Source organism: Ensifer sp. GW101-20A05, assembly GCF_059424735.1.
In genome coordinates, this window is record NZ_JBWKZT010000015.1 from 1 (window position 1) to 56,407 (window position 56,407).

Sequence of the window (56,407 nt, forward strand, 5' to 3'; positions counted from 1 at the left end):
CCTGTGCGCCGGATACTGCTGCGAGAGCAGCAGCGGAGCCGAGAAGAAGGCTCTTGATGTTCATTTCTGACCTCCAGACAAAATCGAACTCGCCGCAAAGTCATTCAGGCGAGCGCAAATCGGAGAAGGCAAAGTGTATTTTGGTGACCGTTCGTCCATTACCAAGCATTCCGCTCTCTTGGAGCAAATGCTTAGAGCGTTCTGGGCGGTCGCCCCGGAATACACTTGATCCTCGCTACGCAGAGTGCGGACCGACGATGAATTCGCGTTCGGCCGCGTAGGTCAGAGGCGCACCGTTCGGCTGGCCGCCGGCTCCAAGCCTTTGCCGCGATAGGTGACGGGGATGCCGAGTTCCTCGTGGGTGCGTGCCAGCGTCTCCAGCCAGGTCGCCAGTTCGTCCGGCACCTTCTCCTCGCCGGTCTCCATCGCCTCGATCCATGCCAGGTTGCAATGCAGGGCGCTCGCCAGATTGATCGGCGTCCAACGAAGAACGAGAAGGCATTGGGTGAAACGGGCGGGTGTCATCGGTTGTGCTCAAGGTTGCATGTGGAATGGATGCAGCAGGCTTTACACGCTGAAATAAGTCAAGGTGATGACTTGTCGCGCCCGAAAGGCCTGATCTTTTCGTGAGTTAGAGTTGAATGGGCAAAATGCCGCAGAACGGCTGTGGAAACCGTAGCTTATCGGCGTTTGCCGCTGCTGCTCGTCCCGCCGGCAGTGATAAAACGCGCGGAATGTGAGATAGGAAGCGGGCTCTCGGCCTGCGTCCGATGGACTTGCCGGCAGCGGCGGGTGCGAATCGCGCGACTTTCGGATTGAATGGCGGTCGATCCCAACAGCCGATTCGGGCTTTCGGACAACTGCGCTGGGGCCGTCGACCATTGCATGCATCTCTCTACCAATCCGCGATCAACATCGCTGCAAAGGCAGCCTTCTACCTGTCGCTTGCGATGCTTCTTCCGGCGGCGGTGGACCTGTTCTATGGGCATCCGGATTGGCGGATATTTGCCGTGTCGGCCTTCATTACCGGGGGCGTCTCACTTCTGACCATGGCCGCGACGCAGGGCGGCCCTCCGCCCTTCAGCCGCAAGATGGGCTTCCTCGTCGTCAACTTGCTCTGGCTCGTCATCTCGCTCGTCGGTGCGGTACCTTTCTGGTTCTCGTCGCTGAAACTCGATTTTGCCATGGCCCTGTTTGAATCCGTCTCGGGCATCACCACGACTGGCTCGACGGTGATCACCGGTCTCGATTTCGCTCCCCCGGGCATTTTGCTCTGGCGCTCACTGCTGCATTGGTTGGGCGGCATCGGGATCGTGGCGCTCGGGCTCTTCGTCATGCCTTACTTGCGTGTCGGCGGCATGTCCTTCTTCAAGATGGAATCCTCGGATACGACCGAGAAGCCGTTCGCCAGGATCGTCACCTTCACCCGTGCCTTCATCCTCATCTACGTGGTGCTGACGGTCACCTGCGCGATTATCTATGCCTATCTCGGCATGAGCCGCTTCGACGCCCTGAACCATGCGATGTCGACGATCGCGACCGGAGGCTTCGCCACCCACGACGCCTCGCTCGGCTACTTCAAGAGCCTGCCGATCCTCTGGGTCGCAACGTTCTTCATGGCCTTGAGCAGCCTGCCGTTTTCGGTGCTTATTCTCTTCATCGTTCGCGGTCGGCTCGATACGCTGAAGGATCCGCAAATCATCGTCTTCCTGTCCTATCTGACCATACTTGCGCTTGCCGCAAGTCTTTATCAGCGCCTTGCCAATGACGTCACAGCGAGCGATGCGCTTGCACATGGGTTCTTCACGGTCTCGTCAATCCTGTCGACGACCGGCTTTGCCAGCGACGACTACATGCTGTGGGGGGAGTTCATCGTCGCCCTTGCTTTCGCTGCAACCTTCATGGGCGGGTGCTCCGGCTCGACGGCCGGCGGCATGAAAGCCTACCGTTTCATCATCATTTTCAATTCCATTCGGGCCGGGCTCTTCAAGCTGATCTATCCGAATGCGGTCCACACGGTGCGCTACGGCAAGGGCCTCGTCGATATCGATGTCCAGCGCACGGTTTTCATGTTCTTTACAGCCTATATGTTCGTCTGGGCGTTCGGCAGCCTGGCGATGGGCGCGATGGGCTATGATCTCGTTACGGCTGCTTCTGCCGTCGCCACAGCGCTCTCCAATGTCGGCGCCGGGCTCGGGCCGATCATCGGACCGGCTGGTAACTTCTCGACCTTGTCGGAGCCAGCCCTATACCTTCTGTCGGTGATGATGCTGTTTGGCCGTCTCGAAATCCTGACGGTGCTCGTCATCCTAACACCGCTCTTCTGGAGGGATTGAGCTCCGCGGATGGTACCAGTCGATTGATAGCGAACTTCTCGCGATCGCCGCAGGCATCATCAACGCGTGAGTACGGCAAGCACCATAAGTTGGCGCCGGCCACCTACAACGGAGTAGATTGAAACACGTCACCTAACTGCCGGCGTTTCGTATTTCTCTGGCCACGCCGCTTTCTTCTCCGCAGCATTCGGTGGCAATGGCCAAACAGCGTTGCCGCTCCAACGCAATCGCCTCGGCAATCATCATCGTAGGGTCGCGTTGTCCGCGTGCGAGATGTCTGGCTGAAATGGTCCACGCCGCCGCGGTAATTTCGTCTGGAAACATAATTCGCCTCAAACGTTATTCAACTGAACGTAGGCGTAATTGCTTTCGTGAAACGTGTGCGTGATCCCAGATTGCTTGCATCCACGTCTTCGCCCCATCTTGCACGGTTGAGGTTGCTGGGATCGCCCTCGCTGCCACACCCGTCCGCCGAATAGCTTTCCGCTGGCACTGCAATCATCTTTTCTTCGCTTTCGCTCGACAGTGGATGGCATTCTCAGCCCTGTTAGCCTGCGACCACCCACAGTGAGAGGCCTCGGAGCGTTTCCGGTCCGAGGCTTCATGTCTCGACGCGCAAGGGAGGGCGGTCAGGCCGCCTCAGTCCTGCGGTAGGTCCCGGCGTTCTCGACGTAGTACTTCTCGAAACGATGGCGATAGTGCTCAGCGCCGCCGAAGTCGCTGTACTTCGCCAGCTCGTTCATGTCCGTCTTGTTGAGGATCACGCCAAGGATCTTGCCGTTGATCTGCGGTTCGGAGTTGAGCAGATCACGCACGAGACGCGACGGCGTGCGGCCCCACTCTGCAACGTAGATGAAGCCATCGGCGAGCGGCGAAAACGCCTTGCCATCGACCACCGGAGCAAGTGCTGCAAGATCGACAATCACGTAGTCGAACGATTTGCGGGCATTGTCGATAAGGTCGGCCATCGCCGGGGAGGCGAGCAACTCGTGGCTGTCATAGGGTTCGCTCTTTGCCCCGGCTTCCCCGCCAACCGGGAAGATTGCCAGTTTTGTCTTCTGGTCGATCTTGATGCCGGCGGGCCAGGAAGACTCGCCGATCAGCGCCTCGACGAGGCCGGTCTTTGGCGGCGGATTGATCATCTTGCTCAGCCCCGGCTTGCGGATGTCGGCGTCGATCAACAGCGTCTTCTTGCCGCTCGCCGCGAGCAGTGCGGCAAAGTTCGCCGCGATGATCGACTTGCCCTCGTCCGGAACGGCAGAAACGATGCCGATCACCCGCGAACCGTTGCCGTGCAACATCCGGTCACAGGCGAGCTTGGCGTTGCGGAAGGTCTCGGCGAAAGACGATCGCGGCGCGTCGAGCACGATGCGACTGACCCGTTCAAACGGCAACGGCTCTGCGGCCTGTGTCATCGGCTGGGGCGTCCTGCCCTTCATCAACCGCGCGCGAACCCGGTCGGTCGTGGTCAGTTGACGCGGGCCGATCAGCGGAACATAGCCGAAAGACCTGTGTCCGAGGATTGAACGCACGTCGCTTTCGAGCCGGAAGGTCCTCTCGCGGAACTCCTGGAAAGCTGCGAACGCACCGCCTGCCATCATGCCGAGCACCGCCGAAAGTGCCAGAACCAAGGTCTTCTTCGGACTTGAGGGCGAGGTTGGAACACCAGCCGTGGAAATCACCCGGGCCTTGGCGATCGGGAAGGAGCGCTGCTGCGAGGCCTGCTCATAGCGGTTCAGGTAGGTCTCGTAGAGGGTCTTCAACGCTGCCGACTTCTGCTCGAGTTCGCGCAGATGCACGAGCGACAGGTTCGCATCCGAGTTGCGGCCCGTTGTGCCTTCGATGTTTTCTCTGAGCGAAGCCTCGCGCGAGCGGGCGACCTCATATTCGTTGCGGTAACTTGCGGTGAGTTGCTCCAGTTCCTGGAAGATCTGCCGGCCGACATCGGACTTTTCCTTGCGCAGCGATACTGCCTGGGGATGGTCGGCGCTGAAGCTTTGCGTCACTTCCTGTTCGCGTTTGCTGACGGCCAGGTAACGGGTACGCAATTCGCGGATGACGGAGTTGTCGCCCTCTTTGGCGGAAATCGTCGCGTTCTTGACCGCAGTTTCAGGCCCTTGGTCGACGATCGCCTGGAACTGCTTGAACCGTGCGGACGCGCTTGCCGTGTCGGCTTGAGCGATGATGAGCTGGCTGTTGAGATCTGCCAGTTGCTGTTCGGACATCAGCTCACCGCGAGCGAGCGTCAGGCCGTTCTCGCTGCGGTATTTCTCCACCTCGAGCGAAGCCACCTGCGAGCGTTGCCTGAGGTCGGCAAGACGCTCCTGCAGCCAGACGGAGGCGCGCTCCGTCGCATCGAAATTGGCGTTCAATTGATCGTTGAGATAAGCATCTGCATAGCCGCGCACGATGGCGGCGGCGAGCTGCGGATCGCTGGAACGGTAAGCAAGCGCAACAACGGAGCTTCGGTTTACGCGCTCGACGGCCAGCCCCTGCTGGATGAGCGCGGCCGCCTTCTGACGTCGTCCGTTGCGGGCCGCCTCTTCGGAAATATCGGATCCAAACGAAAAGACGCCGGTCACGGATCTCAGCCAGTCCTTGACGGCGCCGAAGGGCGAGCGTGGCGGATTGAGGACCGTGTCGTTGTCGTCGAGTTTCATCTTGTCGACGACCCGCAAGGCGAGCTCGCCAGACTTCAGGATCTCGACGGCGCTTGCCATCTGGGTGTCGAGCAACTGGCTGTTCTGTGGCGTCGCCTGCTCCTCGGCGTATTTCGAGAGGTTCTCGTCGAGCAGGATCTGCGTCATCGACGTATAGAACGACGTCGCGAAAACGAGGTAGACGGCGCCAAGTGCCATGAACAGCACGACGAACGCGCCAACCAGCCTGGCGCGGCGAACGATGACCGAGAAGAGCCGGTCAAGGTCGATGAACCTATCGGGTTCCTCCATTTCCCTCGGCACAACGCTATTGAAGGGGAGACTTCTTTGGTTCATTGGGTCGCTCTGTCCGTTTCCCTTTTGGTCCGAAGGCAGGCGCCTCGAAAAAGAGGCGCCAAACCAGCCTTATGCCGCGCGGATGCGGCCTTCATGAGACAGAACCATGTCCTTGACCGCGGCATAGACCACGTCGCCGAGGTCAGAGCGCGCGAGCGCGAAGGCGACATTGGCGGCGATGAAGCCTTCCTTGGAACCGCAGTCGAAGGTGCGCCCCTCATAGGGATGGGCGTGAAACGCTTGATTTTGCGAGAGTTTCAGCATCCCGTCGGTCAACTGGATTTCGTTGCCCGCACCCCGTTGTTGGTGCGCGAGAATGTCGAAAATCTCGGGCTGAAGGATGTAGCGGCCGTTCAGGTAAAAATTCGACGGTGCTTCGCCGGCACGCGGCTTTTCAACCATTTTCGTGACTTCGAAACCGTGTGGAACGGTGTCACCCTTGCCGACGATGCCATATTTCGACGCATCTTCCGGAGCGCATTCCTCGACCCCGACGACGTTGCCGCCGGTCTGGCGATAGAGATCGACGAGGCCGGCCATGCAGCCGCGTGCGCCGTGACACAGCATATCCGGCAGGAGCAGCGCGAAAGGCTCGTCGCCTATCACGTCGCGCGCGCACCAGACTGCATGGCCAAGGCCGAGCGGCGCCTGCTGCCGCGTAAAGCTGACCGAGCCGGCACGCGGCAGCATCTCCTCCAGTTCGGAAATCTGGGCGTTTTTGCCGGAACGGGTCAGCGACGAGATGAGTTCCGGCGTGTCGTCGAAGTGGTCCTCGATTGCCTGCTTGTTGCGGCTAGTAACGAAAACGATGTGCTCGATGCCCGCCTGGCGGGCTTCATCGACCGCATATTGCACGACAGGACGATCGACGATCGTCAGCATCTCCTTGGGTATCGCCTTTGTCGCGGGGAGGAACCGCGTTCCATTGCCGGCGACCGGGATCACAGCTTTCCTGACGGTCCTGATACGGTCCATGGCTTTATCCTTTACGTACGTGAGGGCTATTGCCCGAGGTGGATCGTTCAGCCGCCACCGTCGGTGTGGCGGACTTCAATCGTGCGAGCGGCGCAAGCAAACGGCGCAGCCGCACGGCGATCGGCATTCTGAGGTGCCGAAGCGCTCGGGGGTCGGACAAGGCCACCTGGGCGGCCCCAACCAACGATCTGGATTTCAGATGATCGACGAGGCGCAGGAAGGCATGCGCCTCGCGCAGGCTCCTGTCGCGACGACGCTGCATTGTCATCGCTTCGGCATCGATCGAGTGGATTGCGAGGAAATCCTTGTCGGCTGCAATCATCGCCTCGATATGGCGAAGTTCGAGCACCCGGGAGATCGAGCCCTCGCGAATGTGGTAGCAATAGCCGGCTGAGGGATCGACGATGCAGCGTCCGCCATTGGCGAGCGCAGATGCGAGCAGGATGTAGTCTTCACCGATCCGGATGGACTGCTTGAAGCGAAGGCCATGCTCGTTCAGGAAACGGCGCTCGAAAATCGGCTTCATATAGCCAAAATTATAGGTCGAGCGGAAAAGCACATTGGATTGAATGAAGGCTGCAAGCGTCAGCACCCGGTGGTGTTCGAGCAAGGCTTCGGGAAACATGCGCTCGACGCGCCCGTCGAGGTTTGCGACGTCGATGTTATCGACGGCAATCTGGGCGCCAGCCGTCGACGCCAACGCGATCATGCGGGAGAGCCGTCGGGGGCTGATGGTATCGTCCGCGTCGAGAATGGCGATCCAATTGCCGCGCGCCGCTTCAAGCCCGGCATTGCGCGCTCCGCCAGGCCCACGGTTTTTCGCAAGCCGCAACAGCCGCACCCGTGGATCCGCGATCTCTTCGACCACGGCACAGGTGTCGTCGGTGGAGCAATCGTCGACGACGATCACTTCCAGGTCGACCTCTTCCTGTGCGAGCGCGCTCTCAATGGCGCGGCGGATCGTGTCGGCGGCGTTATAGGCCGCGACGACAAAACTGACGTCTGGTGCTGGGAGCGTCATCCGGCGGTCGCGGCCCCATACTGCTGGAGTTCACGTACGCCGAGAAGCCCACTGACGACACCCGCATGCATGACGGCGCGCAGGGCGTAGCGCGAACGGGCGACCGGCGATCCGAGAAGAAAGAGGCTCGCCGTAGCGCAATAGCCGGATTTGGCCATCGCTCGGGCGATTTCCACCAACTGCCTGCCGGGTTGGCCCGGCTCGCTTAACAGGCGCCCGTGGGTCTGGCCCGAACGGAAGCGGCGCTTGGCAAGCCAGGCAAGGCGCGCGCGCTTTTCCGGAACCGGTTCGAAGACCAATGCATCCGGGGCATAGGCGAGACGTCCGCCGGCCGCATGCATATGGCGAAAAAATTCTGTGTCCTCACCACCAGTCCGCCCGAGCGCCAGGTTGAACCGTCTGTCGAAAAGGACCGGCCGGGTGAGATCGAGCAGGACGTTGCAGGTGTAGCCTGTGCGGATCTCGCCATCGACCCATACGGGGCGGGTCGAATGAAAGTCGCCGCGGCGCATCCAGTTCGGCGCGGTCAACGCGTATTCGGCGCGAACCGGGCCAAGCACGACATCGGCCCCGGTCGTAGCGGCCGTGTCGAGCAATTGCAGGAGCCACGCCCTCGATACGGTCTCGTCGTCATCGACGAAGGCGAGATAGTGACCGGCGCTATTGTCGAGACAGGCATTGCGGGCGATCGAGATGTTCGACGCCGGGCAATGCACGTAGAGGATCTCGAAGGGCATGGTCGGGCGCATCTGGTTGACCAGCGCCTCGGCACTCGGCGTCGTGTCGTTGTCGGCAACGATGACGCGGATGTCGACATCGGCGGGCACCGTGATAAGCGCCAGCGAATGCAGCGTTTCCGCAAGTTGCGGACGGCGGAAGGTGCAGACCGCAATATCGATCCGTTTTCTGGCGAGATCGGTCATGGCGCCACCTTTCGGTTTCGCGCGGTAAGAAGCTCGCGCCAGAAGCCGGCCGACCAGGCGAAATGCATCACCATGGCTGAAAGGGCTGCAAGCGGGCCGTAGGGGTTCCGCTGGCCGAGCGCCATCCACATGCCGTAGCCGATGCAGGCGGCGGCCCACAGCGCCACCGGCACGACGGCGAGCCAGTTGATGACTGCGAGCAGAGCGCCAATGGCGACGGGTGCAACGGCGAGCGGCAGAAGTTGCCGCAGGTTCGGCCAGGCGCGGTGCTTCAGGACATTGCGTGCGCGCCCCCGTCCATAGGCGAAGTATTGGCGAAAGAGCGGGCCGACCTTGGCGCGCGGATAGTAGACCATGCTCGTCCGGTCGGTCATCCAGATGCGATAGCCCGCCTGCCTGAAGCGGTAGTCGAACTCCGCATCTTCGTTGTGGCTGAAGATTTCGTCATAGCCGCCGATTGCCTGAAAGGCGGAGATCCGCATCAGCGCATGGTGGCCGTGATCGGCCCAGTGGCTCGTGGCGCCGAGCCGATGCTTGGCGCCGCCATTGCCGAGCTTGGAATTCTGGGCGTAGGCCGTCGCCTTCTGGAAAGGCGTGAAGCCGACCGTCTGCATTGCGACGACGACGGAGTCCGCACCGGTCTCAAGCGCCTCTTCGACAAGACGCTCGCAGTAATCGTCTGGATAGGTCCCGTGAGCATCGATGCGGATCAGATAATCGAAGGACGCTCCGTATTCGGCAACGGCAAGATTGATCGCCGCGCTCTGGATGCGCTTCGGATTGTCGAGAGCAAGCACCGAGGCATGCGCCTTGGCGAGGCGCGCAGCAATCTCGCGCGTGCCATCCGTGCTGCCGCCGTCGACAATCAGAATGGCGCCGTTGAGACGCGCCGCTGCCGGTCGCAGTCCCTCAACCAGGCCTTCGATGTGCTCAGCCTCGTTGAGGCAGGGAATGACGATAAGGGTTCGTGTCGAAGCCAGCGTGTTGTTGCTCATGACAATCCGCCTTCGTTCTGAGGAGTTGGGGAAAGGTTAGGCGCGATCCGCGGCGGAGCCGCCGACGTGACCGCCGAAAGCCGCCGGACCAGGCTTTCGCAGTCACTGCGGCTGAAAATCCAGGTATCAGCCGCGCAAGTCGCGATCCGGCCGGATGCCTCAATGTAACGCTCGGGGTCGATCGAGCCGAGCAGGGCGGCGAGCGCCTCCGGCTCCGCTTTGTCGAGCAGCATGCCGAGGCCGCGGATGGCCAGGAACCGTGCCGTCTCGGTACCGCGCAACGCAATTGGCACACGGCCGAAGCGGCAACCCTCGTAGAGCCGGTTCGGCAACAACCATTTCGAGTTCTGGCCTTCCTCGAAGAAATCGATCGCCCAGGTGAAGTGCACGTCGGAATAGATGTCGCTCAGTTCTTCCGGACTGCGGTAAGGCCCGTGGAACTGCATGAAGGGTTCGTTGCGCACGAAGCCCTCGAAGTCATCGAACTGCGAATAGGCCGGCCGACCGCGCAGCACGATCTCGAAGCGTCCTTCCATTTTGCGGGAAAAGGCCGACAGCAGCGCCAGCGATTTGCGGCAGCGCAATGCGCCGAACCACCCGATACGCCACGGCCCATCCTTTGGCGGCGACGCTGCCGGAACCAATGGTCGCACCATGGTCTCGTTGAGCTCGAGCACCTTGTTTTCCAGCATCATGGTCGGCGCCGAGATGCCCGAAAGCGGGCGGAAATAGTGCTCGACGAAGGCCGGAGAACTGGTGATCAGGAGCCGGGCATCACGCCCGAGGAACGCTTCACTCGCCCGCAACGTCTTGCCGGCGATGTCGGGGCGCAGAAGCAGGCGGTGAATGTCGAGACATTCGTAGACGATTGGCACGTCACCGCCGAACACACTGACGGCCTTCCTGGCGATCGCCAGCATGTCGAGGTTGCGCGCAATGATCAAGTCCGGGCGTTCGACATTGCGCAGCGCCTGCCTGAGTGAAAGGCAGCCCTTGGCAATCGCGCCGATCCGTTGAACGAAACGCCCGTCATGCGTTGTCCCGAGCTCAATGGGCTCGATGCCCTCGATCGCCGCCAGCGGGTTGGCGTCGCGCCTGAACCCCGCAAGCTTGACCCTTGCACCCCCGGCAAGGAGCATCAGGACACGCCGGCGAACGGCGGGGTCGGCAAGATCCTGTGCGAAATAAAGTACCTGCAGCATGAATATCGAATATCCGGTTCTCTGCTCGGCCGTCGCCGTGCATGGTTTGAAACGTTGGGCGTCGCGGTTTGAACGCGTCGATTAGGAATGCTCCTGGCCGCCGCTTAGTTCGTTGGGCAGGCGACCGATTCGGCAAACTGGCATTCGTCTCCCGGCGCGGTGAACGCGATCCGGTCGACCTGCATGGTCGACGGTCCCTTGTAGGAGAAGGCGCCCATCCAATCCGAAAGCGTGTCGGTTCCCCAAAGGCTGAAGAAGATCTTCTGCGGGTTGGCGGGGATCTTCGCGGGATCGGTCACTTCGTGGACGAGTTCGCCGTTGACGTAGTAGCGGATACGTTCCTTCTCCCAGACGAAGGCGTAGTCGTTGAAGCCCTGGTTGGCGCCGCCGGGCACGTCGACAAGCTTTTCGTTGCCGCCCTTGGCAGAGACATACTGGTTGATCTGAACCTTTGCCGGGTTCTTGCCGAGGACTTCGAAATCGATCTCGTCATGCGGCTTCTTGTCGGCCGGGCCGATATAGGTGAAGAACGCCGAGTTCAGCCCGGAACCATCGGCCGTCTTGATGCGGGCTTCATAGGTCCCGTAGCTGAAGCGCTTGCGTGTCTGGATCTCGCCGCAGGCGTAGTTGCGCTCGCCAAGCTTTCCTTCGGTGAAGGAGAGTTCCGCGATGCCGTTCTCGACCTTCACCTGCTTCTTGGACCAGGTGCAGTTCTGGTGGGCGCCATTGTTCCAGCCGTCGGAGACATACCAGATTCCGGTGTCGAGGGTATCGAAGTCGTCGATGAAGGACTTTGCCTCTGCTGTGTCCCCGGCGTTTGCCGGGCCGGCAAGGCCGACGGCGACAAGGCTCAACAGGGCGAGGCGGTGAGGTCCAGAAGATCTCATGGTCAGGTCCTTTGCTGTGGTGAAAGTTCGGCGCGCTGTTCCGCCGGCCGCGCCTTTGCGCCTTGGGCGGCGCCCGCTCGGCTTCCGGTCAGGATTGCGGTCAGGTTCGGAAGCCAGCGCCCGGCGAGGCCGTAGGCGGCGACAAGGATTGCGATCGTGATGAACGGAACCGTGTAATAGAAGGCCGGGTAATATCCGAAGCCGGCGCGGTTCCAGATCATCCAGAAAAGAACCAGCAGCGGATAGTGCGTACAGAAGATCCAGAAGCTGAGCCCGCCGCCGCGCGCCAGAGATGCCCCAACGCTCGTGCGGACCAGCAACTCGGAAACCGCCCAGGAGCCGAGAATGCCGGAGAGGGCGGTCAGACTGCGCAGCATATCGACCCAGACCGGAAAGTCGGGTCCGTACTGATAGAGCACGAGCGAAAGCAGCACCGAAGCGCCAAGGACGGCGATGGTGATCGGCCAGGAAAAGCGATCGAGACTGCGCACGTCAACGCGACGCAGGCTCATGTATATGCCGGCGCTGAAGCCAAAGAGGATCGACTTCTTCAGGAAAATCCCGTTTGGCAGCGGTAGCACGGCATAGGCGAGCAACAGGGCGAGCGTCTGCATCGGATAACGCTTGATCAGCCAAGCCAGTACCGGCGACAGCACGATGCAAAGCAGCAGATCCCGCAGGAAGTAGAGCGGCACGTTGATCGGCAGATCCTGGAGCGCCAGTGCGAGATTCAGCCATTCCCGTGTGCTTGCGCCCACGACATCGGGCAGATAGCCGAAGCTGATACCCTTGCTTTGCGCAACGAAGGCCAGTGCCAGAAAAGCAATGTTCCAAATCAGGAAGGGCAACAGGACGGTTCTGGCCTTGGTCTTGAGCGTTTTGCCATAGTCGAAACTGTCGAGGCCACGCCGGAACAGAAGATAGCCGGAGATCGCGCTGAGGCACGGGACGCCGACACGAAAAAGGCTGTCGCCAAGAAAGACGCGCAGCCAATCGAGCACACCATAGGTGCCGACATACGGGCTCGTCGCCGGATCATGCGGCACATGCACGAAGACGATGCCGGAGATCAGCACGATGCGCATCAGATTGATCCGCGACGAGATGTTCGCGTTCACATCCACGATGTCCGTCACCCCTATCTGCCAGTGCCATTTTCCAGGCGACCGTTTCAACAGAGCAGACCAGAGCCCGCATTCATTGTGCTAAAGGCTAGGCCCGGGCACGGATGAAAATATGGCGCTGCAACAAACGAATCGGCCGCACTTTGTTGCAATGCAGCATCCGATGTTCAATAATTTCTAGGAAGATTTACCCATTTTCGCGCCGGCGTCGGGAAAAAAGCCTATGCATAGGGCATTTACGGAATATTATCAGCCGCTTATTTGCTGATGCTTTTACTAGTGTTTGGTGTATCAAATCGCGGTAAAATTGTGCTGTTTTTCTCTCTTGTCACGCGACAAACGGCCAATACGGCCCCGAGCCAAGCCGAAATGCGGCGAGGATGAGGCAGTTTCCGGCGCCTGAAATCGGTTATTCAGCCGCCGCGGGCACGCTCGGCGAAGCGTTGCGCTTGCGGATCATGCCGTAGAGCTTCGTCAACAATGGACGTTCCACGACCAGCATCAGCGCGAGATAGATCAATCCACCGATTGCCGTGCCAATCAGCACCTGGAGAACCGCGCTCGGTATCAGCGCGCCATAGAAGTCCAGCAACAGCCTGACGGCAACCGCCATCGCGAAAGCCGCGATCATCGGTCTGATCGAGATCAGGAAGCCGCGCAAGAAGGGCAGGCGATCGGCCCGGAACACGACCCAGGAATAGCCGAGCAGCGTTGCCAGGTTGACGATGCAGAGCGCAATCATCGCTTCAACAAGTGAGCCGCCAATTGCCCCGTAGGCGACAGCTGCGGTCGTCACGACAGCGCGGATGACCGCCCACCAGAAGAGGACTGTCCCCTGGCCGATGCCTTTCAGGTAGGGGACGTAGGTGCTGCAGGGTGTCAAAAGTCCCTTTGACAGCGCAAGCAAACCAAGGACCGGCCAGGCGGCCGCCCATTGCTGACCGAAAAGCACCAGCATCGCCGGCTCGGCAAGAGCCCAAAGGCCAAACATCATCGGTGCCAACAGCACGGTGGTGACCTGCGTGCTCAACATCAGCGCTTGAGACCGCCGCTGGCGATCCTCGCCCATATGGCTGAAGGCGGGAAATAGCACGCCCATGACGGCCGAAAGCACGATCTGGTTGGGAATGCTGGAGAAACGGTTTGCCGCCGAATAGGCACCGGCGTCCGAAAGGCCGAGGTACCGGCTGATCACCACCATCGGCGATTGGAAAGTGACGAAATTGGCAATCTCCGACCCCATCATGCCGAAACTGAACCGGCTGAGGGTCAGAACGCGGCGTGGGGAAAAAACCAGCCGGGGCACATAGCCGGATACGGCAAAGAGGCCGGCAAGGCGGATGAATGCGGAGACGAAAAGCTGCGCCAGCAGCGACCAAACGCCGAAGCCAAGCAGCGCTGCGCCGACGGCAACAAGCGCCCCGACGGTCTCGGAGATCATGGTCCAGACCGCGTCCTTGCTGAAATTCATCCGCCTGGCGAGGAGAGAGTAGGCGACGTCTCCGCCAAGCTGCAGCGGGATCAGCACGCTCATGATCCGAAGCAGGTACCCCGCTTCGGGTGCCCCGAGCAGGCTTGCCAATGGATCGGCGAAGACGAAAAGTGCAAGCGCCATCAGCAGCGCGACCGCGAGATTGGCCCAGAAAGCGGAGTGGATGAGCTCCATGTCTTCGTCGCGCTGAATGATGAGCGCGGAGGCGAGACCAGCACCGCCGATCATCGCCAGAAACTGGACGACAGTGAGCGCAACGGCCACCGTCCCGAACTCTTCCGGCGTAAGGATACGCGCAAGAATCGGCACGGTGACAAATTTCAGCCCGAAAGTACCTGTCTTTGAAAGGACGCTCCAGCCGACATTCCGTGTTACGGACTTGGCATTTACGGTTGACGGCATAGCGAGCATCCTATGATGCCTTTGAAGGATTTCCGACAAAGGACTAGGGCTAGATGAAAGGCCGCGACCCGGTGGGAGGAGACCACGCAAGACTCTTTTAGAGAAACCGCAGGGGCAAAAAGATGGCGAAGCTGACTGTTATTATTCCGTACTACCAGAAGGAACCGGGTATTCTTCGACGGGCGCTTGCCTCCGTCTTTGCCCAGACGTTTCAGGACTTCCACGTTCTGGTGATAGACGATTGCTCCCCCTATTCGATAGATGAGGAGTTGGAGCCGTTAAGTGAGCAGGAACGAGCGCGACTGACCGTGATAAGCCAGCCCAACAAGGGGCCTGGCGGCGCACGCAACACCGGACTGGACCATGTTCCCGACGATTCCGAGTACGTGGCGTTCCTCGATTCCGACGATGAATGGACCCCGGATCATCTGAAGAATGCCTATGAAAGCATGAGCCGCTTCGGCGCCGACTGCTATTGGGCGTCGATCACCGGCGGCGAGGCGTTCTACTACCATTTCGATGTTGCCGAACTGACGGAAAGCCACAGCGTCGTCAGACTGCAGGAAGTGCCGCTGGTCGTCGAAATTCCTGACCTTACCAATGTGATGCTCAGAAACTGGAGCTTCCTGCATCTCTCCTGCATGGTAATCGGGCGCAGCCTTTTCGAGACGGTCCGCTTCGATGCGGCGCTGAGACTGGCGGCCGAGGATGTCTTGTTCTTCTGCGACTGCATTCTTGCCGCCAAACGCGTCGTGCTTTGTGATGAAGCTGGCGCCGAGCGCGGCGAGGGCATCAACATCTTTCACTCGATCGACAACGATTCGCCGCAGTTCCTGCAGCAGCAGTTCAACACATTCGTTGCTCTGGAAACGCTCGAGGGCCGGTTCTCACGCAAGCCTGCGGCAATCGCCTCGATCCGGTCCTATCAACATACGGCACGGCGGCAGGCGCTGTGGAGCCAGGCGCGTCGGCTCAAGCGACGCAAGTCACCGCAATTCCGCCTGTTGGCGCGTTGGGTCCTGCGTGATCCAAGGCTCTTGCAAAGCGCGTTGGAACTCGCTGTCGGCAAGTTTTCTCGCGCGCATTGATCGAAGCACTCCTTCGAGCAGGAAGAACAAGACCGCCTGACGCGGCATCCGGACATATCCAGCATTTTGAAAGAAGGGACTGCCCATGAACCCCTACTACTGGGAATCTCAGCACGGTAATTTTGGCGACGACCTCAATCTTTGGCTTTGGGACTTCCTGCTGCCTGGGTTCCGCGACGTTCACGAGGAAATCCTGCTGGTGGGGGTCGGCACCGTGCTCAACCGTGCACTTTTGCCTGACGGTGTCAGAAAGCTCGTTATCGGCAGCGGCTTCGGCTACGGCACCTTGCCAGACATGCGCGATCCGAAGGAATGGGATATCCGCTGTGTTCGAGGTCCGCTGACCGCCGGGAAGATCGGCATCGCGCCTGAACTCGGCATCGTCGATCCCGCCGTGATGGTCGCGGAGATGCCCGAGTTCCAAAACCTGCCGAAGCTCCACAAACGCAGTTTCGTTCCGCATTGGGAAAGCGCCATTGCTGGCATGTGGCCGGTCACCTGCGGTACCGTTGGCCTGCACTATATCGACCCGCGGGGCGAAGCCAAAAGCGTGATCCGCGAGATTGCCCAATCCGAACTCATCATCGCCGAATCGATGCATGGCGCCATTCTCGCAGACGCCTTTCGCGTGCCATGGGTGGCCGTCACCACGTCCGAGAGCATCAACAGCTTCAAGTGGAACGACTGGGCAAGCACCGTCGGCGTTCACTACCAGCCCCGCCACGTGCCGGTCTCGAGCCGTGCCGAAGCCATGATCAAGGGCGAGCGCTTCTGGGGTATGGGCTTCGAGGCACAGACGCTGGCTGATGTGCCGAATCTGCGCCCCGTCGATCACAATGTGATGGTGGCGGTGGCTGAGCCGAGACAGACCTTTTTGCGCAGCGCTGCCAAGCAGGTTCTCGCCGCCCCTTCGACGCTTGCACTTTGGCAGGCAATCCGGGCGGCGCCGCAATTGAGCAGCGACGGCCGACTTGCCGAGCGCAAGGACCGTTTTCTGGAGGCTCTTGCGGCCGTGCGTCGCGCGTATTTCTGACGATACGGCCACGGCACCCAGAAAGTGCCGTGGCCTAAATGACTATTGGTGACCGTCCGCAGTGGGGGAAAGCAGGTAACGCAACCCTCCGGAACCACCGAGCGCGGCCGGAGCATCCGAGTGAGGCTGTTTGAAGCGCTCGGTCTTGTCGGCAAGGATGCCGACCGTGACCGCAGGAACGGCATCGGGTTGGCGCAGGAGGTAGCCTATGGCTGCCGCCGCGCCGCGTTCTCTCTTCAGATCGAGAAAGTGCCGGTGCTGATAACGGTCCTTGATATGCCGCTCATGCCTTCGGATGGCGGCCGCAGCCTCGCTCTCCAATGTATTTGCGGCCAGGATAATCCGGTCGGCCTCGTAGAGGCGCTTGAGATCCTCGGTGCGGTGGCTGCCGCTCAATGAATTGCTGCGGACGGTGGCCGCATAACCACAACTGCGGATAACCTTGTAGCGCGCGCCCTTTGCCAGGGCGCGGAGATAGAGATCGTAATCCTCGCCTAATCGAAGCGTTTCCCGGTAGCGGATGGCGTGGCCCTCCAGGAAGTGGCGGCGCATCAGCGGCTTTAAAAACCCGACCTCGCCGCGCTTCACGCCGCGCCGGGAGATGTTGCCTTCAACGAAGTCGATCAGGCTGAGCAGGCGGGGCTGCGGTTTGAACTCATCGATCTTCTGGGCGACGTCGGTCGCTGCGGCCTCGTCGATGAAGGCGATGTTGTCGGCGATAAAGTCCCAATCGTCTTCCGCAAGCAGCCGACCGAGACGACCCGGCAGGAAGAAATCGTCCGCGTCGAGGATTGCAAGCACCGGTGAACGGCTGATCGAAATGGCATGGTTGCGGGCGGCCGAAGGCCCACGATTGCTTTCGAAGCGGACGATCGTCAGGCGCCCGCTCAGATCGTCGGCAGAGCGCGCGGCCGCCTCGGTGTCATCCGTCGAGCCATCGTCGATCACCACCACCTCGGCGCTTTCCGGTTCTGCCAGGGCCGATGCAACGGCTCGGGCAATGGTTGCTTCGGCATTCTTTGCGGCGATGATGACGCAGACGTCTGTGGTCATGAGGGCCTCCAGCATCGTGTCGAACGGGCAGTTCGCTTGTCTTTGCGAGCTCTGCGGTATTTCGGTTCCAGCGCGGCTCCGCTTCTTGGGTTAGCCGCAGCCACGCGACGTCGCCAGGATGGCAACGGCCGAACCATGCAGGGCGATCGTGTCGCAAACGCGTCAAATCTGAGATTTTCTCGAGTACCGCCGTGTGGCCCGCCGAGCGCGGAGACCAGCCTTGATCAGCGATTAAAGTGGCCGGGTCGATGGAGGCGGCGCGGCGCGGTCTTGGCGGCCGACTTGTCGTCGCCGGCCAATTGCGCCATCTCGGCGGCCTGTCTTTCCTTCTCCCGCGCCTTCTTCCACACCAGGTAAAGCACGGCGAAGAAATAGCCGACCTGCATCAGGACGGCGCATATGACGGTCTGGATAAGCGTCGACGCCAGCGAGCCGTTTAGGAAATAGGTAACGATCGCAAACACGGCCAAGGCGCCGAGCATGCTCACAAGAACGCGCGGTGCGTACATAGCGCTACCTCGCGCTCGGTTCTGTCGTCGATGTCGTCATCGGAGTTCGGCCTTTCCTCCTCAGGATTCCAATATATTGGCAGCGCCCTTTCGCTTCAACCGCCAAAAGCCCGCACCCTGCTGCCACTGTGCCTCCAAAGTCTTTATGTCGCGTTTAGAGCATTCGAATCAATTTGGCCGTTTTTCGATCCCGCATCGATTCGACCGTTGCGACTCCGTGGCAATCCAAAGGCAGTTCCTCCACCATCCGGCGTCTTGTCGTGACCGCACCGCCCGCTGGTTGCTGTTTGGGCAACGATTGCGATCACCTTTTGTTACGAAATTAACTTTTGGTGTCCCGCCGCGCGTGCGGCGCAAAAACTTGCCGCATTGCAGCATTTCATCGGAAAGACTGACGCCTGCCAATTTTTATCGGCGCCAAGACACATGCTTGCAGGTGAACGCAAACATAACAGATACAAAGATATATTCGCTTTTCGGAAACGTAGTTGCGCGCCAACGATACAATACACGAAAGCTCCGAACGTAAGACTTTATCGTCTCATAATATATCGGCTGGCTGGATGGAAATATTACATATCAGAAATCAGTGATATTCGTCATTTGGGCGCCTACCGGGTACCCGCCACTATTTCGCCCTCAAAAGACAAATTCTCACCACACACTCTTTCTTGAATAAGAGCGCTCCCTTTCGAGGGACCGACCAATCGCCAACCTAAATGGAGTTATCTCTATGAAGTCTGCGACCCGATCGGCCAGTTCGCCGTTTTTCAGTGCCGCAGAGACTGCAGCGCTCCCGCCCGTGGGTGGCATTTCGAAGCGAGGCTTCGATATCTTTGCCGCTTCACTGGCGCTCGTCTTTCTGAGCCCGCTCTTCTTGATGCTGGTTGCGCTCGTCAAGTTCTCCGACGGCGGCAGCATCTTTTATGGCCATCGCCGTATCGGTCATAACGGGAAGTCTTTCCGTTGCCTGAAGTTCCGCACAATGCGGCCGGACGGTGATCGGATTCTGCAGGAGTATCTTAGAAGCAATCCTGCGGCCTATGAGGAGTGGCGCGCGACGCGCAAGCTGCAGGATGACCCCAGAGTCACCGTCGTCGGCAGCGTTTTGCGCAAGCTGAGCCTCGACGAACTGCCGCAGCTCATCAACATCGTCCGCGGTGAAATGAGCATCGTCGGCCCGCGGCCGGTGGTGCTGGATGAGCTGGAGCTCTACGACCAAGCTGCTGTCTACTACCTGCAATCGCGCCCCGGTCTTACCGGCCTGTGGCAGATCAGCGGACGCAACGACGTTTCCTACGCGGCTCGGGTCGCGTTCGATACCCATTATGTCCAGAACTGGTCCTTGCTGAGCGACTTCTCCATCGTCGTGAAGACCATTCCAGCCGTTTGCTTCTCGCGCGGCAGCTACTGACGGATCAGCGCCTTCGCACCCGCGCGACCGATAGGTCGACCGCGGGATCGGCGTCTTTTAACGGGAACCTCATATGAACAAACACGCTCCGTCAGGGAAGTCCTGGATTTCCCGCAAGGTGTCTCGTTTCCTTCACCACACGGTCCTGGTTGCCGCGGTGGTCCTCGGCGCCACTCAAGCCGGCGCCGAGGAATATCAGCTTGGCACTATGGACAAGCTCAAGATTCGCGTCGCCGAGTGGCAAACCGCCGAAGGCGCTGTGCGCGATTGGTCGGTTGTCACTGGCGAATACACCGTCGGGCCGTCCGGCGCGCTGTCGTTGCCGTTCATCGGCGATCTGCCGGCGGCCGGCAAGACGACCACCGAGGTCGGAGAAGCGATCGGTGAGAAGATGCAGACCCTGTTCGGTCTACGCGATCGCCCGTCCGCCTCCGTCGAACTTGCACAATACCGCCCGCTTTATCTTTCTGGCGAGGTCGAAAAGCCTGGCGAATATCCCTTCGCACCCAATCTGACGGTGCTGAAGGCGATAAGCCTCGGCGGCGGATTGCGTCGCTCCGAAAGCGGGCAACGTTTCGCCCGCGACTATATCAACGCTCACGGCGATTCGAGCGTGCAAACGGCCGAACGCAACCGGCTGCTGATCCGGCGAGCCAGGCTTCAGGCCGAGATTGCCGACAAGCAGGGCATCGAATTGCCGAAGGACCTCCAGGGCGTACCCGGTATCGACAAACTTCTTGCGAACGAGACGGCCCTGATGAGCTCGCGCGACAGGAGGCAGAAGCTGCAACTGAAGTCGCTCGCCGACTTAAAGGCATTGCTGGAAAGCGAAATCCAGTCGCTGGCAAAGAAAGCGGAAACGCAGAACCGCCAGATGGAGCTCGCTGCGGAAGACCGCGAGAAGGTCGAGAGCCTGGCCGAAAAGGGGCTGGCGCTCAGCCAGCGCAAGCTCTCGCTGGAGCAACGGGTCGCCGAACTGCAATCTGCCTTGCTCGACATCGACACGGCCTCGCTCAAGGCGAAGCAGGATGTCAGCAAGGCGGCGCAGGACGAAACCAATCTTCGCAACGATTGGGATGCGCAGCTGGCGCAGGATCTCCAGAACACCGAAGCGGAACTCGACACGCTGCAGATCAAGCTCGGCACCAGCCGCGACCTGATGGCCGAAGCCCTGCTGCAATCGGCGGAAGCGGCACAATCGAAGGACAATACGGCAGACGCCGTCATCGCCTATTCGATCATCCGTGAACGTGACGGCAAGCCGACCGAGATCGCTGCCGATGAAAACACGCCGGTGTTGCCGGGCGACGTGATCAAGGTTCAAGCCAACCTCGCGACGCAGTAGGATCGACCGTGAGAATTGCGAAGTCGAGCTTGATATCGCCTGATCGCAATGGTGCCTATGGCACCGTTGCGATTGCGCTGTCGTTCTTCGTCTTCGCCTATTCGTCTCGCTTCGGGCAGGCGTCGATCCTGCTTTACTACGGACTGTGGCTGCCGCTGGTGCTTGTCGATTACCGTCGCGTGCTCGGCAACTACGGCAGGCGTCTGTGGATCCTCGGCTTTGCCGTCTTTGCCTGTCTGTCGGTCTTCTGGTCGGCGGCACCCTCGATGACGGCCCGCACCGGGATCCAATATCTGTCGCATGTCGTTTGCGCCCTGATCGCCATGAGGCTCATCGACATCAGAACGCTGACGCGCGGCGCGATCGCGGGCATCGGGATCGTGCTCGTCTATTCCCTGCTCTTTGGTGTCTACCATCTCGATCCGCTCGACGGCACATACAGCTTCGTCGGCGCCTTCGCCTCGAAGAACCAGCTGGGTTTCTACGCCTCGCTCGGCATCTACTTCGCCTTCATTGCGCCTGTCGCTCTTGGGGAGCGACGCTTGTGGCTGCTGGCATCCGGCGCGCTTGGGCTGCTTGCGGCCTATTCGCTACTCGCTTCGCAATCGGCCACGTCCGTCTTGACCAGCGCCGTGATCATCGGGCTCTGGCTTGGCATGCGCGTCGTCGGCCTGCTCTCGCCCGGCCACCGCAAGGGTCTGTTTCTTGCAGCTGTCATCTGTGGGGCGTTGGTTGCTGTCGCGGGCATCTATGGCGGCGGCGTCGATCTGGTGCTTGGTCTCTTCGGCAAGGATTCGACGCTGACCGGGCGCACCTATCTGTGGCAGCAGGGCATCGAAGCTGCCATGGCATCGCCGGTGGTCGGCGTCGGCTACCAGGCCTATTGGGTTCAGGGCTTCTCTGAGGCCGAACGCCTCTGGGAAGAATTCTTCATCTCGACGCGCTCGGGCTTCCATTTCCACAACACCTTCATCGAGGCGATCGTGGAAACAGGTGCAATCGGGCTTATCCTGCTATCGGGCATTCTGCTGACGACCGTTCTCGGCCATATCAAGCGCCTCTTGACGGAGGACCACGATACCCAGTCCTCGGTGCTCTTCGGTATCGCGATGTTGCTGCTGGTGCGCTCTTTCGTCGAGATCGACATCATGAACCCCTACCATGTCGGGTCGTTCCTGCTCTATTTCGCCGCCGGCAAACTGACGTTGCAGCAACCCCGGCCGGAAGCGCGCTCGGCTGAGGTCCGCAGAGCGCGGGTCGTGCCGCAGGGTATGCCGCAGCTGAGGTACTGATGAGCCGGACCAACGGGGGCGCGATGACCACAATCTACGGGATCCAGTACCTGCGTGCCGTTGCAGCGCTCGGCGTTGTCGTCTTTCATGCGGCCGAGCGCACCGGGCATCATTTCGCGATCGGCGCTGCCGGCGTCGACATCTTCTTTGTCATCAGCGGTTTCATCATGAGGGTGATCAGCGAGCGCAAGCCAATGTCGCCGATCTCTTTCCTGCGTGACCGCGTTCAAAGGATCGCGCCGGTCTATTGGCTGGCGACAGCCGTCATGGTTCTTGGCGACCTTGCCGGGCTTTTCCCCAATCTCGTTCTTAGCCCCACCCACGTGGTGGCATCGCTCTTGTTTGTCCCAATGGCCTCTCCAAGCACCGGTGAGGTGTGGCCGGTGCTCGTCCAAGGCTGGACGCTGAACTACGAGATGTTCTTCTACGCCGTCTTCGCTTTGACTCTCTTGCTGCCGCGGTCGCGTCGACTACTGGCGATCACCGCATGCTTCCTGCTGCTGGTCGGCTTGGGTTTTGCCATCGACAGCGACGATGCGCTGTTGGCGACCTATATGCGGCCGATCATCCTCGAATTCGTGGCCGGTATGATCGTAGCCGAACTGTGGCTACGGGACAGGGTACCGGGAAGCAATGCCGGCATGGCGCTCGTTGCAATCGCGATTGCAGGTTTTTCGGCGCTGGCCGTGTTTCGTCTGCCTTTCGACGAGTTCGTGCTTGGGCCTTTGGCCGTCATGCTTGTCGTCGGCACCTTGGCGCTCGAAAGTCGTGGCTGGTTTCGCCCGCGTGGATTGCCGATGCTTCTCGGCGATGCGTCCTATTCCATCTATCTCTGGCACACCTTCGCCATATCGGTTGTGGTGAAGATCTGTGCCAGGGCGGGTGTCGACCTCGCTCTATCGGCGTTCCTCGCCGTCGTATTGGGAACTGCATTGGGCGTCGCCGCCTATCTGCTTCTCGAAAAGCCGCTGACGCGACGTTTGCGCTCGCGGATCGTACCGAGGCCGTTGCGGCAGGCGGCGTAAGTCTTCCGGTGCGGCGCCTGAAACGCCGCACCGATTCAGCAATTCATCAGGCGCCCTGGTTGCGACGCGAATGCCAGTTCCAGGCGGTGCGGGTGATATCCGACAGATCGTATTGCGGGACCCAGCCGAGAATGTCGCGTGCCTTGTCGTTGTTGGCGACGAGCGTCGTGGAATCGCCCTCGCGACGTTCGACCCGGTCGATATTGAACTCGCGGCCGGAGACGTCGGCAATCGCCGTCAAGAGCTCCTTGACGGTCGTGCCCGTACCCGTGCCGAGATTGAGCTCGACGCTGTCGCCGCCGGCAAGCAGATATTCGACAGCGCGCACATGCGCGTCGGCCAGATCAAGCACGTGGATATAGTCGCGCACGCAGGTGCCGTCGCGCGTGTCGTAGTCCGTGCCGAAGATCTTGAAGCTTTGCCGGCGGCCAAGGGCAGCGTCGATCGCAAGCGGGATCGCGTGCGTCTCGGGCTCGTGCCACTCGCCGATGCGGCCTTCCGGATCGGCGCCCGCGGCGTTGAAGTAGCGAAGGATCACCGAACGAAGACCCTTGTACTGGCCATAGTCCTTCAGCGCCTGCTCGCACACCCATTTTGTCCGGCCGTAGGGGTTGATCGGCGCCTGGCGGTGCTGCTCGTCGATCGGCACGCTTTCCGGCAGGCCGTAGGTGGCGCAGGTCGATGAGAAGACGAAGGCCTCGACGCCGGCGGCGAGCGCGCCCGAAAGCAGGGTGAGGGTGCCGATGACGTTGTTGTCGTAGAAGGAGACCGGATCCTTGACTGATTCACCGACCTCGATCATCGCGGCAAAATGCAGGATGGCGCGCGGCTTGTGGCGGGCGAGGACCTCGTCGAGCCGCTGGCGATCACGGATATCACCCTTTTCGAGCACGCCCCATTTGACGAATTCCTCGTGACCGTTCGACAGGTTGTCATAGACGACGGGTTCGAACCCCTTGTTGGCAAGTTCGAGGCAGGTGTGCGAGCCGATATAGCCGGCACCGCCGACGACGAGGACTTTGTTACTTTCCATGATGCTTTTCGATCCCTGGGAGGTTCAAAGGAATTGCCGAGTTTTTTCAACGGATAATGACAGGCTTGTCAATGCCGGCCGCAATCAAGCACGTGTCCATGTCGCGCGTGTGGCGGGTGGGCACAGGGCGGCTTTTCCACAAAGACGAGATGCTCGGAGCATGTCGAGATCGACGTGAATTTGCACGCCGGGGACAATTATCTCAGCCTTGCCTGCGAGCGAGATGCTTCTTTCCCATCCGTCGAAACATATAGCATATTAATTTACTAGATTTAATTGATAATGCCGCTGGCAGTCGTACCATAGCCTTCGGATTTTCGAAGGAAGGCTCTCATGACGACGAAACTGAAACGGCTTGCGCTCACCCTCGCGACGCTCGCGGCGACCGGCCTGACCCACGTGGGTGCCCACGCCGAAGGCACGGAGCCGGTAAAAGGCGGGACGCTGATCTATCTGGAGCAGCAAGCCCATACCAATCTCTATCCCCCGGCAGGCGGCTTTTATCCGAACGGCGGTATCCTCAATCAGATCACCGACAAGCTGACCTATCAGAACCCGAAGACGCTTGAGATCGAACCGTGGATCGCCGAATCCTGGACGGTCAATGCTGATGCGACCGAATACACGTTCAAGATCCGCCCGGGCGTCACTTTTTCCGACGGCACGCCACTCGACGCGGCGGCCGTCGCCAAGAATTACGACGTGTTCGGTCTTGGCAACAAAGCACTGAAGCACCCCGTTTCCGAAGTCATCAACAACTATGAGCGCAGCGAAGTCGTCGACCCGCTGACCGTCAAATTCTATTTCAAGCGACCTTCGCCGGGCTTCCTGCAGGGAACATCCGTTATTGGCTCCGGGCTTGTCGCCGCCAGCACACTCGCGCTTCCCTTCGAAGAGCTTGGCGATGCGACCAAAATTATCGGCTCCGGTCCCTTCGTGGTCGAGAGCGAGACGATTGGCAAGGAGCTGAACCTCAAGGCGCGCGAAGAGTATGTTTGGGGTCCCGCGAAGCTCGAGCACCAGGGCCGCGCCTATCTCGATGGCATCACCTATATCATCACCGGCGAAGACAGCGTGCGCATCGGTGCGCTGCTTGCGGGCCAGGCAGATTTCATCCGCCAGGTCCAGGCCTATGACGAGAGCCAAGTCGAGGCACAGGACTACCAGATCTACGCACCATCGACACGCGGCGTGAACAACAGCGTCGTTTTCCGGCCGGACAATCCGCTCGTGGCCGACATCAAGGTGCGCCAGGCGCTGCTGCACGCGACCGATGCCAAGGAAATCGTCACGACGCTGTTTTCTGCCAACTATCCGCAGGCGACCTCTATCATCGCGTCCTCCGCGCTCGGCTACAAGGATATCTCGGCAAAGCTCGCTTTTGATCCGCAGAAAGCCAAGGCGCTGCTCGACGAGGCCGGCTGGTCGGTCGGATCCAACGGCCTGCGCCAGAAGGACGGCAAGGAACTTGTGCTGACCGCTTACGAATCTCTGCCGCAACCGCAGAACAAGGAGACGCTGCAACTGGTCGCCCAGCAATGGGGCAAGGTTGGCGTGAAGCTTAACGTTCTTGCCGGCGATAGTGGCAGCAGGACGGTCGACGATCTCGATCCGCTGAAGACGCCCGTCTCGCCGGCGATGGTCGGTCGCGCCGACCCCGACGTGATCAAGAGCCAGTACTACCCGAAGAACCGCGACGTGCTGCGCCAGAAGGGTGGCCTCAGCGACAAGGTCCAGAGCTTCGTCGACGACAAGCTGAATGGTCTGCTCGACTCCCTGGCCTCCGAGCCGGATCGTGCAAAGCGCCTCGCGATCGCCGGCGAAATCCAGGATTACGTCGTGGACCAGGCCTATGCGATCCCGATCTTCGAGGAACCGCAGGCCTACGCCGGCGCCCCTTACGTCCAGGGCGTCGCCTTCGAGGCAGTCGGTCGTCCAAGCTTCTACAGCACCTGGCTCGCCGAGCATTGATCGACCCGCGGCCACCGCGCTCGCGGTGGCCGCCACTCCCCGAAATTCGCGTGCAGAGGATTGGATCATGTCCGCCTATTTGCTCAATCGCGTCGGACAGGCGCTCTTCGTCCTGTGGGCCGCATTCACGATCTCCTTCGTGCTGCTGCAGGCGATGCCCGGCGATGCGATCCTCATCAAGTTCCAGAACCCCGATCTTGGACTGACCGCGCAACAGGTCGCCGAAATCCGGGCGTCCTATGCCGCCGACAGCCCGGTTCTCGTTCAGTACGTGCAGACGATCGGCAAATTCCTGACCGGCGACTTCGGCTACTCCATTCAGGCGGGCGTTCCGGTCAGCAGCTTGCTCGCAGCCCATCTGCCGGCAACGTTGAAACTCGCCACGCTTGGCTTCCTCCTTGCCTCCGTGCTGGCGATCCTCATCGCCTTCCTCTCAAGTCTGACGCCGTTCACCTGGCTGCGCGGAGTGCTGCAATCCGTTCCTTCGCTCTTCATCTCGATCCCCACCTTTTGGCTTGGGATCATGTTGATCCAGATCTTTTCCTTCCGCCTGAAGCTCGTTCCGGTCATCAATCCCGGCCCCTGGCAGGAACTGATCCTGCCCGTCTTCACGCTCGCGGTGCCGATTTCTGCACCGCTCGCCCAGGTGCTTGTGCGCAACATCGACGACGTGATGACGCGGCCCTTCGTCGGCGTCGCCCGTGCCAAAGGCGCGAACCGTCACTGGATTCTCTGGCGGCATGTGGCGAAGAATGCGCTCCTCCCGACACTGACCATTGCGGGCGTGCTCTTCGGTGAACTGATCGCCGGGGCCGTGGTGACGGAAACCGTCTTCGGGCTCAACGGCATCGGCGGCCTTACCGAACGGGCCGTCGGCAGCCAGGATGCTGCCGTCCTCCAGGCCATCGTCGTGCTCTCAGCGCTCGCATTCGTGATCATCAATCTTGTCGTGGACCTGCTCTATCCTGTGCTCGATCCGCGCCTCAGGACAAAAGTCGGAGTTGCCGCATGACCACCTTCGATACGCTTCACGACGACATCGCTGCGGATGCAATGCGGCAGACCCAAGGACGGCGCTCTCGCGTGGCCTCGACGTTACGCCGCGTGCCTCCGGGACTGGCCTTGTCCTGGTTCATCCTGGCGACGGTTTTCCTCTGGGCAGTCGCCCCCTCGCTCTTCACAGGCTACAACCCGCTCGAGGGCGTGGGTGGCGCGCAGTTGAAGCGCCCCAGCGCAGAACATCTGCTCGGGACCGATGCTCTCGGACGCGACCTCTACGCGCGCATCGTCCATGGTGCCGTGCATTCGCTGACGGGTGCCTTTGTCGCCGTTGGCCTCGGTCTTATCGTGGGCACCGGGCTCGGCGTGGTCGCCGGCTCCGTCCGGCGTCGCTTTGATGACGCGATCATGCGGCTTGTCGATGTTTTCCTGTCGATCCCGCCATTGCTGCTTTCGCTCAGCATCATCATCCTGCTCGGCTTCGGCACGGTGAATGCGGCTATTGCCGTCGGCGTCACCTCGGTCGCGGGCTTCGCCAGACTGGCCCGGGCCGAAGTCGTGCGTGTACGCCGCAGTGACTATGTCGAGGCGGCCTTCGGCAGCGGCGGCACGTTTGCATCGGTGCTTTGGCGGCACATCCTGCCGAACTCGCTCACTTCAGTTCTCGCCTTCGCATCGCTGCAGTTCGGCTCGGCGGTCCTGCAAATCTCGACACTCGGATTTCTCGGCTATGGCGCGCCACCGCCGACGCCCGAATGGGGCCTGCTGATCGCAGAAGGCCGCAACTACATCTCGACGGCCTGGTGGCTGACGACAGCGCCCGGCGTCGTGGTCGTTCTGGTCGTATTGGCCGCCAATCGGGTCAGCCAATCTTTCGGAAAGGCCGCAGCATGACCGTGTTCCCTCAGCAGGTGTCGCCCGTTCTCGAAGTCGAGGCACTATGCATCGCCTATGGTGATGGAACTGCGGAACGACGCGCCGTCCACGATGTTTCCTTCAGCATCAATCCTGGCGAAGTCGTTGCCCTTGTTGGCGAATCCGGCTCCGGCAAGACCACCACGGCGCAGTCGATCATCGGTCTGCTCGCTCAGAATGGTCGCGTCGAACGCGGTGGCATCAAGCTCAACGGAACCGACATTGCCCGATGGACCGATCGGCAACTGGAAACGGTACGTGGCGCCAGGATCAGCCTGGTGCCGCAGGATCCGGGAAACTCTCTTAACCCGGTCAAGACCATCGGCGCGCAGGTGGGCGAGATCTTCCGGATCCACGGTGCGCTGCGCCCTGACGAGATCGACGATCGCGTCATTTCCCTGCTTGCCCGTGTGGGCCTGAGCGAGCCGGCATTGCGGGCGCGGCAATATCCACACGAACTGTCGGGTGGCATGCGCCAGCGCGTGCTGATCGCGATCGCCATTGCCCTGAAACCGCAGTTGATCATCGCCGATGAGCCGACGAGTGCGCTCGACGTCACGGTGCAGAAACGCATTCTCGATCTGATCGATGAACTGCGAGTCGAGTACGGCACTGCCGTACTTCTCGTGACCCACGATCTCAGCGTCGCCGCCGACCGCGCTGATCGCATAGTCGTTCTCAAGGACGGGCGAATTCAGGAACAAGGCGCAGCCAGCGTCGTTCTCGCCGCCCCGCGCAGCCCTTACACACGACAACTGCTTGCGGCTGCACCGTCTTTCGCAAGCCCCGTGTCCAGGCCGGGGGCCAGTTGGGCAGCATCAGGGGTTCACGACGATATTGTCGTCGTCGACGGTCTTGTTCGCGAATTTGCGGGCGAGGGCAAAAGCCGGTTTCGCGCGGTCGACGATCTGAGCTTTCGTGTCCGTCGCGGGTCGACCCACGCGATCGTTGGTGAGTCCGGTTCGGGAAAGACGACGACCATCAGAAGTATCGTTGGCTTCGACAAACCGACCGCTGGGCGGATCGAAATCGACGGAACAGATCTCTCCCGTCTTGTCGGGGAGGATCTCCGGCAGTTCCGGCGCAAGATCCAGTTCGTCTACCAGAACCCCTACGGATCGCTCGACCCACGCCAAAGCATCCTGCAAATCGTGGCAGAGCCCCTGCTCAATTTCAGCCGACTCAAGCGCAGCGATCGCGAGGAGAAGGCGAGGGCGATACTCTCCCGGGTCGGGCTGCCCGAAGACGCGGTTGCGCGACGACCACACGCGCTGTCCGGTGGCCAGCGCCAGCGGGTCGCGATCGCCAGGGCACTTGTGCTCGATCCTCAGGTTCTGGTGCTGGACGAAGCGGTATCCGCTCTGGATGTGAGCGTCCAGGCGCGCATTCTCGCCCTGCTCCAGGAACTGCAGAGCGATCTCGGCCTGACCTACCTCTTCGTGTCCCACGACCTCGCCGTGGTGCGCCAGATCTCCGACACCGTTTCCGTCCTGAGAGATGGGCGCCTCGTCGATGGTGGGGTGGTTTCTGACGTCTTCGAACATCCAAGCGGCGACTACACCCGCGAGCTGATCAACGCCATCCCCGGGCAAAGCCCCCGGGCCGCTGCCTGATGCGGCGGGAATTATGAACAGGACTGACCATGACACAGACCACCCCACGCAAGCGCCTTGGCTTTTTCACACGTGTGCTCGACGACGTTCCCGCCGGCACCCGCTATTACTACGCCAAGGAGCAGATCGTGACCGCCGAGCGCTTCGGCTTCGATACCGCCTGGGTGGCGCAGCATCACTTCCATGCTGATGAAGGCGGTCTGCCCGCGCCTCTTGTTTTCCTCGCTCATGTAGCAGCCGAAACGACGCGCATCCGCCTCGGCACGGGCGTCATCACCCTGCCGCTCGAAAACCCGATCCGGGTGGCGGAAGACGCAGCGGTTTTCGATTTGCTTTCCGGGGGCCGCCTGGAGGTCGGATTCGGCACAGGCGGAACGCCGTCGTCCTTCACCGCCTTCGGCCTTGAAAGCGCCGAGCGTGGTGCGGTCTTTGGTCGGCATCTCCAAACCGTGCTTGATGCCTGGGCCGGCCGAGCGCTTGCCGGCGGGGATCGTCTCTATCCCGCAGCGCCGCAACTGCTCGATCGCACCTGGCAGGCAACCTTCTCGGTCGCCGGCGGCGAGCGCGCCGGTCGCGCTGGCGACGGTCTGATGCTGTCGCGCACGCAGCCGCGGCCGCAGGACAAGCCGAACGCCTCGTTGGCGGAACTACAGAACCCGATCATCGACGCCTATCTGCATGCGCTTCCCTCCGGTCGCGCGCCCCGCATCCTCGGGTCCCGCAGCCTGTTTGTCGCCGATAGCCGTGCTGAAGCGCTGCGCCTGGCGGAGATCGGGCTGAACCGCGGTGCAGAACGCTTGATCGCCGCCGGCCACAAGGTTGCCGGCAACTCCCTTGCCGATCTGATCGCCGCATTCGACGTCCATGTCGGATCGGTGGACGACGTCATCGAAAGCCTCAGCCGCGACGAGACCCTGGAGCGCGTCACCGACCTCGTGTTCCAGGTTCACTCCGTCGATCCGCCGCACCCTTTGATCCTTCGTTCGATCGAATTGATCGCGACCAAGGTTGCGCCAGCGCTCGGCTGGTCGCCGCAGGAGAAGTTCCACGCGCGCCGGTTTGGTGCCGTCGGTTGAGACTGAGCGCCGATTTCACCCAGTAGAGGAGACAAAGCCATGACCCAAGTGTCACCAGACATCATCGATCTGCTCGCGGGCATCACCCCGGGATCGAGCCTCGACAGCATACGCGCCCAACGACCGGAAACGCGAGAACAGGCGCAGCAAAGCTATCTCGCGCTTTTTCGACCCAAGGCACCCGGCGACGTCTCCCTGGCGGAGCGGCAGACAATTGCGAGCTTCATCGCCGGACTTCACCGTCAACCGGATATCTATGAATTCTACGTCAATCCCCTGGAGGAAAGCGGTACGGATCGCTGGCTTGTCGAGGTATTGAAGGCGGAGATTGGGTCAGGGCAGGCGACGGGTCCCTACGGCGATTACCCCGAGGGGCCCTTGAGCGTCGAGAACAAGGCGGGTCTGCTTTATCGCGTCTCGGACACAAACCGCGACGTGCTCGGCGAAAAGCTCTCAGCGGCGCTGGAACATGCCCATCTGCTCGTCTTCCGCCCGCGCGAGGCCAGCCCGCAAGCGCTGCAGGCGCTGCTCGACGCCGGCTGGACGACAGATGGCATCGTCACGCTGTCGCAACTCGTCTCGTTTGTCGCGTTCCAGATCCGGGTGATCGCCGGGCTCAGCCTGCTTTCCGCCGCATCGAAACGTGCCGCCGCATAAGACGTCGAGAGGAACCGCGACAATGACTGAAGTTGCCATCACACCGGGCGTAGAAAATCCTCCTGTAACCTTCACCCAGGCCGAAATCGGCTGGACGCCGTGGCTCCAGCCCTTGGCGGAGGACGATCTGACCGATCGACACCTCCGCGGGCTTGTCGAAGCGGCGCGCGCAAAGTCTCCCTATTTTCGCCTGCTGGTACGCGATCCGGAGGTACTGGAGGCACGTACGAAGACGGACAAGGACATCTTCTACAATACCCGCACGGGCTTGCCACGCGCGGAGCGCGAACTCGCGGCCACGGCCGCCTCGCGTTCAAATGGCTGCATCTTCTGCGCATCGGTCCACGCGCGCTTCGCGTCTCATCATTCGAATCGAGGCGACGATGTGCAAAAGCTGTTGGATGAGGGTGTCGGTGCCGACCTTGGCGAGCGATGGAATGCAATCGTTGCCGCCTCCGTCGCGCTGACTGCGACACCGCCCGCCTTCGGCGACGAGCATGTCGCACGCTTGGCTGCGGCCGGCCTTGATGAATTGGAAATCGCCGATGTGATCCACGGCGCCGCGTTCTTCAACTGGGCGAACCGTCTGATGCTTTCGCTGGGCGAGCCAACCCCAGCCAATTGATCAGCGCCGGATTCGGCGGCTGACGTATTTCGCTGGCAATAAGAAAGCCCGCAACCTCGGCAGAGGTTGCGGGCCATTGCATCCGATGGTGGTCGGATTAGAAGTTGCGCTGCAGACGGACGAAGCCCTTGACCTGCTCGTCGGCATTGTCCTTGTCTTCGTACTGAACGGAGATGCGGGTCGCCAGACCTTCGGTGATCGCGTAGTCGAGCGTTACGCCAGCGCGCCACATGTCGTCGTCACCGAAATCGGTGAACGAGGTCTGCAGGCTATCCCAGTACTGGACACCGGGGGTGATCTTCAGCTTGTCGGTGGCCTTGAAGGCGTACGACGCTGCAACGGACCACTCGGAAGCCTTCCAGTAGGTGTTCGGGTTCGAAGCCCAGATGCCGGCAAGCTGGAAGGTGCCCGGTCCGAGGTCTGCCGAGAGCAGGCCGCGGATTGCGCCTTCTTCCCACTCGGTGTCGTAGCCGCCGAGCAAGTCGAACGAAACGCCGCCGACTGAAGCCGAAACGATACCGGAGATGCCGATGCCGTTTGCCTTGGTGGACCAGCCTTCGAGCTCGTCGACCGAGATACCGGCCTGGAACGAACCGCCGTCGTAGAGGTAGGCGACCGAGTTGAATTCGGTGACGTTGCCGAGCGTGTCGGTTTCGCCGTTGATACCCTTATCCCACCAGTTGTAGAAGAAACCGGCCTTCAGGCCGCCGAGCTGGATGTAGGCTTCATCAACGTCGATGAAGTCGCTATCGCCAGAATCGGTGTCGTTGTCGGCGTTGAACTCAGCAGCGAAGAAGCCGGTGAGCGTGCCATACTCGGTGTCGCTCTTGGCGTCGAACGAGATGTAAGCGCGCGAGAAGGCATCCCAGTCCGAGGTGGAATAGTTCGGGCCGCCGTTGCCGAGGAAGTCATGCTTCGCCTGGTTGTAACGGCTGGTCGAAGCGTCACTACCGAACGAGGTCTGGAAACGGATGAAGCCGCCGATCTTGAGGCAGGTTTCGGTGCCCGGGATGTAGAAGTAGCCAGTGCCGAAAGCGTCGCAAACGCGAACATATTCCATGGGCTCCGGCTCGGCTGCGACGATTGCGTCAGCTGCCTGGGCGCCGGAGACTGCTGCGAGGGCAGCAGCGGAGCCGAGAAGAAGACTTTTGATATTCATACGGACGATCTCTCTAATGGTTTTCAAGGTCAACAAGGCCCGACCCTGGTGTCCCCCAGAGAATTATCGGCTACCTCGCTCGCGCTGCGACGAAATGAACCGGCCACGATGACTCGCGGCGGGCAGCGGCGACACCGCTATCATCGCCAAACGACAGCTTTGTAACAATTTTGTTTCGAATCTTCGGAGAACTTCTTTGATATATAGTGTGGCACAATAGTCACTATCACGTGTTTCTAAAATAAAAATGACCGCTTATAGATAGTAATGAATCCGAATGATATTTTGACGGCGAGGAACTATTGACAACAATCCCTCGTAAAAACTTCATACACTACACATTGACGGTTTGGTTTCTCTATTTTACCTAGTGCCGGCCTTTGAGAAGAGAGGCTTCCGGTGAAGAGCGCCGTCAACGATCAACGGTTGGCGGCGCCATTAGTTTTTTTGGGGTTTTTCTACTCTGGGAGGCGACCGACCGTTCGCGATCAGTGCTGCAGCGACCCACACGCAACGCCTCTAAAAGCTGCTTAGAAGGGAACCGCTGCGCTGACGCTCCGGCGCGCTCCTGATGGTCGCGACTTGCTTGACGAAATGAAACCAATGATTGTAATTCCTCCTAGGACACAGGCCCGCAAGGCGATCCAGCCTGCACGGTCCCATCGGAGATTTCGGCATGAATCGATGTGCATTCCTCATCGCCGCGGCAGTCATGTCGCTCTCGGATGCATCTTCATCTTTCGCAGCAAAGGCGACCACGGCAGTAACGGTCATTGCTTATTCTTGCGAACAAGGTCCGGTTACCATTGCCTATGCGAAGAAGAAGAGCGGTGAGGAGTCCGTGCTGGCGGAACTTGCGGGCAAAACCGTCCGAATGTGGCGCCTTATCGACCGCTCCGAGGAGATGTATGTGTCTCCGCACGGTGACGGAGGCAGTTACCGTTGGCGGATTGGGGACGAGTTCGGGGCATTGACTTGGCTTGGCCCGGAGGCGGATGCCAAGGAGAAGGTTCTGTTCGACCAGTGCCGCGCTGTATCGAACAGGTGATCGGCCTTCCTGGCGGATGCGGGCGGACGGTATCTGCCGCCTGACAAGGCGCGCCGCCACCTGAAGACGGTCGCCGCACTATCGGCGACCGGTAGCCACGTTCTCGCAGTGAAGCGCGGTCATTACTGCGTTGTCGCAACCGGCGGATCCGCACTTCGCCTGACGACCTTGCCCTCCTCGGCCTTGTAGAAGAACTGGCTTGAGACGAGCCATCCCTTCAAGGGTCGAAGCGGTGGAATACATGTCAGCAGCATGAACGGGCCGGTGACCAGCAGATGCACCCAGAGCGGCGCGCTATACTGAACCTCGAGCCAGACGCCAAGAAGCACGCTTGGCACACAGGCAAAACAGATGACGAAGAAGGCGGGGCCATCGGCTGGATCTGCGAAAGAATAGTCGAGACCGCAGACTTCGCACTCCTTGCGCATCTTCAGGAACCCCTGGAAGAGGTGTCCTTGTCCGCAGCGCGGGCAACGGCCGCGCAGACCGGTCTGCATGGGTGGGATGGGTGGCCATTCGTGATCCGAAGACATTGTCGTTCCTTTCAGGCGTCTCGTCCGGCGCATCCTGATGTTCGCCGATGTTGCCTGGTATGCGGCCAGCCATTCCTAGGCGCCGCCTCAGGTCCGGAGGATTAAGCGCCCGAAAGCATACATTGTCAAATTATTGTATGCATACATTGCTGCGACAATTTCGCCCGCCAGCAGCACCGTTTCCCTTAGACCACGAGGCTGGATGCGGCGGGGGATTGGCCGAGGAGGTCAGCGATGGTCAACAGGCTGCGGCGCAATTCTTCTTGTGTGGCAGCCGCGCCCAGCCCCAGGCGTACGGCTTCCGGGGCCGGGCCGACGGCAAAGGCGTCACTCGGAACGACCGCGATGCCCGCCGCCTGCAGCCGCCCGCTGAACTCGCCGCGGGTCCAGGGCCGCGGCAGGCGCAACCAGACATGAAAGGCATGAGGGTCGCTGACGGCCGTGTCTTTCGGAAGGACGTTTTCGGCTATCTTTTGCCGAGCGGCTGTTTCGGTGCGGATCGCGCCAAGGACGGCATCTGCCGTTCCATCCTCGATCCAGCGGGTGGCGATAGCGGCTGTGAGGGGCGACGCCAGGCCGGCGGTTGCCCGGATGGCGCCCTCGATCCGGACCGAGCTGCGGCTATCCGGCACGACGAGATAAGCGATGCGGAGCGCCGGCGAGAGGCATTTCGCCAGGCCCCCGATATAATAGACAAGATCCGGCGCCAGCGCAGCAAGCGCGGGCGGCGGTGCCACCGGGAGGGCGCCATAAGCGTCATCTTCAATGATCGCCACGCCATGTCGTCTGGCGACGGCGACGATGGCTTCGCGGCGCTCCAGCGAGAGCGTGACGGTCGTCGGGTTGTGAAGCGTCGGATTGCAGTAGAGGGCCTTTAATGTATGCGTCGAGCAAAGCTCCTCAAAGGCTTCCGGAATAAGGCCTTTGTCATCGATGGCGACCCCCAGCAGCGTGATGCCGAGATGGGCGGCGAGCGCCCGAAGACCCGGGTAGGCAATCGCCTCGGCGCATATGGTGTCGCCTGCCTTGGCCAAACTGCTGAGCGCGGCAAGCAGCGCGCCTTGCGCGCCAGGGCAGACCAGCATGCGCCCGACTGGCACCTCGCCGAGGCGCGGTCTCAGCCAGGCGGCGCCGGCGGCTCTGTTGTGCAGTGTGCCGGCGGGCGCCTGATAGCGCATCAGAAGGTCGAGCCCGTGCTCAGCCTGAAGTGCTGCCATGTCATCCCAGAGCCGCGCAGAAAGCGCGTGATCGTCAAACAACGGTGGCAGATTCATGCTCATGTCTACAATGCCACCGGTCGCCGGACGGGCGACATTGGCCCGCCGTGCCTTAACATAGGTGCCCTGGCCGACGCGGCCTTCCACGTGGCCACGGTGCCTCGCTTCGTTGTAAGCACGGCTAACGGTGGTGAAGTCGATCCCCAGCGCTTCTGCCAGCACGCGCTGCGGCGGCAGTCGCATCCCGTCCGCAAGCCGTCCATCGGCAATATCCGCGGCAATCGCATCCGCGATCGCGAGATAGAGAGGTCCATCAGCCTTGCGAATGGTGGGGCTCCACGAAATCTGCAAGCGTTCGTCGTTCATCGCTACAATATCCGGTCTTGATAATTGTATGGATATTGCATGCTTCCGCGTCCCAGGCAAGGCATATGGCCGATAATGACAGGAGATAGGCGCCTGTCAGAGGTTCGCCGCAGCTAGGGTCTGGTGACACTCGTCGTTGCCAGGAGAAGGCCGAAACTCACCAACAAGGCGCCGAAGACGCGATCGATCCAATGCCGCAGTCGAAGAAGGCGAACACGCACGACACCGAACGAAAAGAACAAGGCCACCAAGGCGAACCAGACGATATGGGCGGCTGCGATGAAGCCGCCATAGCCGACTTGCAAAAGCAGCGGGGTCGTCGGTTCGACGACCTGCATGAAGAGGCTGACGATAAAGACCGTCGTTTTTGGATTGAGCGCGTTGGTGAAAAACCCGGTGCGCAGGGCGCCGAGATCGGAAAGCGCCGGAACGTCGAGCTTTTCCAGCGGGCCCGGAGGCTTGGCGCGCAACATCTTGAAACCGAGCCAGATCAGGTAGGCGGCACCGCCAAGCTTCAAGATGCTGAAGAGAAGGATCGATCGCCGGATGACAAGCCCGACACCCAGGATGGTATAGGCGACATGGACGCAGACACCTGCGCCGATCCCGAGCGCAGTCAAAACGCCGGCCCGTCGGGACAGCAAAAGACTGTTGCGCGTGACCATCGCGAAATCGGGGCCGGGGCTGATAACAGCCAAGATCGTTATGGTGACTACGGCTAACAGTTCCGTCATTGCATTTCTCGCTTGTTCCGTCGATGTTGCAGAAGCAATAGGCGACAAACGGTGCGGCGACTAACGATGAATTCTGACGATATTGGTGAGCCTAGCTCACAGATTAACGTCGTTCGCCTGCCGCCTATGGCAGCGCTTCGCTGCTTCGAGGCGGCGGCGAGGCTCGAAAGCTTCAGCCGCGCTGCGGAGGCATTGCATCTAACCCATGGCGCGATCAGCCGGGCAGTCCGTCTCATGGAGGACGAGTTGGGCGTGGCGCTGTTTGAAAGGCGAAGTCGGCGCGTCTTCCTGACGGACGCCGGCCGCAAGCTCGCGACTGCCGTGCGCGAGGGCTTTGCTCTCGTCGAGGCCGCCGTCCGGGAGATCAGGGAAGAGGCGAGGGTGTCTGCCCTCGTGGTTTCCTGCGAGCCGACGCTTCTGATGCGCTGGCTCATCCCGAGGTTGCCGGATTTTCAAGGGCGGCACCCGGAAGTTCCGGTACATCTCGTTGCCGGGGGCGGTCCGGTAACCCTGGGGCGCGGCATCGATCTCGCTATCCGGCGAAACGATTTCCTGCAGACGGGCGCGGTCCATGCGACCCCGCTGTTTCGCGAACGCACTGGCCCCGTCTGCCGTGTCGACAAGGTTGCGTCTTTTTTCGACCGGCCTGACGCGGGCAGCCTGCCGGAACTGCGCGCCGATGCGGTTCTCCTCCATTCGCGTAGCCGCCCGGACGCGTGGGAAACCTGGGCGAGGCTCGCCGATTGCCGCACGCTCGGGCGGCGCTCACAGAGTTTCGAGCATTTCTACATAAGCCTTCAGGCCGCTGTCGCCGGCATCGGCGTCGCGATCGGGCCTTGGCAGCTTGTTCGTGACGACGTCGATAGTGGCATTCTGGCCGCGCCGATGGGATTTATCGAGGACGGAACGGTCTACCAACTGCTCGCACCAGCAGCCATTGTCGAGGGGAGCCCCCACGCCAAACTGCGCGACTGGCTGTTGGAAGCCGCTATCTGAAACGAAGCGTTTTCAATTCTGTTATTTGCATAAAGGGCAACAACGTCATACGTTTACCGCCGAAGCACGCACAACCGGGGATGCCGATCATCCAAAGGGTGTGTATGCCATCTGAAATACAAACCATTCGACCCCGCGGGTCCCGGAGCGGCGCCATGACTATCCTCAAAACCGATCTCGACCACGGGTGCGGCGCGATGCGCCAGTCCACGGCGCTGCGCCGGAAAACGCTGAACGGGACGGCTCGCACGGTGAAAAATTTGCTGGCGCCGGCAATCACGGCTTGCCTTGTCGCCCTGGCGGCGCCGGCGGTCGGCCACGCCGCGAGTTGCAAGGACGCGGCCGCACCCGGCGCTGATTGGACCGACTGCAACAAGAAGGCGCTCATGCTTGGCGGTAGCGATCTGCAAGGTGCCAATCTGGTCAACACGGATTTCACCTTGACCGACCTGCGGGGCGCCAATCTGATTGGCGCCAACCTGGAGAAGGCAACACTGGTGCGTTCATCGGTGGCTGGTGCCTTGGCCGAAGGGGCGAACTTTTCGAAAATCGAAGCCTATCGCTGCAATTTCGCCGGTATCGCCGCCGAGAAGGCATCCTTCGTCAACTCCGAACTGCAGCGGGCCAATTTCAGCGGCGCCCGGCTGACGGGTACGAGCTTCGAGAAAGCCGAACTCGGACGGGCGAATTTCGATAGGGCGGAATTGACCGGAACCCGCTTTTCTCACGCCAATCTGTCGCGCGCCAGCTTTAGCAACTCGAGCTTCACGGGACCGATCGACTTCGATGGTGCGTTCATGTTCCTGACGCGGATCGAGGGCGTAAACCTCTCCGAGGCGACCGGGCTCGAACAGGAGCAGGTCGACATGACCTGCGGCGATAGCTCGACCAAATTGCCAGCCGGTCTGAACACACCGGCGGGGTGGCCCTGCGCCTCCGATTAGAGGCTTTCGCTGCCCTCCGAACACTCGCGGGGTGCGTTCGACCTGAACTTCGACGAAAGCTCTTACCGATGACGGCGGGACGGCAGTTTCGCGACTCCGCCCCGCGCGTGCTTCGCGAAATCGACCGGGTCCGCGACGAAAGCGACACACCTGAAAACGAGCCACTGCATCCCGATCCGGCGTCCGGAAAGCCGTGGCCTATTTTTGTGCCCGATCCCGACGTGGAAGATAGCGGCTGATTTATCAACGCTTGGGCCGGCAGTGCGGACGGCGCAGATGCCGGGCGGGGATGCGTTGCCGAAGCGTTGGATGTGACAAGCAGCTAATCTGATCGCGGAATTCGTGGTGGTGGTGGTGGTGAAACAAAGCCTTTTAGGATTGCACTCCGCAGTTCGGCTAAATCGACAACCTGACGAGTTTGGCGCGGCCCGCGATCAAGTCCGCAAAGTGATTTATCGTAGCGGAATCGATGCGGAGGTGTGAGATGTCTTCCAATACTCTCGCTACCGCTTCAGCGGTGGAGTCGACCAAGTCTGTAATCCGGCGGCGTACCAAACGGAAACCAACTCCGGCTTCCTTTGCAAAAGCCTGCCAACCATCGGCGTCCATCTCGGCGAGAGTGGCACGCTTTCCGATCCTCATGGCCATTTTTGGTGAAAGGTCTGGATAGGCAACGGTTGAAAGCAGGTCGTACAACGGAGCCATTCCAGGTCCCTGCTCATCGTAGAGGAATGAGAAATTCTTGCCGTGTGCGTCGGCATTCCCGACGATAAGGTTAAAGATCGCGGCGTCCAGCAGCTTCAACACATCTGTAGCGGGCCGCGCCGATACTCGCCGCAATAGCTCAAAGCAATCCTTGAATGTCGGTCCGCCTTCGCTGGCATACTTCGTTTCAGGAGGCACGCTTAGCGCCTGGCAAAAATCTTCCTGGTGTATGCGTCGCACGACGCCGCTGGCATCGCGGACACGGTCATATCTTTCGACCAGAAGAAACGAGCGCCCTTCCGCAGACCTCGGCTCGACGGGGGCGACGTCTAGGCCGATCGTGGCGCCGAGCTTCATAACGAAGGCTTCGTTTTCGGTCGTCCCTGGGAAGCGCGCGATCGGCGGCTTAAGTATGTGTGTGGTCGCCTGGCCGGGAAGCGGAAGCGCGATCTGCCCGTCAACCAGAACAACTGGCACTTTCGATTGCGCGCCCGCCAACGATAGTCTCAAGCCTTCCTCGCCGGCCAGTAGCGGCCGCAAAGGAAGTGCGTCCAGCACGCGAACGATTCCTGCGTCGTCAAGTGGCGTCGGCTGCAGGTCCGCAATCGGTCCTGTCTCTATGGGTTCCTGATCTTCCGGCAAGAATTGAAGAGCGCCGGCAACATCGCCGCCCAAGCGATCGAGTAGCGCGAAATCATTTGCAGGTGAGACGCCCAATGCTTGCGCTGCAACCAAGCGCTGGCTTTCTTCGGGCAGCAGGCCGCCAAAAAATGGTCTGCATTCACGACGGGAAAAACGCTGCGGGCGCTTCGGGAGGGAGGCTGAAAGCGGAAGTGTGCTTTCATCATCAAGCCAAGCTTCAGCGTAGGCGAAACCGATATCGCCGTGCCGATCCTGGGAGAATTGCCCGACAATTCGACCATCCCACCAGACGTTGAGAACCCTTTTCATCATTGTCTGCGTTCACCAGGAACCAGAATATCGACCGAACAGCCGAGCGTTTGCAGAACCTGCAACACTTTTCCTATCTGCGCTGTCGGCTTGCCGGCCTCGAGATCGACAATGAACCGGAGCCCGACGCCAGCAACGCCGGCGAGTTCGTCCTGCCGCAAGTTTTGCTCCTTGCGTGCGCTTCGGACCAGGGCGCCGATATCAGATGGAGTTTTGACCCGTTTTGCCATCGTTATTTTCCCGCTCGGGAAATTATCAGCATATTGGGTGCTCTGTCGAGATTAATTTTCCCGAACGGGAAAATTAACGCGGCCGCATGATGTCTTACGCAGATAATTTCCCGATCGGTAAACTCTATAGGAGGTTGGCTCGGCGCGGCCAATCGATCGATGCGGCTGAGCGGCGCTTGTGGCAATCGAGTCCGGTTTCAGGTCAAGCAAAGAAATTGGCACCATTCGTCGCGATCGCATCCTTCAAAGAAGCGAGAACTGCTTCGGACGTGCAATTTGCGTCGATAGAGCGGCCGGCCGCAACGATATCAGAGATATAAGTTTCGGCGATCGGGCCGTCACGGTCGATGATTTCTTCGAATTCGGCAGGCCCTCGCCGGACGACAGGACCAACCGCAACTCTACGCCAGGTGCCGCTTTGCGGCGATGGCCAGGCATTCCTTGAAAGCCTCGAGGTCGGTAGAGCGATCGGCCTCTGGCACTTCGCGCTTGATCAGCGCCCCCTCGCGGCGAAGGATGCCACCATCCAGCATCAGATTGTCGGCCATGTCGAAATCTTCGATGCTGAGGCCGTCGGCGCCTGCCATGCGTCCGTCGGGGCGCTGTGCAGCGTTGCCTCTGTAATGATCATTCAGGATGCGTTCGTAGTAGCTGCGCGAAGTGTTGGTATAGGCATAGACGTGCTTGCCGCGGCCGCACATGAAGCCGAGCTCGAACACCGTGCCGACATCGGCACTGATGCCGCGAAACGGCGTCAGGTTGGCGATGATCATATCCGAGGCGAGCATCATGCCCTCGTCCACCGCATAGATCGCAAGGCCGCGTTCATGTTTGGTGGGCGCCGGCGGGATTTCGAGATCGCCCGGCACCAGCGGCGTGAAGCCGGCCGCCCGCGCCAGCGCCGCCTTCTCCTTCTGGATCTCGACCGCATTGGGCAGAAAAACTTCCGGGCCAGCGAGATAGACTTTCACGCTCATTCCTCCTCACGTCGCAAGCGGTCAATCTAGGAGAGCAACGCAGCCGCGCCTAGCTGCCGACCAAAACAAGCGCGCTTACCCACGGATTTTTCTCATCTTTTGCCAAGCCGATGTAGACGCGGCCGCCGATGTGACGTTGGTCCGGATCGCCATGGACAGAAGCGCCGGGCGTCCGCTATGTCTGGCAACCGACCTTACGCAACGATCGAGGCACCCATGTCCATCCAAGCTTTGACTACCTATGTCGGCGTCGCTCACCCCTGGATGTGCGACACGATGGGACACATGAATGTGCGCCACTACGCCGCAATGTTCGACGATGCGAGCTTCCAGCTTCTCGGCCACATCGCCGGCGTGGAGACGGAATCGGGCAGGGGGTGGGCAGACGTGCGCTCCGAGGTCGAATACAAACACGAAACCAAGGCTGGCGCGCTGATCTCCATCCGGTCGTGCGTCATCAAGCTTGGCCGCTCGTCGGTCACCTTCGAGCAGATCATGTCCGGTACGCTCGACGGCATCGTGCATGCGGTCAACAGGACCACGACCGTACGTTTCGATCTTGAGGCACGCGCGGCCATTGCGTTGGAGCCAGACGCGCGGGCGCGCGCCGAGGCGCTCCTGTCAAGCAACGAGCCTGCACGCGCAGATCAATCGGCATAGACGCGTTCTTCAACCGGCGTTTCTGCGATCAGCGTCTGCAAACCGGCGATCAGCGCCTTCTCGGCCCGGTTGATCGCTTTCTCCGGGTTCGTCAGCATGAAGATGTCGATGGCGGGCGGATTGTCATAGGGTGGCAGGCGCCACAGGAGCCCGTCCGCCACATCGCGGCGGGCGACATGCAGCGGCAGCGAGCCGACGCCGAGACCGGCGAGCGTCATCCGGCGCACCTCTTCGAGACTTGACGAAACGCCGACGACATTGGCGTTGAGCTTGGCTTCGCTGCGAAGCAGCGCCACAGGCCGAAGCGCGTCGGCGATATGGTCGGTATGGAAGGAAACCGACGTCTCGCCCTTGAGGTCGGCAAGCTTCAATCCGTCCCTGCCGAACAACCGGTGGTGCGGGCCGCAGAAAAAGCCGAAAAACTCCCGGAAGACCATCAGATAGTCGAGCGCCGGATCCCGGACACTGACAAGACAAAGACCGAAGGAGGCACGCTTCTCCCGCACCTGGCGCGTGACCTCGCCGCTTGGTCCGACGTTGATCGTCAGCGTGGCGCGCGGATAGCTACGGTGAAACTCCATCAGCGCCCGATCGAAGATCGGAGACACCACATGGCTTGCAACCGCGATCGTGACATGGCCGGTGACGTCGTCGCTGACGCCGCGCACGAGTTGCGGCAGCTGCGAGATCGTGCCGAAGACTTCCACGCTCTGCTCATAAAGCAACTGTCCGACTTCTGTGAGATCGAAACGCGTCGCGTCACGTTCGACGAGCCGGCGTCCAACGCGGTCTTCCAGCCGTCGAAGCGCGTTGCTGACGCTCGGTTGCTTGAGGTTCAGCCGCTCGGCCGCGCGCGTGATGCTTTTCACCTCGGCAATCACCACGAAGGTGCGCAGCAGGTTCCAGTCGAGCTCCCAGACGAGCCGTTCCAATCGCGGTGATGCCATTCCTGAAATCTATGCCTTCTATTTCCATTATCTATTTGCGCAATGCTGAAGCAGAAGCAATCATGAAATTCGGAAGGCGCCCCTTGCCAATCCCAAGCGCACAGGAAGGCGCGCCCCAATCCAGAGGAACGAGGAACATTTCATGAAGACCCTATTCTCCGGCCTCTTGGCCGCGACGCTCACCATTGCTGCGACTTTTTCCGCCGTCTCGGCTCGGGCTGACGACCTGGAGAACGTCAAGTCCGCCGGCGAACTGAAGATCGCCATGTCGGGCCAGTACCCGCCCTTCAATTTCGTCAATGAAGAAAACCAGGTCGTTGGTTTCGACGCCTCGATCGGCCAGGCGATCGCCGAGCGCGTCGGCGTCAAGGGCACGCTGGTGACCACTGCCTGGGACGGTATCATCGCCGGCCTGCTTGCCAACAAATACGATACGATCGTCGGCTCGATGACAATCACCCCGGAGCGCGAAAAGGTCGTGGACTTTGTCGGCCCCTATTACCATGCCGGCCGCGCCGTTTTCGTCAGCGAAGCATCTGGTGTCCAGAAGCTCGACGAACTCAAGGGCAAGACGCTTGGCGTCACGCTCGGCGAAACGCACGAAAAATGGGCACGCGAGCAGGGCGGCTGGGACGTTCGCACCTACAAGGGCCTGCCGGAACTGCTGATGGAACTGAAGAGCGGCCGCGTTGATGCGATTGTCGTCGACAACATTCCCGTCATGGTCGCCGTCAAGGAAACCGGCGAGAAGGTCCGCCGTCTCGAAACGCCGGATATCGAAGGCGGCAGCGTCGCGATCGGTATCGCCATCCGCAAGAACAATCCGGAACTGAAGGCGGCGATGCAGAAGGCACTCGAGGACATGCTGGCAGACGGCTCCTACGAGAAGATCGCGATGCAATGGGTCGGCAGCGACATCCGCTGATCCCCTACGCTTCCGTCTCTCCGGCCGCCGCATGAGCTGCGGCCGGAGATCATGAGTTTGCCTTCCGGAGTTTCCCCATGGACGTTTCGCTGGTGCAGCGCGTCTTCCCGTTTTTCGTGGAAGCGGCGTGGATCACGATCGAGATCTCGGTACTTGCGCTTGCGCTCGGCCTCGTCGTTGCGTTCCTGATATCGGCCGCAAAGATGTCGCGCTCGTTCCTTTTGCGCGCCTTCGGCACCGCCTATGTCAGCCTGTTTCGCGGCACGCCCTGCCTCATCCAGCTTTTCGTGCTCTACTTCGGTGGCCCGCAGATCGGTATCAATCTGGAGCCCTTGGCTGCCGGCGTCATCGGCCTCGGTCTCAATATCGGCGCCTACATGGCAGAATCCATCCGCGGCGCCATCCTGTCGGTTGACCGTGGGCAAACGGAAGCCGCCCGCTCGATCGGCTTCAGCCGGTTCCAGACCATGCGCAAGGTCGTGTTGCCGCAAGCCGCGCGTCTCATGATCCGCCCGCTCGGCGTCAATGCCGTGGCGCTCGTCAAGGGATCGGCGCTGGTCTCGACGATCTCGGTGGTCGAACTCACCTACACCGCGCAGCGCTACATCGGCTCGACCTACAAGCCGTTCGAGATCTTCGGCGTGGCCGCCGTGCTCTACATGCTCATCGTCTATGTCGTCGCGCGGATCGTCGATCTGCTTGATCGACGCTACGCCATAGCCTGAGGGAGTGCGCCATATGCAAGGTCTCGATTTCAGCGTCGTTCCACCCTATGCCGATATCCTCTGGATGGGTGTCTGGTGGACGGTCGTTCTGACCATTTCCGCCGCAGCGATCAGCTTCATCTTCGGCATCGTTTTCGCCCTCGTCGTGCTCTACGCACCGAAGTCGGTGGCCCTCCCGGTGCGCGGTTTCATGTGGCTGTTCATGGGCACGCCGCTGCTCCTGCAACTGTTCCTGATCTATTACGGGCTCGGGCAGTTGGGCCTCAAGATCCCTGCCTTGATCGCCGGCATCATCGGTCTCGGCCTGCACTTTGCCGTCTACAATGCCGATATCCTTCGCGCCGGTATCGTGGCCGTCGATCCCGGCCAGACGGAGGGCGCGCGCAGCCTCGGCTTCGGCCGCATGCAGACGCTGCGCTACTTCATCGTGCCGCAGGCGACCCGCAACACCATTCCCGCCATGGGCAACAACCTGATCGTGCTTCTGAAGGAATCGTCCCTCGTCTCGATCATCGGCATTGCCGAACTGGTGCACGCAGCACAGCTCGCGATCAGCGAGACATTCCGGCCGTTCGAATTCTACATCACGGTTGCCGCTCTCTATTACATCCTCAATCTCGTCCTCGAAGCGGGTCTGCGCCAGGTCGAAAAGAACGTGGAGGTCTCCCGATGACCGCTCAGAAACCCATGGTCGAAGTCAAGGGCGCCCGCAAAAACTACGGCGCGCTGGAGGTCCTGAAGGGCATCGACCTCTCCGTTGCCCGAGGACAGATCGTCGCGATCATCGGCCCGAGCGGGTCGGGCAAGAGCACGCTGTTGCGGTCGATCAACCACCTGGAGACGCTGAATGGCGGCGAGGTCTGGCTCGATGGCGTAAAGGTCAACCAGAGCCTGAAGGGCCAGGCCTTCGAGCGGCACATCAATGCGGTGCGCCAGCAGATGGGCATGGTGTTTCAGCACTTCAATCTGTTCCCACATCTGACAGTGCTACAGAACATCACCATGGGCCCGATCATCCTGAAGGGAATGGGCAAGGCTGCGGCGCGTGAGCTCGCCATCGAGCTTCTGTCGAAGGTGGGGCTCAAGGATAAGGTCGACGCCTTTCCGTCGCGGCTTTCCGGTGGTCAGAAACAGCGCGTCGCGATCGCCCGGGCGCTCGCCATGCAGCCCAAGGTGATGCTCTTCGACGAGGCCACCTCGGCGCTCGACCCGGAACTGGTCGACGAGGTGAACGCCGTCATGAAACAGCTCGCTGCCGAGCACATGACCATGCTGATCGTCACCCACGAGATGCGCTTTGCCGGCGAGGTCGCCGATCGCGTGCTCTTCATGGATGGCGGGGTCGTCGTCGAGCAAGGGGCGCCGAGCGAGATCTTCCGCCAGCCGACGCAGGAGCGCACCCGGGCGTTCCTCAAGAAATACCTGGCAGCGTGATGGGTGCCGCGATGGACAAAAGCAATCAGTATCCCGATTTCGGCCTGACGCCGGAACAGCGCCGCGAGGCGGTGCTCGGTCACTATTACGAATATCCGGGCATGGACGGTGAGCGCGGCGAGATCTGGTGCTACACCGACGCCTATGCCTATCCGTCCGGTGCCACCGCGCGGCTACAAGTGAGCTCTTCAGCTTCACGGTTCTCGCTCGAAATTACGCGCGATGGAGCGACAGAGACGACGGTTTTCAAGCGCGACGCGCTCGATGCGCGCTGGCAGGAAACGCCGGACCAATGTTCGGTCATCGGCTGCGGCTGGGAAACGTGCTTCGAATTCAAGATTGCCGAAGACTGGCCGTCCGGCGCTTACCGCATCACGCTGAGAGCCGAGGGCAGGGATGGCGCGCCGATCCATTGCCACCATCTCTTCATCGTGCGGCCACTCGCCGGTCGCAAGCCGGGCCGGGTGCTGCAGGTGGCGGCCACCGGCTCCTGGACCTCGTATAACACCTGGGGCGGGTCGAACCACTACCAGGGGATCACCGGCCCCAACCGCGATCAGTATGCGACGACCGTCAGCATCGACCGTCCGTTCTGCCGTGGCTTCGTCGTGCTGCCCCCGGATGCTCCACGGGTGCCCTTGGAAATCTATGCGCCGATGGCGGTTGCCCCGCGCTATCCGCACATGGAATGGGCCTATGCCAACGGCTATTCCAAGAAATATGCCTCGTCCGGCTGGGCGAGCTATGACAGCCACTTCTTCCGCTGGGCGGAACGTCAAGGTTATGCCGTCGATCTCGCCAGCCAGCACGAGCTTCATTTCAACCCGGAGATCCTCGACGGCTACGATTGCGTCGTCTTCGTCGGCCATGACGAATACTGGACCTGGGAAATGCGCGATGCGGTCGACAACTATGTCGAACGCGGCGGAAAGGCGGCGCGCTTTGCCGGCAACTTCATGTGGCAGACGCGCCTCGAAGACGGCGGCAAGCGCCAGGTTTGCTACAAATACCGCTCACGGGCCGAAGACCCAGCCTATCGCTCGACAGATCCGACGCGCACCAGCGGCTCCTGGGAAGCGGCCGAGATCGGCCGGCCTGGGGCGGCGACATTCGGGCTCAACGCCACCCGCGGCCTTTACGTCGGCTGGGGCGGTTGCGCCCCGCGTGGTGCGCGGGGCTTCCCGGTCTATCGGCCGGAGCATTGGGCCTTCTCCGGAACGGGCATCTATTACGGCGATATCCTCGGTTCGGAAGGCCATGCGTTTGGTTACGAGGTTGATGGCCTCAACTATATTATCCGTAACGGCCTGCCGGAGCCGACGGAGGACAGCGGCGCGCCGGACGGGCTCGAAATCCTCGCGCTCGGCATGTCGTCGCTGAAGGAAGAAAGCGCCGACATTCCGGCGGACGACCAATTCCTTTCCGATGCCGACGCGAAATTTGTCGCCGAAACGCTGATCGGCGACACTGCCCCTGCGGCCGTCGAACGCGTTAAGCGCGGCTGCGGCATGATCGTAAACTTCCCGCGCGGCAAGGGCGAGGTGTTCCACGCCGGCAGCTGCGAATGGGTGGCGGCGCTCAAACGCGGTGACGCGATGGTCGAGCGCGTCACCGCTAATGTTCTCAATCACTATCTCACTCGCTGACAGAGATTTGCCATGCTCAAGACGACAGCTTCCAACGAACGACCTGCCTCGCATCTCTTCTACCAGTCGCGCCTGCGTCGGCCGCTGGTCGATCGGGCCGAAGGCATCTATCTCTGGGACCAGGACGGACGCCGGGTAATCGACGGCTCAAGCGGCGCCATGGTGGTCAATATCGGTCACGGCAACCGCAATGTGCTCGATGCCATGAAGAGCCAGATGGACCGCGTCACTTTCGCCTATAGGCTGCACTTCGAAAACGAGCCGGCCGAGGACTTGGCGCGTCGCGCGGCGGAAAAGCTGCCGGAGGGCATGGACAAGATCTTCTTCGTTTCCGGCGGCTCGGAAGCAGTCGAATCCTGCCTCAAGCTCGCGCGGCAATGGGCGGTTGCGACCGGTCAGAAGGACCGCTGGAAGGTGATATCGCGCTTTCCCTCCTACCATGGCGGCACGCTCGGGGCGCTGGCTGTCACCGGTTATGCGGCGCTCTCCGATCCTTTCTCACCGATGATGCGCGAAATGCCGAAGGTGCCTGCGCCGACCGCCTATCTCGATCGGGACAACCTGACGATGGAGCAGCGCGGCATCAAATATGCCGACATGCTGGAGGAGAAGATCCAGGCGGAAGGCCCGGAGAGCGTGCTCGCCTTCATCATGGAGCCGATCGGCGGCGCTTCCACCGGCGCGCTCGTGGCACCCGACAGTTACTATCCGCGCATTCGCGAGATCTGCGACAAGTACGGCATCCTATTGATCCATGACGAGGTCATGAGTGGTGCTGGCCGCACCGGAAAATTCCTCGGCGGCGACCACTGGAATTGCCGCCCGGATCTGATCGCCCTGTCGAAGGGCTTTGCTTCGGGCTACTGCCCCCTTGGTGCCATGGCCGCACCGTCCCGGATCGTTCAGCCGGTGCTCGACGCCGGTGGGTTCCAGCACGGCTTCACCTATGCAGGCAATCCGCTCGCTTGCGCCGCTGGTCTCGCCGTTCTCGACGAAATCGATCGGCTTGGCCTGATCGATAATGCCGCTGCCATGGGCGATGCTTTGAAGGCTGAACTCGTGGCGCTCTCCAATCGGTTCCCCTTCATCGGCGACGTGCGCGGCAAGGGACTGCTGCTCGCGGCCGAGTTCGTCTCCGATCGTGAGAGCATGAGGCCGTTGCCGAAGGAGTTGAATGCGCACCAGCGCATGGTCGATCTCGCCTATGAGCGCGGCCTGATCATCTATTCACGGCGTACGCGCGGCGGTGTGGAGGGCGACCATTTCCTCGTCTGCCCGCCGATGATCATCACCCGTGAGCAGATCGGCGAGATCGTCGCCATCCTTGGCGACGTACTCGAAGTGCTCGCCGAAGAACTCAATCTTCCCGTCAACCGCTGAGGGCTCGACCATGACGAAGTCCAAAACATCGCGCAGAGTGATCATCACCTGCGCGGTGACGGGATCGGTGCATACGCCGACCATGTCGCCTTACCTGCCGATCACGCCTGACCAGATCGCCTCTGAGGCGATCGCCGCGGCCGAAGCTGGTGCGTCAATCCTGCATCTGCATGCGCGCAACCCTGAGGATGGCCGCCCGTCGGCCGATCCGGCGCTGTTCATGCAGTTCCTTCCGCGCATCAAGCAGTCGACCGATGCGGTAATAAACATCTCCACCGGCGGTTCGTCGCTGATGGCGCTGGAAGATCGGCTTGCGGCTTCGCTGCGCGCCGAACCGGAAATGTGTTCGCTGAACATGGGCTCGATGAACTTCGCTTTGTTTCCGGCGCTCGACAAGCCGACGGAGTGGAAACACGAATGGGAACCGGAGCTTCTCGAAGCAACGCGGAGCTCCATCTTCAAGAACACCTTCGCGGATATGGAATTCATCCTGACGCGGCTTGGCCAGGGCTGCGGCACGCGCTTCGAGTTTGAATGTTATGACGTCGGCCATCTCTATTCGCTGGCGCATTTCCGCGATCGCGGCCTGGTGTCCGGGCACCTCTTCATCCAGTTCGTCTTCGGCGTGCTCGGCGGCATCGGTGCGGATCCTGAGAACTTGACGCACATGAAACGCATCGCCGACAAGCTCTTCGGTGACGACTACAGCTTCTCGGTACTGGCCGCCGGCCGCCATCAGATGCCGATGATCACCATGGCCGCCGCCATGGGCGGAAACGTCCGCGTTGGTCTCGAAGACAGCCTCTACAACGGGCGCGGGACGCTTGCGGTAAGCAATGCCGAGCAGGTCCACCGGATCCGCACAGTTCTCGACGCCTTGTCACTGGAGGTTGCAACCCCTAAGGAAGCGCGCGCGCTTCTCGGCCTCAAGGGCGGAGATCAGGTGGCATTCTGAGGCCGGCGGCACGGGCATGGCTCGACTTGAGCCTTCGCCTGCTGGCAGTGAAAGGGAAAACAGTGACGATGATGCAGCACTCAACGACCGATGTCCGAATTCGCGCAGGCGAACCAGGGGATGCCGACACCATACATAACGCGATCCTGGCTATGGGGCGTGGGCTCGAAATGGCGGACAAGGTCACCTGCACGGTCGATGACTATCGCCGTTTCGGCTTCGGTCCGAACGCCGCCTTCCACAGTCTGATCGCCGAGGCGGGGGCAGATCTTGCCGGTCTTTGCCTGTTCTTCCCGATCTTTTCGACCTGGCGCGGGAGGCCCGGCGTCTTCGTGCAGGATCTGTATGTCGATGATCGTTTCCGTGGCCTCGGTATCGGCGAGCGCCTGCTTCGCGAAGTGGCCACATGGTCGAAGGCGCGGGGCGGCGACTATCTGCGGCTGGAAGTCGACGTGGAGAACTTGCCGGCGCAGCGCCTTTACGAGCGTATCGGCATCACCTGGCAGACGAAAGATCGCGCTCATGCCGCGTATGGCGAGGCGTTCGGGGCTCTGGCCGGGGACTGAAAGTTTGACGACGCAGGAAAGGGAGACAGCATGAAAGCCTTCTATGCAGCCGAACAGAAGCGCCATAACCCGAAGGCCTTTCTCTCGAGCGGCGCGCCGCAGCCCAATCCGGAGCAGCCGGAACGTGTCGAGCGCCTGCTCTCCGGTGCCCGAGCCGCCGGCTGCGAGATCCTGCGGCCCCGCGATCACGGGCTCGGCCCGATCGCCGCGGTGCACACGCCGGAGTATCTCGATTTTCTCGAACATATTTACGCGCGCTGGCAGCGCATTGCCGAGGCTTCGGAGGAGGTGATCCCGAACATCCATCCGCTAGCGCGCAATGGTCGCTACCCGGCGTCCGCCGTCGGTCAGGCCGGTTACCACATGGCCGATACCGCGTGTCCGATCTCGGGCGAAACCTGGGAGAGCGTGTGCTGGAGCGCCTGGAGCGCTGTTGATGCCGCCGATGCGGTCATGGCGGGCGAGCGGGCGGCCTATGCGCTCAGTCGGCCGCCGGGCCACCATGCCTTTGCCGACGTCGCCGGCGGCTTCTGCTTCGTCAACAATTCGGCGGTCGCCGCGCAGCGCTTCCTGACAAATGCTGCCCGCGTGGTGATCCTCGACATCGACCTGCACCATGGCAACGGCACGCAAGGCATCTTCTACCAGCGCTCCGACGTGCTCACGATCTCGATCCATGCGGACCCAGTGCGTTTCTACCCGTTCTTCTGGGGCCATGCGGACGAGCGCGGCGAGGGGCCGGGCCTCGGCTACAACCTCAACCTGCCGCTCGAACGCAAATCCGGCGATGCGGAATTTCTCGCCGCGCTCGACGTCGCCTTCCGCCGCATCCGCGCTTACGCGCCGGACGCGCTGGTTGTCGCGCTCGGCCTGGATGCCTTCGAAGGCGATCCTTTCGGGGGGCTCTCCGTCTCTACTCCGGGCTTTGCCCGGATTGGTGAGGCGATCGCGGGCCTCGGCCTTCCGACCGCGATCGTACAGGAAGGCGGTTATCTCTGCGATGCGTTATCGGACAACCTGACGTCCTTCCTCTCCACCTTTCGCGGCGCGGCATAGCGCTCGAGCAATTCCGGGAAAAATGTGAAGTGGATTTCCGCCCGGAATCGCGTGATCCAAGTGCGCTGACCGTCACTATTGTGTGGTCGGCCGGGTCGTTTTGCGATCGTGCGTGTCGGGATACACGCCCGGCAGCGGCGTCGCGAAGACCGCCTCGCTGTCGTCCGGCCGCAATCGGCCCGCTTCGTCGATAAATCCGCGGATCAGCGGCAGGTGCCGGCGCTCGGCAAGGCAGATGGCATATTCGTCGATGAGTTCGCGGGCGTCGTCGATCGGCACGTAGGCGAGACGGGCATCGTGGCCGAATTCGAGGTCGGCGACGACGCCGCAACCGACACCGTTGGCGATCGCTTCGCGCACCCCTTCGCGCGACGAGATCTCGACGATCTGCTGCACGGTGGTGCCGTGTTCGGCGAGGTTCCTTTCGAAGATCTCGCGTGTGCGTGACCCCCTTTCGCGCATGACGAAGGACATGCCCTCCAGCTCCTCATCTTCACGCCGTCGTGCTCGGCAAGCGGATGGCCGACGGGTACGCATAGCCCGATCCGCATGCTGAGGAAATGAACACCATAAAGGCGCGGATCGTCTGGCGTCTGCGCGGTGATCGCAACATCGGCCCGGTAGTCGAGGATCTGGTCGATGACGCGGGCGGAATTGTCGACCGCGAGCGAGAAGGTCAGTTTCGGCCGGTCGACTTTTAGCCGCGACAAGATCGGCAAAGGATCGGGCCGTCGGCCGCGACGCGCAAATGCCCGCCATTCGAGACCGCTTCGAGAGCTGACGCGCGACAAATTGCATTCGCCGGATCGAACGATCCGGCGGGTGTGCCGTTTCAGGCGTTCCGACAGATTTTATTCGCCTCATAGTTGCTGCTCGACCGCCGTCTTTCAGGCTGTTTGTTGGGGGAGTCGATCCCCACTTTTTACACCGTATGCGACTTAAAACATTTATGCATACAAAATTGTCGACAAAATAGTTGACATTATCGCCAGCAGCTTCAAATCTAGGGTGGCTTGCTCACGAGTGGGCGAGAGCGCCGGCATAGGGCGACTGACGAGAAAACAGAGGGAACGACATGAAACTGAGAAAGCATCTCCTCGCGGGGTTGGCATTTACCGTCCTCGCATCCTCCGCATCCGCGGAAACGCTGCGCTGGGGAAGCCCGCGGGATATTTTCTCGCTCGACCCCTATTCCTACGGCAGCACCTCGAACCTGGCCTTCCTCAACCACGTCTATGAGGGCCTGACGCGCTATACGCCGGAGTTTAAGGTCGAGCCGGCGCTCGCCACGAGCTGGGAGATGGTGAAGGACAAGGTCTGGCGCTTCCATCTGCGCAAGGGCGTGAAGTTCCAGAACGGTGCCGATTTCACCGCTGACGACGTCGTTGCCTCCATGGCCCGCGTCAGCCACCCGACCTCGCCGCTGCGTGGCAACATTCCCGCCTATGTCTCGACCACCAAGGTCGACGACTACACGGTCGACATCGAAGTGAATTCGCCGAACCCGCTGTTCCTCAACGACATGACCAACATCTTCATGTTCGACAAGGACTGGCTGGTCGACAACAAGTCCGAGCTGCCGACCGACGTCGGCGCCAAGGTCGAAGGCTACGCCACCTACAACACCAACGGTACCGGCCCGTTCAAGGTCGAATCCCGCGTTCCAGACAGCAAGACGGTTCTCATCAAGAACGACGGCTGGTGGGATACGCCCAAGCACAATCTCGACCGCATCGAATTCATGCCGATCACCTCGGCCGCCACCCGCGTCGCAGCGCTGCTTTCGGGCGAAATCGACCTGACAGACGGCGCGCCCGTGCAGGATCTCGAGCGCTTGAAGAGTTCGCCGGACATCAAGGTCGTCGAGCGCACCGACCTGCGCACCGTGCACATGGTCTTCAACCGCCACGACACCTTCGCCGACGGTCGCGAAAACTTCTTCAACAACATCAAGGTACGCCAGGCGATCGACCATGCGATCGACCGCCAGCTCATCTTCAAGCGCGTGATGCGCGGCAAGTCGCATGTCGCCGGCACCATGGTCGCGCCTGAGATCCCCGGCTACAGCGCCGAGCTCGACGTGCCGACCGCTTACGATCCGGAACTCTCCAAGAAGCTGCTCGAAGAAGCGGGCGCCGTCGGCAAGGAGTTCACGTTCGTCTGCATGAACGACGAGAGCGTCAACGAGGAAGACGTCTGCAGCGCGCTCGTTTCGATGCTGTCGCGCGTCGGTCTCAAGCCGACCCTCGACATCGGCCCGCGTGCGGTTCAGGCGCCGAAGCGCGCCGGCGGCAAGTCCGACGCCTACATGATCGGCTGGGCCAACGAGCCAACCCTCGATGCCTATTCGATCCTGGTTCAGGTTCTCTCGACCCGCGAAGGTGCCGCCGGCGTCGCCAACTACGGCGGCTGGTCCTATCCGGAACTCGACGCCATGGTGAAGAAGGCCGCGGTCGAGATGGATCACGACAAGCGTCTGGCGATCGAAACCGAGGCGCTGAAGTTCGCCAAGGACGAGGTCATCATGATCCCGCTGCACCAGCAGCCGATGGCCTGGGCGATGTCCAAGAACGTCACGGACGTCACCATTCGCGCCGACAACAAGCCGCGCCACTGGCTGACGCGCATCGGCGATTGAGTTTCCTTGCCCCGGCAGAGTTCGCTCTGCCGGGCTTTCTCATTCAGCGAGAAACCCAATGATTGTCTTTCTCATCAAGCGACTGGCCAATGCCGTGCTGGTCATGCTCGCCGTTGCGCTGCTCGCCTTCCTGATCTTCCGCTTCGCCGGCGATCCGGTGGAGTTGATGGCCAACGAGCAGATGTCGCAGGCCGACCGCATCGAGCTGCGCGAAAAGCTCGGGCTCAACGATCCGTTCGTGACCCAGTTCGGCCGGTTCGTCGTCAACGCCGCACAGGGCGATTTCGGCATCAGCTACCGCAACGGTCAGGACGTGATGAAGCTCATTGCCGAGCGCTTCCCGGCGACGATGGAGCTGGCGCTGGTCGCAACCGTCCTGTCGCTCTTGATCGGTATTCCGCTTGGCGTCATCACTGCGATCCATCGCGGGCGATGGTATTCCGAGGGGCTTCAATTCGTCAGTATCATCGGCGTCTCGTTGCCGAGCTTCGTCGTCGGCATCCTTTTGATCCTTGTCTTTGCCGTAACGCTTGGCCTCGTGCCCGCCTTCGGGCGCGGCGATGTAGTGCAGCTTGGCTGGTGGAGCACCGGTTTGCTGACGGCTTCGGGTCGCGCGTCCCTGCTTCTGCCGTCCCTTGCGCTCGCGCTTTACCAGATCACTCTGGTCATGCGCCTTGTCCGCGCCGAGATGATGGAAGTGCTGCGCTCGGACTTCGTCAAATTCGCACGTGCCCGCGGCGTGCCGCGCTGGCGGATCTATTTCCGCCATGCACTCCGCAACTGTCTGATGCCCGTCGTCACCATGACGGCGATGAACTTCGGCTCGCTGATCGCCTTCGCGCTGATTACCGAGACCGTCTTCCAGTGGCCCGGCATGGGCATGCTGTTCATCCAGGCGGTGACCTTCCTCGATATGCCTGTCATGGCGGGGTATCTCTGTATCGTCTCCTTCATCTTCGTCACGCTCAATACGCTCGTCGATATCGCCTATGCGGTCATCGATCCGCGGTTGCGCGATGCCACCCGCTGAGGTCGCTGCCATGACAGATCACGTCCAGCAAACCACACCGCCACGCCGGCCCTCGCGGCTTGCCCGCTGGCGCCAAAGCGACCTCTGGTGGTCCTTCACCCACAAGCCGTCGGCGATCATCGGCGCGGTCATCCTCACCTTCCTGATCGTAACCGCCTTTTCCGCGCCGCTGATTGCGCCCCAGAACCCGTTCGATCCGGCCCAGCTCGAGCTCTGGAATTCCGAGTTGCCGCCAATCTGGGAAGCCGATGGCCAATGGCCTTACGTGCTCGGCACCGACACCCAAGGCCGCGACATGCTCTCGGCCATTCTCTATGGCTCGCGCATCTCGATCCTGATCGGCGTCGCCTCGGTCGTCCTTTCATTGGCCGTGGGTTTGAGCCTCGGGCTCGTCGCCGGCTATTTCGGGCGCTTCATCGACAATCTGCTGATGCGCATCGGCGACGTGCTCCTCTCGATCCCGACGATCCTGATCGCGATCCTCGTCAGCGCCGTCGCACGCCAAATGCTGCCGCCGGAACTCAGGGACGTCGGTTCTGCCGCCGTGCTGGTGCTGGCGATTACGCTCAGCGCCTGGGTGCAAT

At 61.2% G+C, this 56,407-nt stretch carries 52 protein-coding genes and 1 pseudogene (1 of these 53 cut by a window edge); 31 read left to right on the plus strand and 22 right to left on the minus strand.

The window, feature by feature from the left end; genetic code table 11:
- Positions 1 to 282: 282 nt before the first annotated feature.
- Positions 283 to 525 (minus strand): hypothetical protein, encoded by a 243-nt coding sequence (locus AC070A_RS27600; protein WP_113479775.1) that lies wholly within the window; start codon positions 523 to 525, stop codon positions 283 to 285.
- 356 nt (positions 526 to 881) lie between these two features.
- Between AC070A_RS27600 and AC070A_RS27605 the strand changes: the two genes are divergently transcribed.
- Positions 882 to 2,336 carry a TrkH family potassium uptake protein gene (locus AC070A_RS27605; RefSeq protein WP_492384123.1) on the plus strand — a complete coding sequence of 485 codons (1,455 nt, stop codon included), beginning with the start codon at positions 882 to 884 and terminating at the stop codon, positions 2,334 to 2,336.
- Positions 2,337 to 2,965: 629 nt separating this feature from the next.
- On the opposite strand, the gene AC070A_RS27610 is transcribed toward AC070A_RS27605, so the two are convergent.
- The 9 genes from AC070A_RS27610 to AC070A_RS27650 form a co-directional block, all read right to left on the minus strand.
- Positions 2,966 to 5,332 carry a polysaccharide biosynthesis tyrosine autokinase gene (locus AC070A_RS27610; RefSeq protein ID WP_492384122.1) on the minus strand — a complete coding sequence of 789 codons (2,367 nt, stop codon included), beginning with the start codon at positions 5,330 to 5,332 and terminating at the stop codon, positions 2,966 to 2,968.
- Positions 5,333 to 5,401: 69 nt separating this feature from the next.
- Positions 5,402 to 6,307, minus strand: a complete 906-nt coding sequence (locus AC070A_RS27615) for a UTP--glucose-1-phosphate uridylyltransferase (protein ID WP_492384121.1) — start codon at positions 6,305 to 6,307, stop codon at positions 5,402 to 5,404.
- A 4-nt stretch (positions 6,308 to 6,311) separates the two neighbouring features.
- Positions 6,312 to 7,328 (minus strand): glycosyltransferase family 2 protein, encoded by a 1,017-nt coding sequence (locus tag AC070A_RS27620; RefSeq protein WP_492384120.1) that lies wholly within the window; start codon positions 7,326 to 7,328, stop codon positions 6,312 to 6,314.
- A complete protein-coding gene (locus AC070A_RS27625) occupies positions 7,325 to 8,251 on the minus strand; it encodes a glycosyltransferase family 2 protein (protein WP_492384119.1) in 927 nt (308 codons plus the stop codon). Before AC070A_RS27625 ends, AC070A_RS27620 begins: the two co-directional genes overlap by 4 nt.
- Entirely contained in the window at positions 8,248 to 9,246 is a 999-nt protein-coding gene (locus tag AC070A_RS27630; protein ID WP_492384118.1) for a glycosyltransferase family 2 protein, read from the minus strand. The genes AC070A_RS27625 and AC070A_RS27630 overlap by 4 nt, the downstream gene beginning before the upstream one ends.
- Positions 9,243 to 10,448, minus strand: coding sequence for a glycosyltransferase family protein (locus AC070A_RS27635; RefSeq protein WP_093233210.1), 1,206 nt, complete (start codon positions 10,446 to 10,448; stop codon positions 9,243 to 9,245). The genes AC070A_RS27630 and AC070A_RS27635 overlap by 4 nt, the downstream gene beginning before the upstream one ends.
- A 104-nt stretch (positions 10,449 to 10,552) precedes the next feature.
- Positions 10,553 to 11,335: an endo-1,3-1,4-beta-glycanase ExoK gene (exoK, locus tag AC070A_RS27640; RefSeq protein ID WP_492384117.1), complete on the minus strand. Its 783-nt coding sequence runs from the start codon at positions 11,333 to 11,335 to the stop codon at positions 10,553 to 10,555.
- A 2-nt stretch (positions 11,336 to 11,337) separates the two neighbouring features.
- Entirely contained in the window at positions 11,338 to 12,459 is a 1,122-nt protein-coding gene (locus AC070A_RS27645) for an acyltransferase family protein (RefSeq protein WP_492384412.1), read from the minus strand.
- Positions 12,460 to 12,868: 409 nt separating this feature from the next.
- A complete protein-coding gene (locus AC070A_RS27650; RefSeq protein WP_492384116.1) occupies positions 12,869 to 14,353 on the minus strand; it encodes a lipopolysaccharide biosynthesis protein in 1,485 nt (494 codons plus the stop codon).
- Positions 14,354 to 14,475: 122 nt separating this feature from the next.
- Between AC070A_RS27650 and AC070A_RS27655 the strand changes: the two genes are divergently transcribed.
- Both AC070A_RS27655 and AC070A_RS27660 read left to right on the plus strand, forming a co-directional pair.
- A complete protein-coding gene (locus tag AC070A_RS27655; protein WP_492384115.1) occupies positions 14,476 to 15,441 on the plus strand; it encodes a glycosyltransferase family 2 protein in 966 nt (321 codons plus the stop codon).
- Positions 15,442 to 15,526: 85 nt separating this feature from the next.
- On the plus strand, positions 15,527 to 16,474 hold the full coding sequence (locus AC070A_RS27660) for a polysaccharide pyruvyl transferase family protein (protein WP_492384114.1): 948 nt from the start codon (positions 15,527 to 15,529) through the stop codon (positions 16,472 to 16,474).
- A 42-nt stretch (positions 16,475 to 16,516) separates the two neighbouring features.
- On the opposite strand, the gene AC070A_RS27665 is transcribed toward AC070A_RS27660, so the two are convergent.
- Positions 16,517 to 17,527: a glycosyltransferase family 2 protein gene (locus tag AC070A_RS27665; RefSeq protein WP_492384113.1), complete on the minus strand. Its 1,011-nt coding sequence runs from the start codon at positions 17,525 to 17,527 to the stop codon at positions 16,517 to 16,519.
- A 224-nt stretch (positions 17,528 to 17,751) separates the two neighbouring features.
- Positions 17,752 to 18,036 carry an exopolysaccharide production repressor protein gene (locus AC070A_RS27670; RefSeq protein ID WP_058320938.1) on the minus strand — a complete coding sequence of 95 codons (285 nt, stop codon included), beginning with the start codon at positions 18,034 to 18,036 and terminating at the stop codon, positions 17,752 to 17,754.
- 733 nt (positions 18,037 to 18,769) lie between these two features.
- Here AC070A_RS27670 and AC070A_RS27675 point away from each other — a divergent pair.
- The 4 genes from AC070A_RS27675 (at position 18,770) to AC070A_RS27690 (ending at position 23,112) form a co-directional block, all read left to right on the plus strand.
- Positions 18,770 to 19,450 (plus strand): sugar transferase, encoded by a 681-nt coding sequence (locus tag AC070A_RS27675; RefSeq protein ID WP_093233216.1) that lies wholly within the window; start codon positions 18,770 to 18,772, stop codon positions 19,448 to 19,450.
- Positions 19,451 to 19,523: 73 nt separating this feature from the next.
- Positions 19,524 to 20,795, plus strand: a complete 1,272-nt coding sequence (locus AC070A_RS27680; protein ID WP_110879206.1) for a polysaccharide biosynthesis/export family protein — start codon at positions 19,524 to 19,526, stop codon at positions 20,793 to 20,795.
- A gap of 8 nt (positions 20,796 to 20,803) precedes the next feature.
- The gene (locus tag AC070A_RS27685) at positions 20,804 to 22,087 is read left to right on the plus strand and encodes an O-antigen ligase family protein (protein WP_492384112.1); all 1,284 of its coding nucleotides are present in this window, start codon (positions 20,804 to 20,806) and stop codon (positions 22,085 to 22,087) included.
- A 23-nt stretch (positions 22,088 to 22,110) separates the two neighbouring features.
- Positions 22,111 to 23,112 (plus strand): acyltransferase family protein, encoded by a 1,002-nt coding sequence (locus AC070A_RS27690; protein WP_492384111.1) that lies wholly within the window; start codon positions 22,111 to 22,113, stop codon positions 23,110 to 23,112.
- Between the two features lie 46 nt (positions 23,113 to 23,158).
- Here the strand turns inward: AC070A_RS27690 and galE are convergent, their stop codons facing one another.
- Positions 23,159 to 24,145 (minus strand): UDP-glucose 4-epimerase GalE, encoded by a 987-nt coding sequence (gene galE, locus AC070A_RS27695; protein WP_492384110.1) that lies wholly within the window; start codon positions 24,143 to 24,145, stop codon positions 23,159 to 23,161.
- A gap of 333 nt (positions 24,146 to 24,478) precedes the next feature.
- On the opposite strand from galE, the gene AC070A_RS27700 reads away from it, so the two are divergent.
- The 7 genes from AC070A_RS27700 to AC070A_RS27730 all read left to right on the plus strand — a co-directional run bounded on the left by AC070A_RS27700 (position 24,479) and on the right by AC070A_RS27730 (position 32,001).
- Positions 24,479 to 26,116 (plus strand): TIGR04028 family ABC transporter substrate-binding protein, encoded by a 1,638-nt coding sequence (locus tag AC070A_RS27700; protein ID WP_113737157.1) that lies wholly within the window; start codon positions 24,479 to 24,481, stop codon positions 26,114 to 26,116.
- Positions 26,117 to 26,183: 67 nt separating this feature from the next.
- The gene (locus AC070A_RS27705; RefSeq protein ID WP_492384109.1) at positions 26,184 to 27,128 is read left to right on the plus strand and encodes an ABC transporter permease; all 945 of its coding nucleotides are present in this window, start codon (positions 26,184 to 26,186) and stop codon (positions 27,126 to 27,128) included.
- Positions 27,125 to 28,009: an ABC transporter permease gene (locus tag AC070A_RS27710; RefSeq protein ID WP_113737159.1), complete on the plus strand. Its 885-nt coding sequence runs from the start codon at positions 27,125 to 27,127 to the stop codon at positions 28,007 to 28,009. The genes AC070A_RS27705 and AC070A_RS27710 overlap by 4 nt, the downstream gene beginning before the upstream one ends.
- Positions 28,006 to 29,643, plus strand: coding sequence for a dipeptide ABC transporter ATP-binding protein (locus tag AC070A_RS27715; RefSeq protein ID WP_492384108.1), 1,638 nt, complete (start codon positions 28,006 to 28,008; stop codon positions 29,641 to 29,643). Before AC070A_RS27710 ends, AC070A_RS27715 begins: the two co-directional genes overlap by 4 nt.
- Positions 29,644 to 29,672: 29 nt before the next feature.
- Positions 29,673 to 30,719, plus strand: coding sequence for a putative FMN-dependent luciferase-like monooxygenase (locus AC070A_RS27720; protein ID WP_112994953.1), 1,047 nt, complete (start codon positions 29,673 to 29,675; stop codon positions 30,717 to 30,719).
- 39 nt (positions 30,720 to 30,758) lie between these two features.
- A complete protein-coding gene (locus AC070A_RS27725) occupies positions 30,759 to 31,376 on the plus strand; it encodes a CMD domain protein (protein ID WP_057249502.1) in 618 nt (205 codons plus the stop codon).
- Between the two features lie 22 nt (positions 31,377 to 31,398).
- Positions 31,399 to 32,001, plus strand: a complete 603-nt coding sequence (locus AC070A_RS27730) for an alkylhydroperoxidase domain protein (RefSeq protein ID WP_112994952.1) — start codon at positions 31,399 to 31,401, stop codon at positions 31,999 to 32,001.
- A gap of 97 nt (positions 32,002 to 32,098) precedes the next feature.
- Here AC070A_RS27730 and AC070A_RS27735 read toward each other — a convergent pair whose 3' ends face one another.
- The gene (locus AC070A_RS27735) at positions 32,099 to 33,160 is read right to left on the minus strand and encodes a porin (RefSeq protein ID WP_112994951.1); all 1,062 of its coding nucleotides are present in this window, start codon (positions 33,158 to 33,160) and stop codon (positions 32,099 to 32,101) included.
- Positions 33,161 to 33,836: 676 nt separating this feature from the next.
- Between AC070A_RS27735 and AC070A_RS27740 the strand changes: the two genes are divergently transcribed.
- Positions 33,837 to 34,208, plus strand: coding sequence for a hypothetical protein (locus tag AC070A_RS27740; RefSeq protein ID WP_492384107.1), 372 nt, complete (start codon positions 33,837 to 33,839; stop codon positions 34,206 to 34,208).
- 122 nt (positions 34,209 to 34,330) lie between these two features.
- Here the strand turns inward: AC070A_RS27740 and AC070A_RS27745 are convergent, their stop codons facing one another.
- From AC070A_RS27745 to AC070A_RS27755, 3 genes are all read right to left on the minus strand, one after another.
- Entirely contained in the window at positions 34,331 to 34,741 is a 411-nt protein-coding gene (locus AC070A_RS27745; RefSeq protein ID WP_057249508.1) for a DUF983 domain-containing protein, read from the minus strand.
- Between the two features lie 185 nt (positions 34,742 to 34,926).
- Positions 34,927 to 36,324: an aminotransferase-like domain-containing protein gene (locus AC070A_RS27750; RefSeq protein ID WP_492384106.1), complete on the minus strand. Its 1,398-nt coding sequence runs from the start codon at positions 36,322 to 36,324 to the stop codon at positions 34,927 to 34,929.
- A 113-nt stretch (positions 36,325 to 36,437) separates the two neighbouring features.
- Positions 36,438 to 37,058: a LysE family translocator gene (locus AC070A_RS27755; protein WP_492384105.1), complete on the minus strand. Its 621-nt coding sequence runs from the start codon at positions 37,056 to 37,058 to the stop codon at positions 36,438 to 36,440.
- Between the two features lie 66 nt (positions 37,059 to 37,124).
- Between AC070A_RS27755 and AC070A_RS27760 the strand changes: the two genes are divergently transcribed.
- From AC070A_RS27760 to AC070A_RS27770, 3 genes are all read left to right on the plus strand, one after another.
- Positions 37,125 to 38,054, plus strand: coding sequence for a LysR family transcriptional regulator (locus AC070A_RS27760; protein WP_113737163.1), 930 nt, complete (start codon positions 37,125 to 37,127; stop codon positions 38,052 to 38,054).
- 197 nt (positions 38,055 to 38,251) lie between these two features.
- Positions 38,252 to 38,998, plus strand: a complete 747-nt coding sequence (locus tag AC070A_RS27765) for a pentapeptide repeat-containing protein (protein ID WP_082615791.1) — start codon at positions 38,252 to 38,254, stop codon at positions 38,996 to 38,998.
- Positions 38,977 to 39,237, plus strand: a complete 261-nt coding sequence (locus AC070A_RS27770; protein WP_425987633.1) for a hypothetical protein — start codon at positions 38,977 to 38,979, stop codon at positions 39,235 to 39,237. Before AC070A_RS27765 ends, AC070A_RS27770 begins: the two co-directional genes overlap by 22 nt.
- Before the next feature lie 157 nt (positions 39,238 to 39,394).
- Here the strand turns inward: AC070A_RS27770 and AC070A_RS27775 are convergent, their stop codons facing one another.
- The 3 genes from AC070A_RS27775 to AC070A_RS27785 form a co-directional block, all read right to left on the minus strand.
- Complete coding sequence (locus AC070A_RS27775) at positions 39,395 to 40,657, minus strand: type II toxin-antitoxin system HipA family toxin (RefSeq protein WP_112994947.1); 1,263 nt, start codon at positions 40,655 to 40,657, stop codon at positions 39,395 to 39,397.
- Complete coding sequence (locus tag AC070A_RS27780; RefSeq protein WP_057249517.1) at positions 40,654 to 40,884, minus strand: helix-turn-helix transcriptional regulator; 231 nt, start codon at positions 40,882 to 40,884, stop codon at positions 40,654 to 40,656. Before AC070A_RS27780 ends, AC070A_RS27775 begins: the two co-directional genes overlap by 4 nt.
- Positions 40,885 to 41,285: 401 nt before the next feature.
- Entirely contained in the window at positions 41,286 to 41,861 is a 576-nt protein-coding gene (locus AC070A_RS27785; RefSeq protein ID WP_113737165.1) for a nucleoside 2-deoxyribosyltransferase, read from the minus strand.
- Positions 41,862 to 42,077: 216 nt separating this feature from the next.
- Here AC070A_RS27785 and AC070A_RS27790 point away from each other — a divergent pair, with 216 nt between their 5' ends.
- On the plus strand, positions 42,078 to 42,521 hold the full coding sequence (locus tag AC070A_RS27790) for an acyl-CoA thioesterase (RefSeq protein ID WP_112994944.1): 444 nt from the start codon (positions 42,078 to 42,080) through the stop codon (positions 42,519 to 42,521).
- On the opposite strand, the gene AC070A_RS27795 is transcribed toward AC070A_RS27790, so the two are convergent.
- Positions 42,509 to 43,468, minus strand: a complete 960-nt coding sequence (locus AC070A_RS27795) for a LysR family transcriptional regulator (protein ID WP_057249523.1) — start codon at positions 43,466 to 43,468, stop codon at positions 42,509 to 42,511. The two genes, AC070A_RS27790 and AC070A_RS27795, sit on opposite strands and share 13 nt — an antisense overlap.
- Positions 43,469 to 43,610: 142 nt before the next feature.
- Here AC070A_RS27795 and AC070A_RS27800 point away from each other — a divergent pair, with 142 nt between their 5' ends.
- The 9 genes from AC070A_RS27800 to AC070A_RS27840 all read left to right on the plus strand — a co-directional run bounded on the left by AC070A_RS27800 (position 43,611) and on the right by AC070A_RS27840 (position 52,155).
- The gene (locus AC070A_RS27800) at positions 43,611 to 44,393 is read left to right on the plus strand and encodes an ABC transporter substrate-binding protein (RefSeq protein WP_057249525.1); all 783 of its coding nucleotides are present in this window, start codon (positions 43,611 to 43,613) and stop codon (positions 44,391 to 44,393) included.
- A gap of 77 nt (positions 44,394 to 44,470) precedes the next feature.
- Positions 44,471 to 45,118 carry an amino acid ABC transporter permease gene (locus AC070A_RS27805; protein ID WP_113737166.1) on the plus strand — a complete coding sequence of 216 codons (648 nt, stop codon included), beginning with the start codon at positions 44,471 to 44,473 and terminating at the stop codon, positions 45,116 to 45,118.
- Positions 45,119 to 45,131: 13 nt separating this feature from the next.
- Positions 45,132 to 45,791 carry an amino acid ABC transporter permease gene (locus tag AC070A_RS27810; protein ID WP_113737167.1) on the plus strand — a complete coding sequence of 220 codons (660 nt, stop codon included), beginning with the start codon at positions 45,132 to 45,134 and terminating at the stop codon, positions 45,789 to 45,791.
- The gene (locus AC070A_RS27815; RefSeq protein WP_057249531.1) at positions 45,788 to 46,552 is read left to right on the plus strand and encodes an amino acid ABC transporter ATP-binding protein; all 765 of its coding nucleotides are present in this window, start codon (positions 45,788 to 45,790) and stop codon (positions 46,550 to 46,552) included. Before AC070A_RS27810 ends, AC070A_RS27815 begins: the two co-directional genes overlap by 4 nt.
- 11 nt (positions 46,553 to 46,563) lie before the next feature.
- Positions 46,564 to 48,198, plus strand: a complete 1,635-nt coding sequence (locus AC070A_RS27820; protein ID WP_492384104.1) for a N,N-dimethylformamidase beta subunit family domain-containing protein — start codon at positions 46,564 to 46,566, stop codon at positions 48,196 to 48,198.
- Between the two features lie 12 nt (positions 48,199 to 48,210).
- Positions 48,211 to 49,578, plus strand: a complete 1,368-nt coding sequence (locus AC070A_RS27825) for an aminotransferase family protein (protein WP_492384103.1) — start codon at positions 48,211 to 48,213, stop codon at positions 49,576 to 49,578.
- Between the two features lie 10 nt (positions 49,579 to 49,588).
- On the plus strand, positions 49,589 to 50,533 hold the full coding sequence (kce, locus tag AC070A_RS27830; protein ID WP_492384102.1) for a 3,5-dioxohexanoate:acetyl-CoA acetone transferase: 945 nt from the start codon (positions 49,589 to 49,591) through the stop codon (positions 50,531 to 50,533).
- Positions 50,534 to 50,604: 71 nt separating this feature from the next.
- A complete protein-coding gene (locus AC070A_RS27835; protein WP_425988170.1) occupies positions 50,605 to 51,099 on the plus strand; it encodes a GNAT family N-acetyltransferase in 495 nt (164 codons plus the stop codon).
- A gap of 30 nt (positions 51,100 to 51,129) precedes the next feature.
- A complete protein-coding gene (locus tag AC070A_RS27840; RefSeq protein WP_492384101.1) occupies positions 51,130 to 52,155 on the plus strand; it encodes a histone deacetylase family protein in 1,026 nt (341 codons plus the stop codon).
- A gap of 75 nt (positions 52,156 to 52,230) precedes the next feature.
- Here the strand turns inward: AC070A_RS27840 and AC070A_RS27845 are convergent.
- Positions 52,231 to 52,946 (minus strand): annotated as a pseudogene (locus AC070A_RS27845) (LysR substrate-binding domain-containing protein).
- 284 nt (positions 52,947 to 53,230) lie between these two features.
- Between AC070A_RS27845 and AC070A_RS27850 the strand changes: the two are divergent.
- The 3 genes in view from AC070A_RS27850 to AC070A_RS27860 are tightly spaced (at most 58 nt apart) and all read left to right on the plus strand, a layout consistent with a single transcriptional unit that may run on beyond the window.
- Entirely contained in the window at positions 53,231 to 54,793 is a 1,563-nt protein-coding gene (locus tag AC070A_RS27850) for an ABC transporter substrate-binding protein (RefSeq protein ID WP_058320912.1), read from the plus strand.
- 58 nt (positions 54,794 to 54,851) lie between these two features.
- Positions 54,852 to 55,823: an ABC transporter permease gene (locus AC070A_RS27855; protein WP_113512345.1), complete on the plus strand. Its 972-nt coding sequence runs from the start codon at positions 54,852 to 54,854 to the stop codon at positions 55,821 to 55,823.
- 10 nt (positions 55,824 to 55,833) lie between these two features.
- Positions 55,834 to 56,407 carry the 5' portion of an ABC transporter permease gene (locus AC070A_RS27860; RefSeq protein ID WP_057249545.1) on the plus strand. It continues 377 nt past the right edge of the window, so only the first 574 of its 951 coding nucleotides appear in the window; the start codon lies at positions 55,834 to 55,836; its stop codon lies off the right edge, out of view.

Excerpts from the sequence above, each read along its gene's own strand:
- kce (WP_492384102.1), top strand. The coding sequence starts at position 49,589 with ATGACGAAGTCCAAAACATCGCGCAGAGTGATCATCACCTGCGCGGTG.
- AC070A_RS27855 (WP_113512345.1), top strand. The coding sequence starts at position 54,852 with ATGATTGTCTTTCTCATCAAGCGACTGGCCAATGCCGTGCTGGTCATG.
- AC070A_RS27690 (WP_492384111.1), top strand. The coding sequence starts at position 22,111 with ATGACCACAATCTACGGGATCCAGTACCTGCGTGCCGTTGCAGCGCTC.
- AC070A_RS27785 (WP_113737165.1), bottom strand. The coding sequence starts at position 41,861 with ATGAGCGTGAAAGTCTATCTCGCTGGCCCGGAAGTTTTTCTGCCCAAT.
- AC070A_RS27760 (WP_113737163.1), top strand. The coding sequence starts at position 37,125 with ATGAATTCTGACGATATTGGTGAGCCTAGCTCACAGATTAACGTCGTT.
- AC070A_RS27670 (WP_058320938.1), bottom strand. The coding sequence starts at position 18,036 with ATGTACGCACCGCGCGTTCTTGTGAGCATGCTCGGCGCCTTGGCCGTG.
- AC070A_RS27725 (WP_057249502.1), top strand. The coding sequence starts at position 30,759 with ATGACCCAAGTGTCACCAGACATCATCGATCTGCTCGCGGGCATCACC.
- AC070A_RS27765 (WP_082615791.1), top strand. The coding sequence starts at position 38,252 with ATGCGCCAGTCCACGGCGCTGCGCCGGAAAACGCTGAACGGGACGGCT.
- galE (WP_492384110.1), bottom strand. The coding sequence starts at position 24,145 with ATGGAAAGTAACAAAGTCCTCGTCGTCGGCGGTGCCGGCTATATCGGC.
- AC070A_RS27730 (WP_112994952.1), top strand. The coding sequence starts at position 31,399 with ATGACTGAAGTTGCCATCACACCGGGCGTAGAAAATCCTCCTGTAACC.
- AC070A_RS27815 (WP_057249531.1), top strand. The coding sequence starts at position 45,788 with ATGACCGCTCAGAAACCCATGGTCGAAGTCAAGGGCGCCCGCAAAAAC.
- AC070A_RS27780 (WP_057249517.1), bottom strand. The coding sequence starts at position 40,884 with ATGGCAAAACGGGTCAAAACTCCATCTGATATCGGCGCCCTGGTCCGA.
- AC070A_RS27620 (WP_492384120.1), bottom strand. The coding sequence starts at position 7,328 with ATGACGCTCCCAGCACCAGACGTCAGTTTTGTCGTCGCGGCCTATAAC.
- AC070A_RS27600 (WP_113479775.1), bottom strand. The coding sequence starts at position 525 with ATGACACCCGCCCGTTTCACCCAATGCCTTCTCGTTCTTCGTTGGACG.
- AC070A_RS27735 (WP_112994951.1), bottom strand. The coding sequence starts at position 33,160 with ATGAATATCAAAAGTCTTCTTCTCGGCTCCGCTGCTGCCCTCGCAGCA.
- AC070A_RS27720 (WP_112994953.1), top strand. The coding sequence starts at position 29,673 with ATGACACAGACCACCCCACGCAAGCGCCTTGGCTTTTTCACACGTGTG.
- AC070A_RS27825 (WP_492384103.1), top strand. The coding sequence starts at position 48,211 with ATGCTCAAGACGACAGCTTCCAACGAACGACCTGCCTCGCATCTCTTC.
- AC070A_RS27795 (WP_057249523.1), bottom strand. The coding sequence starts at position 43,468 with ATGGCATCACCGCGATTGGAACGGCTCGTCTGGGAGCTCGACTGGAAC.
- AC070A_RS27740 (WP_492384107.1), top strand. The coding sequence starts at position 33,837 with ATGAATCGATGTGCATTCCTCATCGCCGCGGCAGTCATGTCGCTCTCG.
- AC070A_RS27755 (WP_492384105.1), bottom strand. The coding sequence starts at position 37,058 with ATGACGGAACTGTTAGCCGTAGTCACCATAACGATCTTGGCTGTTATC.
- AC070A_RS27630 (WP_492384118.1), bottom strand. The coding sequence starts at position 9,246 with ATGAGCAACAACACGCTGGCTTCGACACGAACCCTTATCGTCATTCCC.
- AC070A_RS27835 (WP_425988170.1), top strand. The coding sequence starts at position 50,605 with ATGCAGCACTCAACGACCGATGTCCGAATTCGCGCAGGCGAACCAGGG.
- AC070A_RS27800 (WP_057249525.1), top strand. The coding sequence starts at position 43,611 with ATGAAGACCCTATTCTCCGGCCTCTTGGCCGCGACGCTCACCATTGCT.
- AC070A_RS27745 (WP_057249508.1), bottom strand. The coding sequence starts at position 34,741 with ATGTCTTCGGATCACGAATGGCCACCCATCCCACCCATGCAGACCGGT.
- AC070A_RS27705 (WP_492384109.1), top strand. The coding sequence starts at position 26,184 with ATGTCCGCCTATTTGCTCAATCGCGTCGGACAGGCGCTCTTCGTCCTG.
- AC070A_RS27615 (WP_492384121.1), bottom strand. The coding sequence starts at position 6,307 with ATGGACCGTATCAGGACCGTCAGGAAAGCTGTGATCCCGGTCGCCGGC.
- AC070A_RS27660 (WP_492384114.1), top strand. The coding sequence starts at position 15,527 with ATGAACCCCTACTACTGGGAATCTCAGCACGGTAATTTTGGCGACGAC.
- AC070A_RS27680 (WP_110879206.1), top strand. The coding sequence starts at position 19,524 with ATGAACAAACACGCTCCGTCAGGGAAGTCCTGGATTTCCCGCAAGGTG.
- AC070A_RS27840 (WP_492384101.1), top strand. The coding sequence starts at position 51,130 with ATGAAAGCCTTCTATGCAGCCGAACAGAAGCGCCATAACCCGAAGGCC.
- AC070A_RS27805 (WP_113737166.1), top strand. The coding sequence starts at position 44,471 with ATGGACGTTTCGCTGGTGCAGCGCGTCTTCCCGTTTTTCGTGGAAGCG.
- AC070A_RS27750 (WP_492384106.1), bottom strand. The coding sequence starts at position 36,324 with ATGAACGACGAACGCTTGCAGATTTCGTGGAGCCCCACCATTCGCAAG.
- AC070A_RS27820 (WP_492384104.1), top strand. The coding sequence starts at position 46,564 with ATGGACAAAAGCAATCAGTATCCCGATTTCGGCCTGACGCCGGAACAG.
- AC070A_RS27655 (WP_492384115.1), top strand. The coding sequence starts at position 14,476 with ATGGCGAAGCTGACTGTTATTATTCCGTACTACCAGAAGGAACCGGGT.
- AC070A_RS27850 (WP_058320912.1), top strand. The coding sequence starts at position 53,231 with ATGAAACTGAGAAAGCATCTCCTCGCGGGGTTGGCATTTACCGTCCTC.
- AC070A_RS27790 (WP_112994944.1), top strand. The coding sequence starts at position 42,078 with ATGTCCATCCAAGCTTTGACTACCTATGTCGGCGTCGCTCACCCCTGG.
- AC070A_RS27710 (WP_113737159.1), top strand. The coding sequence starts at position 27,125 with ATGACCACCTTCGATACGCTTCACGACGACATCGCTGCGGATGCAATG.
- AC070A_RS27810 (WP_113737167.1), top strand. The coding sequence starts at position 45,132 with ATGCAAGGTCTCGATTTCAGCGTCGTTCCACCCTATGCCGATATCCTC.
- AC070A_RS27650 (WP_492384116.1), bottom strand. The coding sequence starts at position 14,353 with ATGCCGTCAACCGTAAATGCCAAGTCCGTAACACGGAATGTCGGCTGG.
- AC070A_RS27715 (WP_492384108.1), top strand. The coding sequence starts at position 28,006 with ATGACCGTGTTCCCTCAGCAGGTGTCGCCCGTTCTCGAAGTCGAGGCA.
- AC070A_RS27635 (WP_093233210.1), bottom strand. The coding sequence starts at position 10,448 with ATGCTGCAGGTACTTTATTTCGCACAGGATCTTGCCGACCCCGCCGTT.
- AC070A_RS27665 (WP_492384113.1), bottom strand. The coding sequence starts at position 17,527 with ATGACCACAGACGTCTGCGTCATCATCGCCGCAAAGAATGCCGAAGCA.
- AC070A_RS27700 (WP_113737157.1), top strand. The coding sequence starts at position 24,479 with ATGACGACGAAACTGAAACGGCTTGCGCTCACCCTCGCGACGCTCGCG.
- AC070A_RS27610 (WP_492384122.1), bottom strand. The coding sequence starts at position 5,332 with ATGAACCAAAGAAGTCTCCCCTTCAATAGCGTTGTGCCGAGGGAAATG.
- AC070A_RS27625 (WP_492384119.1), bottom strand. The coding sequence starts at position 8,251 with ATGACCGATCTCGCCAGAAAACGGATCGATATTGCGGTCTGCACCTTC.
- AC070A_RS27675 (WP_093233216.1), top strand. The coding sequence starts at position 18,770 with ATGAAGTCTGCGACCCGATCGGCCAGTTCGCCGTTTTTCAGTGCCGCA.
- exoK (WP_492384117.1), bottom strand. The coding sequence starts at position 11,335 with ATGAGATCTTCTGGACCTCACCGCCTCGCCCTGTTGAGCCTTGTCGCC.
- AC070A_RS27775 (WP_112994947.1), bottom strand. The coding sequence starts at position 40,657 with ATGATGAAAAGGGTTCTCAACGTCTGGTGGGATGGTCGAATTGTCGGG.